The sequence below is a fragment of the Streptomyces sp. NPDC006739 genome, assembly GCF_042869815.1.
Classification (GTDB): Bacteria; Actinomycetota; Actinomycetes; order Streptomycetales; family Streptomycetaceae; genus Streptomyces.
Genome location: NZ_JBIAGM010000032.1, coordinates 1 through 57447, shown reverse-complemented (window position 1 = coordinate 57447; position 57447 = coordinate 1). Strand labels below are relative to the sequence as shown.

The 57447-nt window shown below is 69.6% G+C and carries 52 protein-coding genes and 7 pseudogenes (1 of these 59 only partly in view); 43 read left to right on the top strand and 16 right to left on the bottom strand.

What is annotated here, in order from left to right; all coding sequences use genetic code 11:
* On the top strand, positions 1 to 792 hold the end of the coding sequence (locus ACFYMM_RS38195) for a tetratricopeptide repeat protein (protein ID WP_388395794.1). It extends 1599 nt beyond the left edge of the window; the window shows 792 of its 2391 coding nt (coding positions 1600-2391); its start codon lies off the left edge, out of view; it ends in the stop codon at positions 790 to 792.
* A gap of 35 nt (positions 793 to 827) precedes the next feature.
* Here ACFYMM_RS38195 and ACFYMM_RS38190 read toward each other — a convergent pair whose 3' ends face one another.
* Together ACFYMM_RS38190 and ACFYMM_RS38185 are read right to left on the bottom strand one after the other, a co-directional pair.
* On the bottom strand, positions 828 to 1082 hold the full coding sequence (locus ACFYMM_RS38190) for a hypothetical protein (protein ID WP_388395791.1): 255 nt from the start codon (positions 1080 to 1082) through the stop codon (positions 828 to 830).
* A gap of 596 nt (positions 1083 to 1678) precedes the next feature.
* The gene (locus ACFYMM_RS38185; RefSeq protein WP_388395789.1) at positions 1679 to 2428 is read right to left on the bottom strand and encodes a transposase family protein; all 750 of its coding nucleotides are present in this window, start codon (positions 2426 to 2428) and stop codon (positions 1679 to 1681) included.
* Between the two features lie 236 nt (positions 2429 to 2664).
* Here ACFYMM_RS38185 and ACFYMM_RS38180 point away from each other — a divergent pair, with 236 nt between their 5' ends.
* Together ACFYMM_RS38180 and ACFYMM_RS38175 are read left to right on the top strand one after the other, a co-directional pair.
* Positions 2665 to 2907, top strand: a complete 243-nt coding sequence (locus tag ACFYMM_RS38180; protein WP_388395786.1) for a DUF6207 family protein — start codon at positions 2665 to 2667, stop codon at positions 2905 to 2907.
* A 226-nt stretch (positions 2908 to 3133) separates the two neighbouring features.
* Positions 3134 to 3281 (top strand): annotated as a pseudogene (locus tag ACFYMM_RS38175) (AAA family ATPase); the annotation flags it as partial.
* A 136-nt stretch (positions 3282 to 3417) separates the two neighbouring features.
* Here ACFYMM_RS38175 and ACFYMM_RS38170 read toward each other — a convergent pair.
* The gene (locus tag ACFYMM_RS38170) at positions 3418 to 3966 is read right to left on the bottom strand and encodes a GNAT family N-acetyltransferase (protein ID WP_388395862.1); all 549 of its coding nucleotides are present in this window, start codon (positions 3964 to 3966) and stop codon (positions 3418 to 3420) included.
* Between the two features lie 710 nt (positions 3967 to 4676).
* Between ACFYMM_RS38170 and ACFYMM_RS38165 the strand changes: the two genes are divergently transcribed.
* Both ACFYMM_RS38165 and ACFYMM_RS38160 read left to right on the top strand, forming a co-directional pair.
* Positions 4677 to 5534 (top strand): IS5 family transposase, encoded by an 858-nt coding sequence (locus ACFYMM_RS38165; RefSeq protein ID WP_388395783.1) that lies wholly within the window; start codon positions 4677 to 4679, stop codon positions 5532 to 5534.
* A gap of 66 nt (positions 5535 to 5600) precedes the next feature.
* Entirely contained in the window at positions 5601 to 5966 is a 366-nt protein-coding gene (locus ACFYMM_RS38160; protein ID WP_388395779.1) for a hypothetical protein, read from the top strand.
* Between the two features lie 82 nt (positions 5967 to 6048).
* On the opposite strand, the gene ACFYMM_RS38155 is transcribed toward ACFYMM_RS38160, so the two are convergent.
* Entirely contained in the window at positions 6049 to 6876 is an 828-nt protein-coding gene (locus ACFYMM_RS38155) for an oxidoreductase (RefSeq protein ID WP_388395860.1), read from the bottom strand.
* A 94-nt stretch (positions 6877 to 6970) separates the two neighbouring features.
* Here ACFYMM_RS38155 and ACFYMM_RS38150 point away from each other — a divergent pair, with 94 nt between their 5' ends.
* From ACFYMM_RS38150 to ACFYMM_RS38075, 16 genes are all read left to right on the top strand, one after another.
* Positions 6971 to 7429 carry a MerR family transcriptional regulator gene (locus ACFYMM_RS38150; protein WP_388395777.1) on the top strand — a complete coding sequence of 153 codons (459 nt, stop codon included), beginning with the start codon at positions 6971 to 6973 and terminating at the stop codon, positions 7427 to 7429.
* 270 nt (positions 7430 to 7699) lie between these two features.
* Complete coding sequence (locus tag ACFYMM_RS38145; protein ID WP_388395774.1) at positions 7700 to 7921, top strand: hypothetical protein; 222 nt, start codon at positions 7700 to 7702, stop codon at positions 7919 to 7921.
* A 586-nt stretch (positions 7922 to 8507) separates the two neighbouring features.
* Entirely contained in the window at positions 8508 to 8921 is a 414-nt protein-coding gene (locus ACFYMM_RS38140; RefSeq protein WP_388395772.1) for a hypothetical protein, read from the top strand.
* 50 nt (positions 8922 to 8971) lie between these two features.
* Complete coding sequence (locus tag ACFYMM_RS38135) at positions 8972 to 9766, top strand: ATP/GTP-binding protein (protein ID WP_388395769.1); 795 nt, start codon at positions 8972 to 8974, stop codon at positions 9764 to 9766.
* Positions 9767 to 9785: 19 nt separating this feature from the next.
* Positions 9786 to 10484, top strand: a complete 699-nt coding sequence (locus ACFYMM_RS38130) for an SAF domain-containing protein (protein WP_388395766.1) — start codon at positions 9786 to 9788, stop codon at positions 10482 to 10484.
* Positions 10484 to 11311, top strand: a complete 828-nt coding sequence (locus tag ACFYMM_RS38125; protein ID WP_388395764.1) for a hypothetical protein — start codon at positions 10484 to 10486, stop codon at positions 11309 to 11311. Before ACFYMM_RS38130 ends, ACFYMM_RS38125 begins: the two co-directional genes overlap by 1 nt.
* Positions 11312 to 11342: 31 nt before the next feature.
* Positions 11343 to 12785: a CpaF family protein gene (locus tag ACFYMM_RS38120; protein ID WP_388395858.1), complete on the top strand. Its 1443-nt coding sequence runs from the start codon at positions 11343 to 11345 to the stop codon at positions 12783 to 12785.
* A complete protein-coding gene (locus ACFYMM_RS38115) occupies positions 12782 to 13741 on the top strand; it encodes a type II secretion system F family protein (RefSeq protein WP_388395762.1) in 960 nt (319 codons plus the stop codon). Before ACFYMM_RS38120 ends, ACFYMM_RS38115 begins: the two co-directional genes overlap by 4 nt.
* On the top strand, positions 13738 to 14622 hold the full coding sequence (locus tag ACFYMM_RS38110; RefSeq protein ID WP_388395759.1) for a type II secretion system F family protein: 885 nt from the start codon (positions 13738 to 13740) through the stop codon (positions 14620 to 14622). The genes ACFYMM_RS38115 and ACFYMM_RS38110 overlap by 4 nt, the downstream gene beginning before the upstream one ends.
* A 185-nt stretch (positions 14623 to 14807) precedes the next feature.
* Positions 14808 to 14987 carry a hypothetical protein gene (locus ACFYMM_RS38105; protein WP_388395856.1) on the top strand — a complete coding sequence of 60 codons (180 nt, stop codon included), beginning with the start codon at positions 14808 to 14810 and terminating at the stop codon, positions 14985 to 14987.
* Positions 14987 to 15412, top strand: a complete 426-nt coding sequence (locus tag ACFYMM_RS38100) for a TadE/TadG family type IV pilus assembly protein (protein ID WP_388395756.1) — start codon at positions 14987 to 14989, stop codon at positions 15410 to 15412. The genes ACFYMM_RS38105 and ACFYMM_RS38100 overlap by 1 nt, the downstream gene beginning before the upstream one ends.
* A gap of 14 nt (positions 15413 to 15426) precedes the next feature.
* Positions 15427 to 15870, top strand: a complete 444-nt coding sequence (locus ACFYMM_RS38095) for a TadE family protein (protein WP_388395753.1) — start codon at positions 15427 to 15429, stop codon at positions 15868 to 15870.
* Positions 15870 to 16322: a TadE/TadG family type IV pilus assembly protein gene (locus ACFYMM_RS38090; protein WP_388395749.1), complete on the top strand. Its 453-nt coding sequence runs from the start codon at positions 15870 to 15872 to the stop codon at positions 16320 to 16322. The genes ACFYMM_RS38095 and ACFYMM_RS38090 overlap by 1 nt, the downstream gene beginning before the upstream one ends.
* On the top strand, positions 16322 to 19873 hold the full coding sequence (locus tag ACFYMM_RS38085) for a hypothetical protein (protein ID WP_388395747.1): 3552 nt from the start codon (positions 16322 to 16324) through the stop codon (positions 19871 to 19873). The genes ACFYMM_RS38090 and ACFYMM_RS38085 overlap by 1 nt, the downstream gene beginning before the upstream one ends.
* 394 nt (positions 19874 to 20267) lie before the next feature.
* A complete protein-coding gene (locus tag ACFYMM_RS38080; protein ID WP_388395744.1) occupies positions 20268 to 21359 on the top strand; it encodes an SEC-C metal-binding domain-containing protein in 1092 nt (363 codons plus the stop codon).
* Positions 21360 to 21501: 142 nt separating this feature from the next.
* Complete coding sequence (locus ACFYMM_RS38075) at positions 21502 to 22047, top strand: hypothetical protein (protein ID WP_388395741.1); 546 nt, start codon at positions 21502 to 21504, stop codon at positions 22045 to 22047.
* Between the two features lie 379 nt (positions 22048 to 22426).
* Here the strand turns inward: ACFYMM_RS38075 and ACFYMM_RS38070 are convergent, their stop codons facing one another.
* The 3 genes from ACFYMM_RS38070 to ACFYMM_RS38060 form a co-directional block, all read right to left on the bottom strand.
* Entirely contained in the window at positions 22427 to 24247 is a 1821-nt protein-coding gene (locus ACFYMM_RS38070) for a DUF2637 domain-containing protein (RefSeq protein ID WP_388395853.1), read from the bottom strand.
* A gap of 583 nt (positions 24248 to 24830) precedes the next feature.
* On the bottom strand, positions 24831 to 25061 hold the full coding sequence (locus ACFYMM_RS38065) for a DUF397 domain-containing protein (protein ID WP_388395738.1): 231 nt from the start codon (positions 25059 to 25061) through the stop codon (positions 24831 to 24833).
* Positions 25058 to 25891, bottom strand: coding sequence for a helix-turn-helix domain-containing protein (locus ACFYMM_RS38060; protein WP_388395850.1), 834 nt, complete (start codon positions 25889 to 25891; stop codon positions 25058 to 25060). The genes ACFYMM_RS38065 and ACFYMM_RS38060 overlap by 4 nt, the downstream gene beginning before the upstream one ends.
* Before the next feature lie 387 nt (positions 25892 to 26278).
* Between ACFYMM_RS38060 and ACFYMM_RS38055 the strand changes: the two genes are divergently transcribed.
* From ACFYMM_RS38055 to ACFYMM_RS38000, 12 genes are all read left to right on the top strand, one after another.
* The gene (locus tag ACFYMM_RS38055; protein WP_388395735.1) at positions 26279 to 27187 is read left to right on the top strand and encodes an ATP-binding protein; all 909 of its coding nucleotides are present in this window, start codon (positions 26279 to 26281) and stop codon (positions 27185 to 27187) included.
* 71 nt (positions 27188 to 27258) lie between these two features.
* Positions 27259 to 27765 carry a hypothetical protein gene (locus ACFYMM_RS38050; protein ID WP_388395732.1) on the top strand — a complete coding sequence of 169 codons (507 nt, stop codon included), beginning with the start codon at positions 27259 to 27261 and terminating at the stop codon, positions 27763 to 27765.
* Positions 27762 to 28289, top strand: a complete 528-nt coding sequence (locus ACFYMM_RS38045) for an NUDIX domain-containing protein (RefSeq protein WP_388395730.1) — start codon at positions 27762 to 27764, stop codon at positions 28287 to 28289. Before ACFYMM_RS38050 ends, ACFYMM_RS38045 begins: the two co-directional genes overlap by 4 nt.
* A gap of 140 nt (positions 28290 to 28429) precedes the next feature.
* The gene (locus ACFYMM_RS38040) at positions 28430 to 29101 is read left to right on the top strand and encodes a hypothetical protein (RefSeq protein ID WP_388395728.1); all 672 of its coding nucleotides are present in this window, start codon (positions 28430 to 28432) and stop codon (positions 29099 to 29101) included.
* Between the two features lie 431 nt (positions 29102 to 29532).
* Complete coding sequence (locus ACFYMM_RS38035; RefSeq protein ID WP_388395725.1) at positions 29533 to 29856, top strand: hypothetical protein; 324 nt, start codon at positions 29533 to 29535, stop codon at positions 29854 to 29856.
* Positions 29857 to 29900: 44 nt separating this feature from the next.
* The gene (locus tag ACFYMM_RS38030) at positions 29901 to 30518 is read left to right on the top strand and encodes a hypothetical protein (protein WP_388395723.1); all 618 of its coding nucleotides are present in this window, start codon (positions 29901 to 29903) and stop codon (positions 30516 to 30518) included.
* An 86-nt stretch (positions 30519 to 30604) separates the two neighbouring features.
* A complete protein-coding gene (locus ACFYMM_RS38025) occupies positions 30605 to 31408 on the top strand; it encodes a hypothetical protein (RefSeq protein WP_388395720.1) in 804 nt (267 codons plus the stop codon).
* Positions 31409 to 31420: 12 nt separating this feature from the next.
* Positions 31421 to 32959, top strand: coding sequence for a B12-binding domain-containing radical SAM protein (locus ACFYMM_RS38020; protein WP_388395717.1), 1539 nt, complete (start codon positions 31421 to 31423; stop codon positions 32957 to 32959).
* Positions 32956 to 33615, top strand: a complete 660-nt coding sequence (locus tag ACFYMM_RS38015; protein WP_388395714.1) for a dTMP kinase — start codon at positions 32956 to 32958, stop codon at positions 33613 to 33615. Before ACFYMM_RS38020 ends, ACFYMM_RS38015 begins: the two co-directional genes overlap by 4 nt.
* On the top strand, positions 33612 to 34055 hold the full coding sequence (locus ACFYMM_RS38010) for an NUDIX domain-containing protein (RefSeq protein WP_388395712.1): 444 nt from the start codon (positions 33612 to 33614) through the stop codon (positions 34053 to 34055). The genes ACFYMM_RS38015 and ACFYMM_RS38010 overlap by 4 nt, the downstream gene beginning before the upstream one ends.
* A 279-nt stretch (positions 34056 to 34334) precedes the next feature.
* Positions 34335 to 34781: a hypothetical protein gene (locus ACFYMM_RS38005; protein ID WP_388395709.1), complete on the top strand. Its 447-nt coding sequence runs from the start codon at positions 34335 to 34337 to the stop codon at positions 34779 to 34781.
* A 23-nt stretch (positions 34782 to 34804) separates the two neighbouring features.
* The gene (locus ACFYMM_RS38000; RefSeq protein ID WP_388395706.1) at positions 34805 to 35269 is read left to right on the top strand and encodes an NUDIX domain-containing protein; all 465 of its coding nucleotides are present in this window, start codon (positions 34805 to 34807) and stop codon (positions 35267 to 35269) included.
* A 6-nt stretch (positions 35270 to 35275) separates the two neighbouring features.
* Here ACFYMM_RS38000 and ACFYMM_RS37995 read toward each other — a convergent pair whose 3' ends face one another.
* The 5 genes and pseudogenes from ACFYMM_RS37995 to ACFYMM_RS37975 all read right to left on the bottom strand — a co-directional run.
* Positions 35276 to 35623 carry a hypothetical protein gene (locus ACFYMM_RS37995; RefSeq protein ID WP_388395703.1) on the bottom strand — a complete coding sequence of 116 codons (348 nt, stop codon included), beginning with the start codon at positions 35621 to 35623 and terminating at the stop codon, positions 35276 to 35278.
* 160 nt (positions 35624 to 35783) lie between these two features.
* The gene (locus ACFYMM_RS37990) at positions 35784 to 36452 is read right to left on the bottom strand and encodes a hypothetical protein (RefSeq protein ID WP_388395701.1); all 669 of its coding nucleotides are present in this window, start codon (positions 36450 to 36452) and stop codon (positions 35784 to 35786) included.
* 288 nt (positions 36453 to 36740) lie between these two features.
* Positions 36741 to 37219 (bottom strand): annotated as a pseudogene (locus tag ACFYMM_RS37985) (lamin tail domain-containing protein); the annotation flags it as partial.
* 268 nt (positions 37220 to 37487) lie between these two features.
* Positions 37488 to 38369, bottom strand: coding sequence for a GNAT family N-acetyltransferase (locus tag ACFYMM_RS37980; protein WP_388395698.1), 882 nt, complete (start codon positions 38367 to 38369; stop codon positions 37488 to 37490).
* Between the two features lie 801 nt (positions 38370 to 39170).
* Positions 39171 to 39286: pseudogene (locus ACFYMM_RS37975) on the bottom strand (IS5/IS1182 family transposase); the annotation flags it as partial.
* A gap of 80 nt (positions 39287 to 39366) precedes the next feature.
* Here ACFYMM_RS37975 and ACFYMM_RS37970 point away from each other — a divergent pair.
* The 7 genes and pseudogenes from ACFYMM_RS37970 to ACFYMM_RS37940 all read left to right on the top strand — a co-directional run.
* Positions 39367 to 39456: pseudogene (locus ACFYMM_RS37970) on the top strand (cold-shock protein); the annotation flags it as partial.
* A gap of 631 nt (positions 39457 to 40087) precedes the next feature.
* On the top strand, positions 40088 to 41614 hold the full coding sequence (locus tag ACFYMM_RS37965; RefSeq protein WP_388395848.1) for an acyl-CoA carboxylase subunit beta: 1527 nt from the start codon (positions 40088 to 40090) through the stop codon (positions 41612 to 41614).
* A 100-nt stretch (positions 41615 to 41714) separates the two neighbouring features.
* Positions 41715 to 43508, top strand: a complete 1794-nt coding sequence (locus ACFYMM_RS37960) for a fatty acyl-AMP ligase (protein WP_388395695.1) — start codon at positions 41715 to 41717, stop codon at positions 43506 to 43508.
* Positions 43505 to 47518 carry an acyltransferase domain-containing protein gene (locus tag ACFYMM_RS37955; protein ID WP_388395693.1) on the top strand — a complete coding sequence of 1338 codons (4014 nt, stop codon included), beginning with the start codon at positions 43505 to 43507 and terminating at the stop codon, positions 47516 to 47518. The genes ACFYMM_RS37960 and ACFYMM_RS37955 overlap by 4 nt, the downstream gene beginning before the upstream one ends.
* 20 nt (positions 47519 to 47538) lie before the next feature.
* Positions 47539 to 48480, top strand: a complete 942-nt coding sequence (locus ACFYMM_RS37950) for an alpha/beta hydrolase (protein WP_388395690.1) — start codon at positions 47539 to 47541, stop codon at positions 48478 to 48480.
* Between the two features lie 123 nt (positions 48481 to 48603).
* Entirely contained in the window at positions 48604 to 49836 is a 1233-nt protein-coding gene (locus ACFYMM_RS37945; RefSeq protein ID WP_388395687.1) for a helix-turn-helix domain-containing protein, read from the top strand.
* 144 nt (positions 49837 to 49980) lie between these two features.
* Positions 49981 to 50622 carry a cutinase family protein gene (locus tag ACFYMM_RS37940; protein WP_388395684.1) on the top strand — a complete coding sequence of 214 codons (642 nt, stop codon included), beginning with the start codon at positions 49981 to 49983 and terminating at the stop codon, positions 50620 to 50622.
* A 72-nt stretch (positions 50623 to 50694) separates the two neighbouring features.
* On the opposite strand, the gene ACFYMM_RS37935 is transcribed toward ACFYMM_RS37940, so the two are convergent.
* Positions 50695 to 52416: a hypothetical protein gene (locus ACFYMM_RS37935; protein ID WP_388395681.1), complete on the bottom strand. Its 1722-nt coding sequence runs from the start codon at positions 52414 to 52416 to the stop codon at positions 50695 to 50697.
* A gap of 926 nt (positions 52417 to 53342) precedes the next feature.
* Here ACFYMM_RS37935 and ACFYMM_RS37930 point away from each other — a divergent pair.
* A complete protein-coding gene (locus ACFYMM_RS37930; protein WP_388395678.1) occupies positions 53343 to 53621 on the top strand; it encodes a hypothetical protein in 279 nt (92 codons plus the stop codon).
* Positions 53622 to 53780: 159 nt separating this feature from the next.
* Positions 53781 to 54632 (top strand): annotated as a pseudogene (locus ACFYMM_RS37925) (substrate-binding domain-containing protein); the annotation flags it as partial.
* Positions 54633 to 55246: 614 nt separating this feature from the next.
* On the opposite strand, the gene ACFYMM_RS37920 reads toward ACFYMM_RS37925, so the two are convergent.
* Positions 55247 to 55408, bottom strand: a complete 162-nt coding sequence (locus ACFYMM_RS37920; protein ID WP_388395675.1) for a hypothetical protein — start codon at positions 55406 to 55408, stop codon at positions 55247 to 55249.
* 29 nt (positions 55409 to 55437) lie between these two features.
* Positions 55438 to 56291 (bottom strand): annotated as a pseudogene (locus ACFYMM_RS37915) (XdhC family protein); the annotation flags it as partial.
* Between the two features lie 81 nt (positions 56292 to 56372).
* Between ACFYMM_RS37915 and ACFYMM_RS37910 the strand changes: the two are divergent.
* Positions 56373 to 56591, top strand: a complete 219-nt coding sequence (locus ACFYMM_RS37910; RefSeq protein WP_388395846.1) for a DUF5605 domain-containing protein — start codon at positions 56373 to 56375, stop codon at positions 56589 to 56591.
* A 234-nt stretch (positions 56592 to 56825) separates the two neighbouring features.
* Here the strand turns inward: ACFYMM_RS37910 and ACFYMM_RS37905 are convergent.
* Positions 56826 to 57335 (bottom strand): annotated as a pseudogene (locus tag ACFYMM_RS37905) (DSD1 family PLP-dependent enzyme); the annotation flags it as partial.
* Positions 57336 to 57447 lie beyond the last annotated feature (112 nt).

Here is a 57447-nt window from a genome sequence, read left to right as displayed (position 1 = left end):
ACCTACCTCGATCGGCGCGGGAACTGGCACGACCTTGCCGCCGTCGGCAACACCGCAATAGACGCCGCCGACCGGCTGGCCGACCCCCTCGGGAAGGCCATCGCGCACAATATCGTCGCCCGCGCACACCGCCGCCATGGCGACTATGAGGCCGCCCAGCATCACCTGCGTCACGCCCTCGACCTGTTCGGCCGGACCGGCAACCTAAACGGGCAAGCCGATTCGTACATCGAACTGGCCAAGGTGAAGGCATGGCAGAGCCCTCCGGCCCTTGCCGAAGGACTTGCGCTTGCCCGTCAGGCCCACGCCTTGTACCAGTCCTGTGGCCACCGGCTGGGGCAAGCTCAGACCCTGACCGCCATCGGCTGGTCACACGCGCGCCTCGGCCACCCTGCACAGGCCTTGACCTGCTGCCGACAAGCTCTGCCTGTCCTTGAAGAACTCGACGACCGTGAACGGCAAGCCCACGCCTGGGACAGCATCGCCTACGCCCACAGCCACCTGGGCCAGCACCCCCAAGCCGTCGCGTGCTACAGACTCGCCCTTGACCTGTGCCGCGACCTCGGCGACCGCCCGCTGGAAGCAGACATCCTCAACCGTTTCGGCGACGCCCACCATGCCGCACACCACCCCGACGCAGCCCACAACGCCTGGCAACAGGCCCTGGACATCCTCACCGAACTCGATCAGCCCTACGCCCACCAGATCCACGACAAGCTCGGTCTGCACCGTGACCGGTGGGAAGTCCCGAACAGGGGGCGTGCCAGCAGGCGGCATGAAAGGGCGTTCTGAACCAGGACCATCACTCCCCTTGTCAGCCTCTCCTGTCACCGCTGTTCACGTGAACGGCACCGGGCATCGGGAGCCGGAGACGAGGAGAGGCGACCAGAGTGGTTGATCGGCTCGTGCTGCTTCACCCAGTTCCGCAGCGTCTCCCGCGAGCCGATGCCGAGCTTCTCCGTCACCGCTTGCAAGGCGGCCGTCTCGTTCGGGTAGTCGCCGCGCACCTCAGCCACCATGCGCACCGCACGACGGCGGAGCTCAAGTAACGGGAAGGTCGTGCCATGACTCGATCCTTTCATAAAATCGAGTCTCTATTCGATTGGGGGCGGTTCACCGGCTACGAGAAAAGACTTGCCAGAGCCGCTTCAGGCTGTATGCGGGCAGCAGGAGTCACACGGTTGGCCAGCCCGGGATGAAGTGTGCCGCGAGGGCATGCAAAGTGATCCATGTGAAGGCAGTACGCCCAACTGGTCTGGAGATTCCTATGTCACGAACATTCGCGGTCGGCGCCCTCCTCGGCCTCGTTCTCGTAACCGGGTCGTCCACGGCTGCATACGCTGTGGTCGCGCCGGCAGTCCCTCACATCATGACAGAAGCCGCGACCGTCCAGGCCGGCGCGACCGCCTTCGGCGGCCTCGGCGAGGACGATGGGACTGACAACGACTGCAACGGCATCAATGCCACCGGCAACCTGTGCACTTGATTGACATCTGTCCTCCTCCGCCTCGCCGAGAAATACTGTCGGCTTTGACGGGCCGTTAGGTGATCAAGGCGCATGGGCGGGTGGCGGTATCCGCGCGCAGCACGGCACGCTCGCACCCGTCCGCCCATGCGTTAGCCTGACCAAGCAGCTCGGAGTCGAACTTGTCGAACGACTTGGAAGCAGTGAGCCCTTTCAGCGTTGCCTCTCCAGAGTGAGGACGGCTTTGGCGATGACGGCCATGAGGTTGGGGCTGCAACGCGCTCTGCGGAAGATCCGCCAGGACTTCAGTCGGGCGACTCCGCGTTCGACGGGTGCCCGGGCCGCGGACAGGGCCCGGTTGACGGTCCGCTCGGTGGGGGTGAGTTCGCCGTTGGGCGGGCGGCGCTTGGCGGTGGTGACCCAGTCTCCGGCTCCGATGTAGGCCCTGTCGGCGAGGACCGGGACGCCCTGGCGCTCACAGATTCGGATGATCTTGTGGGTGCGGGCGGCCGTCAGGTCGTGGGTCCGGCCCGGCAGCGCCGGCGACAGCCACAGGATCTCCCCGGCCGGATCTGTGACGACCTGCACGTTCACTCCGTGCCGTTTGTGTTTGGAGGAGTAGTCGGCCTGCCCGTCGCCGAGCCGGTCGCACTCGGCGAGGGTGCCGTCCAGGAGCGCGTAGTCGGGGTCCGTCTCACGCAGCACCTTCAGCAGGCCCGGCGCCTTGTCCGCCAGGTGCCGGACGACTGTCGTGACGTAGGCGTGGGCGGTGCCGACCGATATGCCGAAGCCCGCGGTGAGCTGCGTGAGGGTGTCGTGCCGCCGGAGGTAGACCAGGGCGACGAGAGCACGCTGGTGCGGCGGGAGCTTGCAGCGACGGTCACCCTCGCGGGTGACGATGAGCATGGTTACCCACTCGACCAGAGCGTGAGGCAGGTCGAGTGCGGCAGGATATGGGACCAACGAGGCTCCCGCGCTGCTGAGTTGAGACGTCGAACACCTCTCTCAACGGAACGGGAGCCTCGTGCGTTGCGGGTGCCGGCTCGTCACCCATCCGGTGGCCGCTCTGAAAGTGCTCACTGTAGTTCGGCGAAGTGGTCATGTAAGGGACGGTAGTCGTCGGCACTGACACTCGCCCGGTCGGGTGAATCCGGAGCCTGCGGAGAACCCCGTCAGGCACGAAGAACGTACTGACAGACGTGGAACCGATCCAAGAAGTGCACCTGTCCGAACCCGGCCTGCTCGTCATCGACGTGGCGGGTTTCGACGACGCTACCGTCCTCGCCTTCCAGGCCGCGGTCGCCCGGACCTGGGGAACCGCGCTCGCCGAATGCACCACCCGAGAGGCCGGCCAGCCGGGTGTGCGGCTGCGGATGTACACCGATCTGCGGCAGGTCCTCGAGAAGGCTTCCCCACCCGAGCGGGTGTCGGCGGGGACATAGTGAGGCGTGGTCCGTCACCACGGGGGGAGTGACGGACCCGCCGGGGTCCACGGTGCCACACCAGTCCCCAGGCGCGCTGGGTCTCCAGGTGAACTCGCCGCGGGTCAACTCGACGCCGGGCGAGCGGGGCTCGTTGGTTGCGGGCCTGCAGCAGGGCGACGACGACGGCCGCGTACGCGCGGGATCGGTCCCAGACGGCGAAGTAGTCGGTTCGTTCGGCGGCTGAACGAAGACCTTCACCGCCCCCCGGCTCTGCGCGGCCATCGTCGAACCGCCTGACCTTCAACGGCACGATCATCGAGACCGGCAACACCGACTCCTGCCGGCTCGCCTCCACCCGGGCCCGGGTGGAGGAACCCGCCAAGGCCGGCTGACACCTGCAGGCCCCACCTCGATGGCCCGCCGCCCTCACGGGCGGCGCGCTGTCCCACCCCATCTTTGAACCTCGATTGAACTCCTCGCGCTCGCCCGGCTTCATCGCGATGAGTGCGGACGCTGCCGAGCACGACCTCAGTCGGACAGCGCGACCGGGGACCACATGCCGAACCACTGCTCGGCGCCCCAATCCTCATACCGTCGCACCTCGGTGAACCCCAGCTTCGCCGCGAGGCGAATCGAGCGTTCGTTGGCGGTCTGGGTGCTGAGCACCACCGGCTCGCCGGGCAGCGCTTCGGCGCACCAGTCGAGTGCCGCCGAGCATGCCTCCGCGGCATACCCGTGTCCCCACGCCTGCGGCAGGAACATGTAGCCGAGTTCGACCTCCGAGGCTCCGGGGCGGACGTGAACCGGATGCTCCGGGTCGCGCCGCTCAAGCGTGACGATCCCGATCATCGCCCCGTCGAGATCGACCACGAAGAGGCCAGGGCGCCGTTTGGGTGTCTCTGGCACCGCACGCTCGAACTCGTCGCGCTGTCGAGGGCCACCGATGTAGGTGCCCACCTTGGGCGAGGTGAACAACTCGATGACCGCCGCACGGTCGCGGGCCTCGGGCTCACGGAGCACGAGCCTCTCGGTATTGATCGGGGCAGGTGGCCAGGCGACGGGGCCTAACTCAGTCATGCAGGCCAGCCAATCAGCAGGCTCGGTAGCGATCAAGACTCGCGGACCGATCACCCCGCCTGCCCAGGGACGTCCTTCTTCTCTCACATCCCCTGCAACGAGCCACAACCCGCACTGCTTCACCCTGGGGGCAAGGACGGGATCTGACGTCATTCCTCGTGAACATCCACGGCCCCGCCGACTGCCCACCGCCACCCAAACGGATGGGCAAACGCTGCTGCTTGAAGTGAACGAAGCCAAGCTGGGCTTCCTTGTGGCTGACCATGGTGGGCCAGCCGGTCTGGTACCAGTGGTCCCACTGCTCGGGCGACAGGCGCACTCCGTTTGGTACCCAGTTCTGGGAGGAACCATCCCCGCGTGTGCGGGGATGGTCCCCAGCATCCGCCGTCAAGAAGGTTCTTCACGGCCTGCTCCCCGCACCTGCGGGGATGGTCCCGCCCCCATATTCGACGCCCCCGTCAATAGCCTGCTGCTCCCCGTCCCGGCAAGGTGATCCGCCGGCACCGCTGCCCGTCCTGCTCCCCACGCACGCGGGGATGGTCCCGCCGGCGCCGTCGACGTCGTTCCGCTCACGGACTGCTCCCCACGCACGCGGGGATCGTCCCCTCAGAGGGCGGTACGCGACTTGATGTCCGGTTCGTTATCGCGTGAAGGTGTGACTGTGGGGACTCCGGGCCGGTCATCGAGTTTGGCCGTGCTGGAGTGGCGGGGTGAGTGAGCGCAAGTCCTACAAGAGTGATTTATCCGATGAGCGGTGGGCGCTGATCGAGCCGGTGATCACCGCGTGGAAGGCGAAGCACCCTTCCGTCAGTGGCCACCAGGGCAACTACGAGATCCGGGAGATCGTCAACGCACTCCTGTACCAGACTCGGACCGGCTGCCAATGGGACTACCTGCCTCACGACCTGCCTCCGCCCGGTGCGGTGAAGTACTACTTCTACAAGTGGCGGGACGATGGCACCGACCAGACCCTCCACGAGCTGCTGCGAGGCTCGGTCCGGGAGCGGGCCGGGCGATTAGAGGACCCGTCCTTGGTGGTCCTGGACACGCAGAGCGTGCGCGCCGCGGTGAACGTGCTCGCGGCGACGACTGGCAGGGATGCCGCGAAGAAGGTGCCGGGTCGCAAGCGCGGACTGGCGGTGGATGTGCTGGGCCTGGTCGTCGCGGTGGCGGTGTTCGCGGCGAGCGCCCACGAGAATGAGCTTGGCACCGCTCTGCTGGACGAGGTCGCTGTGCGGGCGCCGTCGGTGGTCAAGGCCCTGGTCGACCAGGGCTTCAAGCAGAAGGTTGTCCAGCACGGCCGGGCCCTGGGCGTGGACGTCGAGATCGTTGAGCGGAACCCGCGGGATGTCGGGTTCGTTCCGCAGCCCATCCGGTGGAGAGTCGAGCAGACCTTGGGGACCTTGATGCTGCACCGGCGGCTCGTGCGGGACTACGAGTCCCGGCCGGCCTCCTCTGTCTTCCGCGTGTACTGGGCCGAGACCGACCGGATGCCCCGGCGCCTGATCGGCGCCACTGCCACCAGCTGGCGCGCCCCGGCCGACCTCGCGGGACCTCGCCTTGGATGAACCGGTACGGGCGGCATGAGTATTAGCCGGCTTTTCGCCCGGATCGCCGAGCGGGAGGCCGAACTCGTGGTCCAGGCTGACGCGTTGGGGGCCGAGATCGGCCAGCTTATCGACCGCCTGAACGACATCGAGCGCGATCTTGAGCACGTCCGGATCACCCGGCAGACCGCCACCACCCTGGCCGACGGGCTCGACCAGGACGCTCCTTCCCCGCCCGAGCCGGAACTGCCCGAGCACCCGCTTTACCCTCAGCTCCTCGCCGTCTTCCACGAGAAACAGCGGCCCCTGCGCGCCCGTGACCTGTGCGAAGCCCTCGACCTCGGGCTGCTGCCGAAGAATATCGAAGGCGTCCGCTCCAAGCTCAAGCGTCTCGTCGCCCGTGGCATTCTCACCGAGACCGAGCCCGGATTGTTCACCCAGAACCGGCCGTAGGACATCCAGCGCCTCCGCGACCAGCACACCTCACCCAACACAACTCACGACGGGCATCGGGTCGCGTACCGCCCTCTGAGGCTCAGATGGCGGTAGAGAGTGCGACGTGGCGCCATTGGTCGAGTTCACGTCGCACCAGATCCAGCTTTGCCCCGACACGCTCGACCGCGTCCGCGCCCAACTGCAGGCGCAGCGGCGGGTTGGCAACCTCGGTGACGTCGACGATGGCTTTGGCTCCCTTCACCGGATCGCCCGGCTGGCGGCCGTCGTTTTTGGCCAGTGCCTCGCGCACCGGTCCCGCGCCGGCGGCGTAGTCGACGATGGCGGCTGGTTCGACCTGGATGCTGGAGCTGTTGAGGAAGTCGGTGCGAAAGCCGCCCGGCTCTATGATCGTGACGCGGACGCCAAGCGGGGCCAGCTCGCCGTGCAGTGCCTCGGAGATGCCCTCGAGGGCGAATTTCGACGCGCCGTACAGGCCCGCCGCCGGAACGGTGGCGAAGCCGCCCACAGAGCCGATGTTCACGACATGTCCGGATCGCTGAGCGCGCAACGTCGGCAGGGTCGCCCGCAACGTGTTAAGCACGCCGAACACGTTGACGTCGAACAGATCCCGGGCAGCCTTGTCGGAGGTCTCCTCGATCGCGCCCACGAGGCCGTAACCGGCGTTGTTGGCCACGATGTCGATCCGGCCGAACTCCGCCAGGCCAGCCTCCACCGCGGCCGTCAACTGCTCCGGTGCGGTCACGTCCGCGTTCACCGCCAGCAGTCCGTCCGGCATTTCCGGGTGCGCCTTGAGCACCGCCGACACATCCCTCGCCGTAGCGATCACGCTATGCCCTCGATCCAGCGCCTCACGGGTGATCTCCGCGCCGAGCCCACGCGATGCACCGGTAACAAACCAAACGCTCATGTTCTCCCCTATTCCGATGGCACGATTGGCCAACAGCTCGACGCTAGAAACTAGAGTCGGGTCTAGATCAAGAGCTGTGTGACGGGAGTCGCTCATGGACCTGAGCATCGGCGAGGTGGCAGAGCGCAGTGGGCTGAGCGTTCACGCGCTGCGGTTCTACGAGCGGGAGGGCCTGTTCGCCAACCCGGTGCGCCGCCTGTCCAACGGCCGTCGGATCTATCACGAGGAAGATCTGGAGTGGCTGGCGATCTGCACGAAGTTGCGCTCCTCCGGCATGTCACTGGCCACGATCCGGCAATACATCGAGCTGGTCGGTCAGGGCCCGGGCAACGAACATGAGCGGCTGGAATTGCTGCGCCGGCACGAAAACCACGTGGAGGCGCAGATCCGGGAGCTGCAAGAGACCCTGGACGTGATGCGGCACAAGGTGAGGATCTACGAGGACCATGTCGTCCGCGGCGAGGCCGACCGGCTCTGGAATCCGTCCCACCCGGATGCGGCAGCCCAGGCCAGCACTCACCAGGAGTGCCATCCGTCAGAGGGTGGGACGTGAGTTGATGTCGCTCACCCCGCTACTCCAGCACGGCCAAACCCGTTGACCGGCCCGGATTCCCCACGGCCACACGTTCAGGCGATAACGAACCGGACATCAAGTCGCGTACCGCCCTCTGACACCGCGGCCCTATGGCCACTCATTTGTCACAGCCTCGCAACCGCCTCTGAAGCTCCCTTGCAATTTGCTTACGCGAACACATAGTTTACTGTCGCACGGCAGGATGGGCGGCTTCAACCATCCCTTTCTGACCGCAACTAGGGGATTGTCATGGCACAGGCAGCAGCAATCATTCGCATCCACGAAGGCAGCGGCAAGGCCGTCTGGCCCCTCGGGGCGCGAGCCGTCTCCCACATCGGCAGCGCCTGCGCGATCGAGGGAACCGGCGACTTCACCCCGGAGGACTTGCATCTCGTACGCCGCCAGTTCCCCGGCCAGTACGCGACGCTCGACGGCGACGTGATCACCGCGTGGCCGCCCGCAAGCCCGTAAGGCCGGTAAACACCTGGACACGTCGGTTCGATGACAGGCACTCGGCGGCTGGCGACGCCACCGAAGCCGGCGGCCGGAAGAACCGGCGCGCTGAGCCCTCATTCTCATCCACGGCGGACTCGCACGGTCCGTTCGGCCCGACGAACGCTCCCTGAGATGTGCGGGTGCGACGAGCGGAGACACAGAACTACAAATCGACACCCAGTTCCGAAAGTGACCGGATACCTCCCGAGTTGTGCGAGTGAACTCAGATAACGAGCTGGGAAGTTGACTGACATATGCGTAACCTTGCGATCACGCAAAGACATGACCGCAGCTGGACCAGGCCGCGGTTCTGGGCCGCCGCATGCCGGAGGCCGGGGGCAGTGGTCAACCCGACCACGTCGTACGGGGAGACAACGTGACAGCAACACAACGATGCTCTACGGGGCACAACATCGGCGCTGTTCGCACCCGGAAGCACACAACAGCCTTGCTCCTCGCTGGCAGTCTGTTGGCGCTGGCCGGGTGTAGTGACAACAACTCGGACGCGTCGTCCAAGCCCAGCCCTACGCCGACTGTTGCCTCGCCGGCCCCCAGTTCCACCGTGGGCGCCGAGGACGCAGCTGTCCTCGCGGCGTACACCGCCTCCTGGGACGCGCAGACGAAGGCCTACAGCAAGGCCTCCTCGACGGGCACCGACCTGAAAAAGAACACCACCTTGCGAGCCCTGTTCGACATCGAGCACGACCTCGAGGTCATGCACAAGGCCGGACAGGTGACCATGGGCACGCCGGTGATCAGCCCGAAGGTCGTGAAGGTGACCGACACCAAGATTCCCACGGCCACGGTGACGGACTGCATCGACACGACGCACTGGATCCTGACCGACAAGGCGTCGAAGAAGCCGGTCCCGCTGCCCACGACGCGGCTCATCAAATACGTCAGCACCGCAACGCTTGAAAAGTGGGGGAAGACGTGGATGGTCACAAAGTTGACCGCGCAAGAGCAAGCCTGTTAACCCGCCGCCTCGCTGGACTTACCGGGGCCCTCGCACTGGCCTCGGCAGGCGTGGCACACGCTGGCGGTGATCCTGACGTCGGCGCCGGCAAGTGCCAGGTCATCAAATTCTGCGTTGATGTCGGCGTCGGTGACAAAGCCAGCGGCAGCGGCGGGCGGGCAGGGGGCTCACAAGGCGGCGGCGCCAGCGGCGACAGCAAGGTGGAGTGCAAGTACCAGAAGGTCGACCCGAAGCCCCCGGCCGCATGGCCGGGGTGGAAGGGCGCTGACCCCAAGAAGAACGACGTGTACTTCTACGGGTGCACGGACGGCGGCCAGAACAACCCGGACGGCTTTGCCGTCGTGCCGCTGGGGCAGCCTCCGGCGCCACAGGTCGACCCCCGGGTGCTGGCTCAGCGCGCGGTGGACGCCATGACGCTACTCGGCCCGGACATCGCCAGCCCGCGCGCAGCTGGGAAGTACACCGTGGGCGTCCCGATGTGGATGTGGGTCAACCAGAGCGCCACAACCTATGGGCCGAACACCGCGTCGGCCACGGCAGGCGGGATCACCGTCACCGCGACCGCGAAGGTGTCGAAGATCGTGTGGACGATGGGCGACGGTGCCTCCGTGACCTGCACGGGCCCCGGTACCCCCTACGCCTCGTCCGAAGGCATGGCCCAGTCCCCGGCCTGCGGACACGTGTACTCCAAGACCTCAGCCGGTCCCCAGAACGGCAAGTTTCCCGTGACCGCGACCTCAACCTGGACGATCAACTGGCAGGGCGGCGGACAAGCCGGCCAGCTCACCGAGGTCCGGCAGACCAACATGCAGGTGGCAGTCGGCGAAGTCCAGGTCGTCAGGTAGCCGCCGGAAGGACAGAACGGTGAGCAAGACCCAAGTAGAAACAGCCTCGAACGGTGTCCCGCAGCAGGGACGAGTGGCCGGGCCCGTGGCCCCGCCCCGGGTTTCGGCCCGCAGACGCCGCCCCGGCGTGATCGCCTTGTCGCTGGCGCTGATTGCCGCCGGTGGCGCGGGAGTTGCCGTCCTGCTTGTGCAGGTCGGCAACCGCACGGACGTGGTGACCGTGGTCCGCGACGTCCAGGTCGGCCAGGTCCTCACCGAAGGCGACCTGGGCAAGGCGTCCATCGCCCTGGACCCGGCCGTCAAGGCGGTACGCGCCGACAGCCTCAAGTCGGTGGTCGGCAAGCGGGCCGCTGTAGAGCTCAAGCCCGGCTCCCTGCTCGCGCCCACGCAGGTGACGAAGGACAACCTGGTGAAGGCCGGTGAGCAGCTGGTGCCGATCGGCCTGGAGCCCAAGCAGATCCCGGCGACCGCTCTGGTGCCGGGCCAGAAGGTGGAGTTGGTGCACGTTCCGGCTCAGGGAACGACGGACACCGGCAAGTCGTCGGACGCTGCGCCGCAGACCATCGACGGCCGGGTCGTGAAGGCCTCCGGCGCCGCCCCTGGTACCGGGATCGTGGTCGTCGACGTGGCCACCTCCGCTACCGACGGTCCTACGGCCGCCTCGTGGGAAGCGGCCGGCACCCTGCGCCTGGTTCTCGCAGCCCCGGACGGCAACTGATGGCTGTCATCGCTCTCACCGGGTGCAGCGGCGCGCCCGGCGTGACGACGAGCGCGCTGGCGCTGCTGTTGTCGTGGCCGCTGGAGGCGGGCCGGCGGATGATTCTGGCCGAGTGTGACCCGGACGGCGGTGCCGTGCTGCACGGGCTGCTGCAGGGGACGCTCGGTGACCGGTACGGGCTGCGCAACCTCTCGGTCGCCGTCCGCAAGGGCGAGTTCAGCGAGGCCTTCTGGCGGCAGTTGATCGACTTGAGCAGTGAGGACGGCAAGCAGGAATCTCCGCGCGACCGGCTGCTGCTGCCCGGCCTCACCGACCCCTCGCAGTCGGCGAGCCTGACCCAGGTGTGGAAGGTCCTCGCGCAGATGTTCCGCGGTATTGAGGCCGAGAGCGGGCACGACGTCCTCATCGACCTGGGACGGCGCGGTGCGTACGGGCCCTGCGGGGTGCTGGCCGAGCAGGCCGACGCCACCGTCGTGGTGGTCCGCAACACCCTGCGCTGCCTGCAAGCCGCAGAGGGCCGGGTGCGCGCGCTGGAGGAGCGCGTGGGTGACGTCAGCGTGCTGATGATCAACGAGGGCCCGTATCCCGCAGGCGAGGTGCAGCGTGTGCTGCAGGTGCCGGTAATCGCCACCCTGCCGTACGCGCCGAAAGACGCCCGTGTGCTGTCCGACGGTGCCGAACAGCCACGCCACTTCACCAAGTCGCCGCTGATGAAGGCCGCCCGCACGAGCAGCACGCTGCTCCTCCAGCGGGCCGCCGTGCGCCGGGCCCGCCTCGACCCACGCGGCCTGCGCGCAGGTGGCGGGGAGGTGACCCGTGCGCGCTAGGCCTTTGCACCACGACCCCTCGGTGGCACCGATGCCCCAGGAGTGGCGCCAGACGAACGGAGCACCGGCAGTTGCTGGTGCTGCCTCGAGTACGCAGGTCCTGGGCACGGCAGTCCCGCAGATCACGGTCGACTACCGGGTGGCCCGGGACATCGCGTCCCAGGTCGCCAAGCAGCGCGAGGAACTGATCAAGACCAAACCGGGCATGGACCGGGCCGGCGAGGAGCAGCGCTGTCTGAACTGGATCGCCGAGGCTGTCGCGCTGTGGTCGGACGCCCAGGCGATGACGCCGCAGGAGGACGAGGCGCTGCGGCGCGCTGTGTATGACCTGCTCTTTCGGGCGGGCCGGCTCCAGCCGTACCTGGATGACGAGCGGGTCGAGGACATCATCATCCAGGGTCCGCACGAGGTGTGGCTCGACTACGGCGATGGGGAACGCCGCCGGGTCGGGCCGATCGCGGACTCGGAAGAGGAGCTGCTGGAGCTGCTGCGGGAGCTGGCGCGGGGCTCTGGGCACAGTGAGCGGACCATCTCCACCGCGAATCCCACCCTGGCTCTGTCACTCAAGGACGGCTCCCGACTGCAGGCCATCACGGGGCTGGGGCCGATGACGTATGCGGTCATCCGCCGGCACCGGGTCTCCCACGCCAATCTCGACGACCTGGTCAGGTTGGGCACCATCGACCCGGTCCTGCGCGAGTTCCTGGGCGCCTGCGTGCGCGCGGAGAAGAACATCATGATCGCGGGGAAGCAGAAGGCCGGGAAGACGACTGTGTTGCGGGCGATGCTCAAGGAGTTCGACCCGGAGTGCCGGTTCGCGACCATTCAGACCGAGGACGAGGTGTTCGCCCACCAAAACGGCTACCACAAGCAGGTCGTGTCCCTCATCGGGCGTGAGTCCAACGGGGAGAAGGACGTCACCGGGCGTGGCGCGGGTGAGGTGACGCTGCTGGACCTGATGCATCCGGCGCTGCGGATGTCGCTGGAGCGGATCGTGGTCGGCGAGGTCCGCGGGCCTGAAGTTGTCGCGATGATGCAGGCGTTGACGAACGGGTCGGGTGGCAATCTGTGCACGATCCACGCCCGGCGGCCGGACATCATCTTTGACCGGATCGCCGAGCTGTATGCGCTTGCCCAGGAGAACCTTTCCGAGCAGCTTGCCTATCGGCAGACCGCCAACGGTCTGGACTTCATCGTGTACGTGGACATGACGGATGAGACGCAGATCGGCGGCCGCCGTCACCGCTACGTCTCCCACGTCCTGGAGCTGACCGGGATCGGGGAGAACGGCCGGCCCGCCACCAATGAAATCTTCTCCCCCGGCCGTGAGTGGGGTGAGCTGCGGGCGGTGCCCCGGATGGACCCGGGCTGCATCGATGACCTGCGCCGCGTCGGCTTCGACTCCTCGCTGCTGCAACAGCTCTACGGGGCCTGGCAGGCACCGTTGCCGCTGAAGGTGAGGGCGGGCCGATGACCCTTGTGTTCGGGCTGCTGTGTGGCATGGCGGTGGTCGGCGGGCTGATCGGTGTCGTGGCGGGTGTCGTGGGCACGACCGCGCCGCGCCGGGCGCCGCTGCTCAAGCGCTGGCAGGCGGCGCTGCGCGGCGGGAAGAACCAGAGCGAGGACGCCCGGATGCGGCGGCGGACCCTCATCGCCGCGGCCGTGGTGGTCTTCGTGGCGGTGTGGCTGGTCTCGGGGAACTTCGTCGGGGGTGTGCTGCTGGGCGCGGCCGTCGTCGGCGTGCCCTGGCTGGTCAGCCCGGCGCAGATGGCACAGGAGCGCATCGGTCAGCTGGAGGGCCTGAGCGAGTGGACGCAGCGGCTGGCCGGCCTGCTGCGCCTGGGTATGGGCCTGGAACAGGCGATGATCACCAGCCGTCAGGGGGCGCCGGCCGAACTTGCCGGGCAGATCATCAACCTGTCCGACCGGCTGCGCCTGGGCTGGCGGCCGGACGGAGCGCTGCGGGCGTTCGCCGGGGAACTCGACGATGTCACCGCGGACAAGGTGGTCGCCGCGCTCATCCTGTCCGTCAACGACCGCGGCCCGGGCCTGGCTCAGGCCTTGGAGGATCTGTCGGGCACCGTCCGCGAGGAGGTCGCCAAGAAGCGTGCCATTGAGGCGGACCGGGCCAAGCCGCGCACGACCGTGCGGTGGATGACCATCATCACCGTGGGTGTCGTGGTGGCCGGGTTCTTCGTGCCGTCCTACACGAAGCCGTACTCCACCCTCCTCGGCCAGCTCGTGCTGGCCTTCCTGACGGCCGGGTTCGTCGGCGTCCTCGCCCTGATGCGGCAGCTGGGCAACTTCCGCCGCATCCCGCGTTTCCTGATCGCCGACCCGGCCAGCACCGTCCGGCTGCCCGCTCCCGCACCGGAGCCGGAGCCGGAGCCGCCTGCCGCCGCACGAGAGCCGGAAGGGGCCGCGTCGTGAACCTGCTCCCTGTCGTGGTGACCGGCGGTGCGGTCGGCGCCGGCGTCGCCCTGCTGATGAGGGAACTGCTGCCGCCTCAGCCTGCGTTGGGGCCTGCCCTCAAACGCAGTGCCCCGGCCACGCTGACCATGCCCGAGCCGGTACTGGACCGTGAGGAGGTGTGGGGCCGGTGGCTGCTGGCCCGCCTCGAGCGCCTGCCGGGCGTCGAAGTCCCCACCACCAATCTGGCTCTGCTCGGGCAGGGGCCGGGCCAGTTCATGCTCAAGAAGGCCGCGCTGGCCGCGCTGGGGCTGCTCTGCCCGGTGATCGCGACGATTCCGTGGATCATCGCGGGCGTGGGCCTGCCGTTCTACGTGCCCGCCGGTGTCGGACTCCTCGTCGCCGTCCTGCTGTTCATCACCCCGGATCTCGCGGAGCGGGACCAGGCCAAGCGGGCGAGGGAGGAGTTCGCGCACGCCCTGTCCGCCTACCTCGACCTGGTCGCGCTCAAGCGGGCCGCCGACGCCGGCCCCGCGGAAGCTTTGGAGAAGGCCGCCGAGGTCGGCGAGGGCTGGCCCTTCCTGTATCTGCAGGGCGCGCTGCGCCGGGCCCGGCTGGAGAAGATCCCGCCGTACCAGGCGCTCACGGAACTCGCCCACGAGTATGACCTGCCCGTCCTGGACGATATCGCCGACATCATGCGCGGCAGCGCAACCGACGGCGCCGCCGTCTACAAAGCACTGCGGGCCCGCACCGCCGCGCTGAACGCCGAACTGCTCGCCGATCAAGCGGCCGAGGCGAACGCGGCCAGCGAAAAGATGACCGCGCCGGGAGCCCTGTTGGCCGTGCTGGTGATGCTGCTGATGGCCTTCCCCGCGGTGATCCGCATGCTCACCGTCTGAAAAACCACACCGACTCCTTCAACGCTCCAGAGAGGGTAAGGAACATGAAGCACACCGCCGCCCGCACCCGCCGTGCTGTGCTCCAGGCGACCACGCACCCGCACACCGGCCCGCACACCACATCGCTCGGACCGGGAGGTGGCGGCCGGGGAGCGCGCACCTGGGCACGCGCCAACGGCGCAGTCATTAGGCTCACAGCCCGCGTGCAGGCAGGCCTCAAGGAGGCTGCCCGCCGGCCGGACCGGGGTGACATCTCCACCACGACCGTCATCATCTGGGTGGCCGCCGTCACCGGCGCCGTCCTGATCGCGGGCACCATCGCCATCGTGATCGCCAAGTACAACAGCAAGCTCAGCGGCCTGTGATGAAGCCTCCCAAGCGGCTGACGGCCTGGTGGCAGGGACGGAGGTGGCGTGACGACCGCGGGGACACCAGCATCCAGATGGCGATCGTCTTTCCGTTCGTGCTGCTCGCCACGGTCGCCGTCATCCAGGCCTCCATGTGGTGCTACGCCCGGCAGATCGCGCTGACCGCTGCCCGCGAAGGCGCCACCGCGGCCCGCGCCTACCAGTCGAGTCCGGCCGACGGCGCCGCCCAAGCACGAAGCGTGCTGGGCCGCACCGCCGGTGACAGCCTGCGCGGCTACAGCGTCACGGCCGGCAGCGACGGACAGCGCGTGCGGGTCCAGGTATCCGGCACGGCCTTGTCCATGATCCCTGGCGTGCCGGGCCTGCACGTCACGCAGTCGGCATCCGGCCCCGTAGAGCGCTTCACCGCCCCGGGGGAGTGAATCAGGTGCGATCCATGGCCCAGCGGGCTCGCAGGCTATGCAGCGATGAGGGAAGCGCCGCGATCGAGGCGGCGATCGTCCTCCCCGCCTTGATCATGTTCATCTGTCTGGCCATCGCGGGCGGCCGGATCGTCACCTCCGGCGCGAAAATCGACGCCGCGGCCGAGGACGCGGCACGCGAGGCGTCCATCCACCGCACCGCAGCCTCCGCGCAGAGCGCCGCGCAGCAGGCTGCTGCCGAGTCCCTCAACGACCAGGGCATCACGTGCGCGTCGACCAGCGTCAGCATCAACACCGGTGGTCTCAGTGTGCCGGTGGGGCAGGTCGGCACGGTCACCGTGACCGTGACCTGCACCGTCACATTGTCCGATCTCCTGCTTCCGGGTGTACCAGGAGCCAAGACGCTCACGTCAACGGCGACCTCAGTAGTCGACCAGTTCCGGCAACGGGGGGATTGATGATCTTCCGGCAGAACTATGTGCGCCGGGAGCGGCTGGACGATGCCGGCGGCGTCACGGTGTTCGTCGCCGTGTGCGTCATCGCGCTGATCGGCATCATCGGCCTCGCCGTCGACGGGGGCAGCAAGATGCGCGCCACCGAACGCGCGGACTACATCGCCGGCGAAGCCGCGCGGGCAGGCGGTCAGGCCATCGATCCCGCCGACGCGATCACCGGGAGGGCGATCATCGCGGATCCGCAGGCCGCGTCCGCCGCAGCCCAGGCCTACCTGCGCTCCGCCGGTGCCACCGGCACGGTCACCGTGTCCGGCGACGGCAAGACGCTCACCGTCACGGTCACCGGCACCTACGACACCACCTTCTTGTCGGTGATGGGGATCGGCTCTCTGCCGGTGACCGGCCACGGCAAGGCCATCCTCCTGCACGGCGTCACGGCTCCCGAAGGAAACTGATGCGCACCACCACCCGCTCCCCCGCCGCAACAGCGGGCCGCACCCTCGCCCAGGTCTTCAAAGCCATGACGAGCCTGCTCGTCCTAGCCGCCGCGGTCGCCGGGCTGCCGCTGCTGCTGGCATGGGCCACCCCCGTCATCTGGGCTGCCACCCACGACGACGCCCTGCACCTGCTGGACCGCCAGGACACCGGCAGCGTGTTCCTGCTGCTGCTGGTCACGGTGGGCTGGATCGGATGGGCGCAGTTCAGCTTCTGCGCCGTACGCGAACTCCTCGCACAGCTGCGGGGCCGGACCTGGCACGCCCCGCGGGGGATGGGCGCCACGCAGCGCGCCGCGGCCCTGCTGATCGGCAGCATCCTCGTGCTCCTGCCCACGAGCTCCGCACTGGCCTCCGACGCCCAGGCCGCCCCGGCCACCACAGCGGGACGTGTGCCGGGTCAGGCGGTCCAGGCTCCGCAGGCCGCCCAACCCGACCAGGCCTCACCCACATCCTCCGCAAGCACACCGGCATCCCGCACCACCTACACGGTGCGCGAGACACGGCCCGCGCAGAGCCTGTGGGGCATCGCCGAACGAGAGTTGGGTGACGGGGAGCGGTGGCGGGAGATCGCCGCCCTGAACGAGGGACGGACCATGGCCGACGGCACCGTCTTCCACGCGAACAGCTTCCTGCAACCCGGCTGGCAGCTCCACATGCCCGACCCGTCAACCCGAGTGGACGACCTCCGCACGCAGTTGGGTGAGGCCGCACCGGCAGCCGACGCGGCGAGCGGGCACCTCGTCACAGTCCACCCGGGCGACTACCTGTCGAAAATCGCAGAGAAAGAACTCGGCGACGGCGACGAATGGCCGCAACTTTTCAACGCCAGCCGGGACAAGCCACAACCGCACGGCCTGCCCCAGATCACCGACCCGAACGTCATCTACACAGGCCAGCAAATCACCGTGCCCAGCGCCCCGCCCGACCAGCCCACCCAGAACCGGGACCGGGACCAGGACCGGGATGAGGACCAGGACCGGGACCGGGGTGACAAGGCCGGCAACCAAGAGACCACTCCCCCGGCCAGCCAAAACACGCACGGTGAGCAGAAGCCGGGCGCCGGCACGGGTAACGACCAGACGCCCGCACCGCGCCAGACCACCACACCCGCACCAAAGCCATCGGCCCCCAGCACACCGGCCAGCCGCCCCGCCGAACAGCCCGGACAGCCAGGGCAGCCAGGGCAGCCAGGGCAGCCAGGGCAGGATCAGGCATCGACGTCGGCACCGGCCTCCGCGACCCCGGAGCCCAGCGTCAGCACGTCGACCTCTGCCGCCTCCCCGCCGGCATCAGCTGAAACATCCGGCCACACTGCCGGCTCCTCCCCCGCCGCGACCGCGTCCCAGACACCGGCGACGGCTCCGGCGAGCAGCCCGCTGAACCTGCGCACCGTTCTCGGTGCCGGCGCACTGCTGGCGTCCGCCATCACCGGTGCTCTCGCCCTGCGCCGCACCCTGCAGCGCCGCCGCCGCAGACCCGGCGAGAAAATCGCCATCGCATCACAGACGTCCACGGCCGAGGCCCAGCTGGCAGCGGCCGCCGAGCCGGGCGGCGCCGCCCACCTGGACGCGGCCCTGCGGACACTGGCCCACCAGGCCGCCCAAGAAGAGGACCCGGCCCTGCCGCCGCTGCGAGCTGCCCGGATCGGCACCCGCGCGCTGGAGGTGCTGCCCGAGGATCTCGCCCAGGACCCCGCGGCGCCCTTCGCCCGCGGGCAGGGCGGATGGTGGGCCCTGCCCGCCGACGCCGTCCTCCTGGACGAACAGGACGCCCGCGAGGTGTCGGCACCGTATCCGGGGCTGGTCACGATCGGCAGCACCGAGACGGGCGACCTCCTGCTACTCAACCTCACCCAACTGCCCGCACTGCTCCTGGACGGCAACCCCCTCCACATCACCGAGGTATGCACCTCCCTCACGCTGGAACTCGCCATGAGCCCGTGGGCAAACGACGTCGAGATCGTCACCGTCGGGTTCGGCGAAGACCTGCCGCAGCTGCTGCCCACCGCACGGATCGCCCACATGCGCCAGGCCACGCACGCGCTGCGTGATCTGAGCGAACGCCTGCTGGAAGCACACCAGATGCCGGAAATCCAGCATCAGCCCTACCTGCTGCTGTGTGCGTCGTCCCTCGACGAGGACACCGCCTGGCAGGCCGCCGACCTGATCTCCCGCGCCGGCACGGTCCCCGTCACCCTGATCGCCCCCGCCAGTACCGCGGCCACGCACTTCCCCGAAGCCGAAATCCTCAACGCCTCCCGCAGCGACCCGCAAAACCTCCACCACGCCGGCATGAACGTCACGGTGCAGCGCCTGGAACACGCCGCCTACCAGCAGATCACCACCGCTTTGAAGGTAGCGGGGCAGCCAGCCCATCCAGCCGAGGCGCCCTGGCACAACGTCCTGGAGGAGCCAGACCACATGCCCCAGCCCGAGCAGACCGCTCCCAAGAAGCCCCGCCCGTCCGCGGCCACCGCTGCGCCGGCGGCTCCTACGGATGCGGGCAGCGATGTGTTCCCGGCCCTGCTGGCCGCCAGCACCGACCCGTCCGGACTCCGACTCCTCTCCCCCACTGCGTCGTCGACCCAGCTCGACGACGAAACCGGACCGGGTGCCGAAGCGGCAGTGTCTTTGGCCCCGGCGGCCCCGGCCGCTGCGGAGTCCACCGATGCGGCAAAAGCTGGAGAGGCTGACGGCCTGGGGGTCGCCCTCGAGGAGCCTGCGGTGCCGGAGGGGGAAGAGTGCGAGGCACAGGACCTGCACGCCCCGGAGATCCGGGTGCTGGGCCCGGTCGAAGTGACCGGCGTGGACAGCACCGGTCACGGCCCCAGAATGGCGCAGCTGGCCGCCTTGTTGTACTTCCGGCCCGGCCGGAGCGCGGACATGCTGTGCACCGACATGGACCCCGTCAGCCCCTGGTCCACCAGCACCCTCAACGCCCGCCTGCAAGGACTACGCCGCTCCCTGGGCAACAATCCAGCAGGCAACCCCTACGTCCCACGCCGCAAAACCGGCGAAGACCCCTACCGGCTCGCGCCCAGCATCCGCTGCGACTGGACCCGCTTCCTCCAACTCACCGAACACGCCCTGCCACTGGGCCCCTCCGGCCTCACCGACCTGGAGAAAGCACTGACTCTGGTGCGCGGCCGGCCCTTCGGCGGCCGGCCACTGCCCTGGGCCGAACCCCACGCCCAGGAAATGACCACACGCATCATCGACGTCGCCCACACCGTAGCCACCTACCGCACCCCCACAGGCCCCCACCACAACCTCACCACCGCCCGCCAAGCCATCACCACCGGCCTCGACGCCGACCCCACGGCAGAGCTCCTCTATCGCGACTGGCTCAGAATCGAACACACGGCCGGAAACCGGCAAGGCCTCCACACAGCCATCACCCGCATCCAACACGTCAACCAGACACTCGACTGCTCCCTCGAAACAGAGACCGAAAACCTCATCAACGAACTCCTGGACGGCTCGGGCGCAGCGGTGCGCAAGGCCTTGTAGACGCGGGTGCGCAAGGGCCGCGCGTGCGCGCTACTGGTTGGGGCAACGTTTCAGGCCGCGTAGGCGAGCCGTTCGCTCAGGACCGCCTCGTCGGACGCAGGCGGCCGGATGCGCCACTGCCCCACTGTTTCCCGTACGCGGCTACGCAACCGCGTCCGAGTGCTGAGCCAGGCCGTCGTCCAAGGCGGCCACTTCCCGGTCAGGGCGAAGGCCGGCTTGTCACTGCGAGCGCGTACGGCTCGCCTCATGAACCCCGGGGAGCAGGTGCACCAGTCAGGGGCGGCGCGACACTGCGGCAGCCGCCACCGCGACGGCACCGGATCGGGGAAACGATCCCCCCGGGAGCGTCGGCTGGTCCACCACGCGGGCTTTGCCGCGCCGATAGTGTGGCCGTATGTCCCGCAAGCGCCGCCCCGCACGCCCTCAGCCCGCCCCCGTCCAGCGGACCGACGCCCAACAGGGCGAAGAACTGGAAGCCCTGGCCCGCAAGTACCCCCAGGACCAGGAAGAGCTCCTCACCGAGGCCGCGGAGTTCTACAGCCGCGCAGGCCAGCACGAGAAGGCGCTCGCGCTCTACCAGCAGGTCCTGGACGGCGGCGCCTGCGAAGACCCCCACCTCGTCCAGGCATTCCGCGTCAACTGCCTGTGGGATGCCGGACGCAGGGACGAGGCCCGTGAAGCGGCCACGGACCTGCGCCGCCGGCACCCCGCCGATACCGGCCCCTGGAACATCGTCGCGGAGATGTTCGAGGCCGCCGACGAACTCCACGACGCCGCGGACTGGTTCACCGCGGCAGTGACCCGCCTCCTCGGCCCCACCACTCCCCTCACCGTAGACGCCGTTGGCGAGGCGGCGGACGCCACCGGCATCGAGATGCTCGTCATCGGCCGCCACCGGGTACGGCGTCGCCTCGGCCAGCCGCACGACGACCTCGACCAACTCGCCCACGCCCTTTACGACGACCGCCCGGCCCGGCTCCGCGCCACCAGCACCCTGGATGACCTTCACAACCCCGAGCTACGGGCCACTGCGGACAGTGACCCCCAGGCCCTGGTCGCCTCGATCGAGAAACTCTCCCAGGAAGTCGAAGCCCGCCGGGCCGCCCTGTCCCGGCCCCGCATGACCTGCGCACTCTTCTGGAACCTGGACGAATTTACCCAACTGCTTGGCACCTGGCCCGAACTGGCCGACCACTACGGCACGGAGCATCACGAACACGTCCGCCACATCGAGCAGATGCTGCAACGCCTCTCCAGCGAAGGCGAAGTACACCTCGGCATCGCCCACGCCACCCTCACCGGCTTCGAGTCCTTCACCCGCCAGGAGAACCTGCCTGTGCAGGACGGGGACACTAGGGCGCACTACGCCGCCGATCTCGCAGCCCGAGGACAGGCCACCTCGTGGCCTCCACCCCGCAACGCCCCCTGCTGGTGCGGCTCCACACGCAAGTACAAGAAATGCTGCGGCAACCCCGCCCTCACCTGACCACGATCCATCCGGGGTCTCTCACCAGACTCGCGTCAGAGCCTGAGAATTCCCGTGTACGGCCCAGTCGATTCACCAATGCAGTCACACTCAGTAGCCTCGATGCTGGCTTCTGTATCTCGCGCATGAAGGGGTTGTGATCGTGGCACGTACCTGGCTGTCCATCCGGGTGGAGTTGGTCTCCGGGCACGGCGCAGACCTGTGGCCCCGCCCCGGCCGCGTCTTCGCCGCCGCACGCTCACACTCCTTCACCCAGCTCGCCACCGCCATCGATCTCGCCTTCGCCCGCTGGGACCTGGCCCACCTGCACCTGTTCACACTGTCCGACGGCACCCGGGTCAGCCCCCTGGAGTGGTGGGACGGCGAGGCCCCGGACGGCACCGTGGACGGCCATGCCACCAAACTGAGCAGACTGCAGGGCGGCGAGCAGTTCGCCTACGTCTTCGACCTGGGCGACAACTGGGCCCACCTGTGCACCGTCGCGGACAAACGCATCGACCCCCTCGACGAACTCGGCGACGCCCCCGACCGTCCGGTTCCCTACTGGGGCTGGGGCACCCTCCCCGACCAATACGCCCGCCGCTGGGACGGAGACGACGGGGAATCGCCACTGCCCAAGCGGCCGGCCCGCGGCCTCAGCGACCTGCCCCCGATCCTGCCGTGGTGGGGCGAACACCACCGCAGATGACCTCACGCGGCGTACCCGCCGTGGCCGCCTACGAGGACCCGAAGCGGCCACGGCGGGAAGCTCAAAGGGCAGCGAGCGGCGAAATCCAACGGCCGCTGACGCAAGGCCGTGTAGCCGCGGGTGCGCACAGCCGCTCGGTACACCGCCACCCGCTGGCACAAGGTCCCAGGCGCGCACGCGAAGCAGTTCACCTGGAGCCGCCTCGTTGCACGCGGGCGGCCATGTGCGCCACACACCCCCCGGTTCCCGTACGGTTCACGCCACCGCAGCACGGACTGAGCCAGGTCGTGGTCCAGACCGACGCCTCCCCCGTCCTGAGCACGTCCGGTGGCGATGACCGGCCCCTGGACGAAGTACAGAGCGATGCCCCGCCGGCTTCTTACTGCTGCGGCCGCGTGAGGTGGCGGGTCAGTGCCTGCCAGCGCCGTTCGAAGTCGGCGGCCTGCTCAGCAATGTAGTCGGCGGTGAGGGGCCGGTTGTGCTGCGCGGTGATCCCCTGGACTGCGCACTCCTGCGCAATGACATCGGGCGACGGGGCTTCGTTGCGCACCCGCTGCTGCGCCCACACGGTGTAGACACGGAACGGCAGGAGGTAGCGGCGCAGGGTGGACGGGCTCACCGGCTTTCCGCCGCGGCCGGTCATGCCCTTCTTGCCGGCAAGGTGGGCGGACAGCTGCTCGGCCTTGGCCTCCTCCCCGTGCTGGCTCTGGTATTCGGTCCAAGCGAGGTAGTAGCGGTCGACGGTAGTGAGGACGGCCGGCTCCCCCGCCGGCTCGTCCTCGACCGGCGGCTCGTCGATGGAAGCGCTCACCCTGGCACTGCGCGCCTCCCTGGCCGGGAGCGCGCCCGCCCCCTCCGATGCCTCCTCAGACTCCTCCTCGTCCGGGAGGGGCTCGCCGACGGGCGCCTGCGCGGCGGCCTCGCCACGTTCCCCGTCGACGGGCGCCTGGGACTCATCGAACTCGCGCTCGCGGAAAACGGAGACGAAGTACTCCACGTCCGCACCCGTGAGGGGCCGGCCGTCGCCGCCAGTGATCTGATCCCGCTCGTACACGTACGCGGCGAGAGCGGCCGCATCGGGGTAGGTCCCCTGCTCCCGCGCGTAGGTGAGCCAGGCGCTGTAGAAGTAGTCACCCCATCCGTCGCCGGCGTCGTCCGGGTCCTGAGGCTCGCTCCTGTCCTCAGCTGCGGGCATATAGCGCAGCTTGAGAAGCTGCAGCACGGGTTCGAGCTGCGCATCGGACAGTGGCCCGCCGGCCGCGGTGGCGATGCCGTACTGGTCTTGCAGCCACAGCGCGAACTGGGCGCTCGTGGGCTCGAACCCGAAAGCGGCCACCCAGTCCTGGTAGGCGCGGGCGAGGTGTGGGTCGGTGTCCGCGTCCGCGTCCGCGTCCGCGTTCGCCAGATCATGCGACGGCTCCGGCAACGCTGCGGTGCGCGGCTGCTCCACCGGCCCTGGCTGCGCGCCGCGCACCGCCGCCAGTTCCTCCTCATGGCTGACGGCGGCCTCGAGATCGGGGCTCTGCCGCTGGACCGGGACCGGGGCCCGCTCGACGGTGAACTGGATCGGAAGCTCGTCAATGCCCGCAGCCGCCAGGCCGGCCGGAGCCGTCTCGGCCAAGGGGACTCCGTAACGAGCGAGGCGGAGCGGCATCAGCGCCTCCACCGGCGCCCTGCGCCGCCATGCGCGGCCGAAGCGGGAGTGCAGGCTGGCCTGGTAGACGAGGCGTTCCTGCTCGAGCCTGATGACCTGCTCGTAGGAGCGCAGCTCCCACAGCTTCATACGCCGCCACAGGAGGAACGTGGGGATGGGCGAGAGAAGCCAGCGGGTCAGACGCACACCCTCCATATGCCTGTCGGCCGTGATGTCGGCGATCCGGCCGATCGCGTGCCGAGCCGCCTCGACCGCGACCACGAACAGCACCGGGATCACCGCGTGCATCCCCACACCCAGCGGATCCGGCCACGCCGCCGCTCCATTGAACGCGATCGTCGCCACCGTCAACAGCCACGCCGTCTGCCGCAACAACGGAAAGGGGATCCGGATCCACGTCAGCAAAAGATCCAAGGCCAGCAGGACGCAGATACCGGCATCAATACCGACCGGAAAAACGTAGGCGAAGGTCCCAAAACCTTTCCTGACGGCCAGGGCACGAACCGCCGCATACGAGCCAGCGAAACCGATACCCGCGATGATCATCGCACCCGAGACCACCACACCGATCAGGACCCGATGCACCCGGGTCAACTGGATTGCCGCACCCTTCCCCACAGCCACGCCCCACTCCCCCATCCCCGCCTCACAACCCGCCCCACACACTGCCACAACGAGGAGCATGTCGTGACGCCTCGCGGATCACTTCTTGTGCAACGCCAGCGAAAAGCGGCCACATTTCCCTGAACGCCAAACCGTTCCGCCTTGCAGAGGGCACCGTCCGGGCTGATGCCCTGGCGGGAGGCAGAGGCAGGAATCACGCGCTCCCTGGCTCCCGTACGTCAGGCGGCCAGACACCCGTGGCTGCGGTGCAGGAAGATGCTCGGTGGCGGTTCAGCACCCCTTGATCAAATCATTTGAATGTGCCCGAAGTCTTTGGAGTCTGCGCGCATTTACACAGCAGAAGGTGAAGCCCCCGCATGCGAGACTCGAACAAATATCCAGCGCGGCGCTGGCCCCTGTACTGCGCGATGGACGTCACTTGTCCTATTACGCCGGGGAGTGCCTAGAAAGACGATGGCGGCTCCCCCCACGGTGCCTGAGGGGAGCCATCATAGTGAGTGGTGGACTAGGCATGCACGTCGGGCTCGCCTGCAATGACACTGGTGATGAAGGCGGTCCATGACACCTTCGAGAAGACCAGACCAGGACCTTCCTTGTCTTTCGAGTCACGAACGCCGACCTCGCGCTTGAGATCAGCAGACTCGAGACAGTTGCCTTCCGAGCCGCTGCTGTAGGACGACTTGAACCAGGCGCTCTCGGGAGCCAGATCGGTGGCTTTCTTACAGGTAGTGGTCACGATGTCAACTCTCGTTCCAGGTCACGTTGGACTTGATCAATGAAACGCGGCGTCTCGTGAGGTGCGAGCGCCGCAGCCCGCAGTGCTTCGAACCTGCGGGAGTATTTGCCGACATCGGGCTTCTTATCGGTGATGCTGGCCTGACCGCCCGGCTGGTCGGCCTGAACGATCTTGCCCAGCGGCTCACCCATGTCCAGGAGTGCGAAGTTTTGGCTCGCTCGGTAGCCGGTCGACGCCGCTGGCAGTATCTGCACCGTGACATGGTCGTGGGAGGCGAGGCGCTTGATTTCCTCGTATTGCTCAGCCATCACCTCGCGGCTGCCGATCGTGCTGCGGATGGCATCCTCGCCCATGATGACCCACAAATCGCGGGGATCTGACCCAGTGATCAGGGCTTTTCGCTCCATACGCAAGGCGACGTTGTTGTCGATGAACTCGGTAGTGGTCTCATCAACCGCCTTGGCAGACAGAAGCAGTGCGCGGGCGTAGTTTTCAGTCTGGAGGAGGCCGAAGACCAACGACGGCTGCCAGGCCGCGATGGAGAGCGCGTCGGTCTCCATACCCACGTACTCGCGCATGCCCTTCGGAAGGTGTGCCGAGTACGGTACCCACCATCCTTCTTGCAGCGACTCCCGGTGAATGACCAAGAGGCTGTCGACAACCTCGGGGTCCTCTACACGGTAGTAGTCAAGGAGATTCTTCAGGTCGGTCGGATTTGGCAGACTGGTCCTGCCTCTCTCGACGCGCCACAGCTTCTCCGCAGAGAACCCGAGTGCTGAGGCGACGTCCTCCCGCCGTGCTCCGAGGTCTTCGCGCATCCTCGTGAGCACCTTACCGAGGTGCACGCGCCGGCTGGTTGGTCCCTTCGGTGCGGCCACTGGCCTTCCCTCCTGTCCGTGCCGAGGCACGCGCCGATCGAGTCGGGTGCAACCGTCCCAGAGTCCGGTGTGAACTTCCCGAAGTCCGGTCCGATCCTCCCCAAGTTCCCCTTGACCATGCTCGGGTTGAGAGTGTGCCACCCCAAGTCCACCTTGCACAGCCAAGAGCTCAGTCGATCGCATATGCCATTCATCGTGAAAATTGCACGCGTCATTGCATCTCAACCCTGCCATGCAACACAGTGGTTGGGCTACTACAGGACGTGACTGCGCCGTGGCTCTGCCCTTGGCACGGCTGTGCCTGTGCCCAAGTCCCCATCGCTACTCCGGAGGTCTGGCATGACGTCGACTGCGGTGCATACGCGGATCAGCGCCAGCCCCCGCGCACTGCGCGCCGGCCACGAGGTGTCCATCGCGCGTGACCCTGCCTCCAGGCCCGGCCGGCTCACCGAGGCAGACGCGGCCTGGCCCGCCCGGTGCCGCCGCATCGTCCGAGCCGCGCTGAACCACTGGGGCCAGCCCGACCTCACTGAGACTGCCGAACTGCTCACTACAGAACTGGTCACCAACGCCTTTTGTCACGGCACTGGTCCGGACGTCGGATTCCGCCTCTACCTCCGCCACGACCGGCTGGTGATCGAGGCCCGTGACGGCTCTGCGGCCCGGCCCGAACTCCGCTGCCCCGCCCCCGACGACGAGAACGGCCGCGGCCTGTTCCTCATCGACGCCATGGCCGATGCCTGGGGCGTCAGTCCCGACGGCACAACGACCTGGTGCTCCCTCATCCTGCGAAAAGGAAACGACGCCCCCATGCGACCCGCCGCTTTAACCGCCCCGGTCTTACGTGAACTGCCCCTGGCCCTCCCGGCCGACACCAGTGCCGTGAACGTCGCTCGCATCAAGGGCCGGACGCTGCTCACCATGCTGAACTGGCCCGGGAGCGTACACGCCGCCATCGACGTCCTGCACTGCCTCGTCGACAACGCCGTGCACCACGGCCTCACCCCCGGCAAGCAGGGACAGGCGCTTTCAGTCCTGTTCCGCGTCACCCAGGCCCACGAACTCCTCATCGACGTCAGCGACCCCAACCCGTCGTTCCCCCACTTCGACAGCGCGGTCAACGGGGAGCTGGGGCGCGGACTGTGGGATGCCAGCAGGACCGGCGCGCACCTCACCTGGTTCATCAGCCCGGACTTCGACGGCAAGACCGTCCGCGCCACCCTGCACCCGGGCCGGGTCGAACTGTGACCACCCCGGCCGCGGCCATGATGAGTCACCTGGTCGTATCCGCTGGCCCCGCGCATGAGCCGGCCGCCGACATGTCAGACCTCGCCGAGGTGGTCCGCACGCTCCTGAACGTCGAAGCGCGCCGCGATACCCGCGTACGCCTGGGGCGCAACCTGTTCGACGTCGTCATCACCTCATCCGGGCTGCAGGCTCGCGCCGCCATCGCGATCATGGACGGCGTCCAAGGCGGCTGCGGACCCGTCATCGAGGACCCCGGGGCCGGATGGCTCTACTGGCTCGTGCCGCCCGGCTCCTCCAGCCGATGGGAGCCCCACAGCCACGGCGTATGCATCGGCGCCCCCCACACGATCACCCTGCCGTCCCTCAACCGCACCACACCCCCAGGCCCCTACTGGCTACGGCCCTCCGCAAGCGACCGGCTCGTCCCGACCGGCCCCCTGCGACAAGCCCTCGCCCAACTACGGCCAGAGCCCACACCCCACACCGCACTCGCCGCGCAGCTCGCAGCCACCACCCCTGAAGACGCCGCCCGCACCGGCCTGCGCGGCCTCAGTAACCCGATCTCCAGTGCCAGATGAAAGGGGACGCAATGCCAGAAGAGCAACGCGACTGGTTCCAGGACCCTCCGCCACGCCGAGTGGGCGTTCTCGCCCTCCTCACCCGTGGCACGACTGTTCTGCTGATCCGGCGAACGTACGGGACACCCGTATACGAATGGGGCTTGCCCGGAGGCTCAGCCGCCGCCAACGAACTGCCCCGACGAGCCCTCAGCCGCCTCCTCGCCGAGAAGCTCGCGCTGCGCGTCACCCCGGGGCCCCTGACCGCCGTCGACCACACGCCCGAATGGGCCGGCCACCACCATGAAGGAACCACCTTCATCTACAGCGCCCCCACAACCGACGACACCGAACCCATCGTCGACCAGGCGAGCGGCTACGCCGAAGCCGTCTGGACCGAACACGCCGACATCCCCCACTGGGCAATCGACCACGAACTCCACCGCATCCAGCAGTGCCTGCATGCAGCCCGCACCGGCCGAGTCGAAGAACTCCTCCTCGGCATTCCCCAGCACACCGGCTGCACCACCAGCGGAACGGGCTGACCGAGCACCGTCCCCGCGCTCCCCGACGTGAACTCTTCGAGCTGATGGTGAACCACCAGTGCCTCACCAAGACGCCGTGATCATCTGCCCGGTTCCGTCCAGCCCGTGCGACCAGCAAAGTGAGAGAAAAGAGCCGTTCCGTGCGCCCCCAGACTGAATCGCGTGTGATCCCGTTCATCACCCAGAGGGAAGGAGAGGACGCCGCGCCGGACAACCTCGTCATCGTCCGGCACTCGTCCGGCCCCAGGCTCTACTACGCGGATGAGGACGCGAGCGGCAGGGACCGGCCGCTGCGAGGCGTCCTGTGGGCGCGGTGCGGCTTCAACCCAGTGGACCAACACGAGATGCCCACGGGCGCTCCGCAATGGAAGCTCATGCACCCCTACCGGCAGATGCTGACGATGCGGGTAATGCGCTGCCAGGTCTGTACGCACCCGGCGCGCACCCGGCTGGGTTTCATCTTCCTCGCCGGTCCCAAAGATCACGACCCCGGACAGACCGCGATCCACACGAACCAGCCTCCCGTGTGCCCGAGGCACGCCCGCGCCTCCGCCGCGCTGTGCCCTCACCTCGAGAAGAATCCGCTGGTGTTCCTCGCCAAGAGTGCCCCGCTGTTCGGGGTCACCGGAACCCTCTACGGCCTCAACGCCGACGGCGAGGTGCACGTCGTTGCGCAGCCGGACCATCCACTGCCCTTCGGGCACCCGAACCTGCCCACACTGCTCGGCTCCCAACTGGTCCGACGGCTGAACTCCTACAGGGTCGTCGGTCTCAACGAGCTGACACAGGAACTGACGACACTCGCCCCGTAAACCCCTGCCCCGTGGCCCGAACTGATCTATCCACGCCACCAGGCAGGCTCCACACTCCGCCCGCACCTGGCCTAGGCAGCCAGCACGAGCGGAACACCGCGCTGGGGCCATAGGCCATGCCCGCCAAAGTGCTCCACCGCCGCCTCCACACCATCCGAACTCACTCCGAAGGGGCCCGCTCAGTGGATGCCGTTCTCCCGGAATTCGTCGGCCAGCTCTTGGAGCAGGGCCGCAATCCCATCCATATCCCTGATATCACCGTGCCGGCCGCCACGGGTTGGCTCTCTGCTCTCGCGTCTCGCATCCTGCCGCTTCTTGACACCGGCAGTACCCGCTCGGAGGGCTCATTTCGAGCGCACGGCTACGCGTACGTCCCGCTCCAGACTCCGGACGCCTTCACGGTCTACCTGCGAGTGTCGGACACACGCGCCATGACGCCCTGGCGCGTGCACTCACCCGCAGCGGTCCTCACCATGGCCGGCGCCACCATGCTGGAGATGTACCGCGACCCGGACGACGCGCAGGAAGGCCGGCCGCAGTACGTGCGCCCGTTCGTCGCTGGGGAGTTCTTCACTGTGCACCCCGGCACCCTGTGCGCGACCCGGGGGACGGCGGCCACCGTGCAGGTACTGGCCACCACCGAGCCGGTGACCGACCGCGAAAGGCCCCTGTCCGGCGCGGCGTACGCCTCCATCGCCCGGCGAGCCCGCCGGCACCTTGAGCAGGCCTCTCAGACCCCGGCAGGTGGTCTGTGATAACCGCGTCAACCTCGTGGCTGGATACCGTGCCGCCCTTAAACATGGGCGGTCTGCGTAAGTTCCAGCGGATCAGCCGCAACGTGCTCGACCGGCTCGCCGATGACCGAGAGCTGCTCACCCAGCTCGTCAACGACATCCTGCACGACCCGGACCGCCTGGCGGCCAGCCGCGTCACCTTGCTGCTCAACCGGCTCTCGCTGTACCAGGCACCGGACCGTGGGTTCGAGATCCGGCTGAACATGAACCCACGGCCGGACAACCAGCTTGTGCCGCACGACCATTGCTATGCCTTCGCCACGCGGATCCTCACCGGCGGCTATGTGCACGTTGTACGGCGCCGCACCAACGGCTGGGAAGGACCGTTCACCGGCGCGGACCTGGAACCGGCCGTCGTGAGCGTCGAGCGGCCCGGCAGTGCCTACACGCTCGGCGAGTCGCTGGTGCACCAGGCGGTGATGGAGCCACACACGGTCACGTTGTTCGTACGCGGGCCGCGCCGCAAGCAGCTGTCCCACGCGGCCCAGGAGCTGATGCCGGCGCGGGACAGCTGGCCGGCGGCCGCCATCCCTGGGGACGCGCCGCAGGAGTCCCGGTCGTGCACGCTCGCCGAATACCAGAGCATGCGCACGTACCTGATCGAACACGATCTCATCGGCTGACGCCTCAAATCCGTGGCCGCGGCGCGTCCTAGGCCCATGACGCGAGAGGCTACGGCGTGCACTACCAGCACACCGAGGAGCAACCGATGAGCACAGTTGTGACCACCGATCATCCCGCCTGGCAGACGTACGCCGACGGCAGCCGCGCACGCGCCGTCCGCACCGCCACCGGCATCTGGACCGTGATCCACGATGGGGACGGCCTGCACATGGCGTGCGTGGACGGCACCGAGGACGACAAGCCCCAGTTCGTCGCCACTGACCCCACGCACCTCCCGGCCGCCGCCCCGGCCGCTCTACGCGAAGGCCTCGCCGGACTCGGCGTCACCCAGCGCCTGGCGAACCCCTGGCTGTGGGACGCGATCACCACGGCGATCCTGCGGCAGGTCGTACGCGCCGACCAGGCCCGCAAGGTCTACCGCACCTGGTGCAGCACCTACGGCACCACCGTGGAAGGCCCGCACGGAGCGCTCGCGGTGGCGCCCGCGCCGGCCGCGGTCCTCGCCCTGGCCGACGAGCAGTTCGCTGCCGTCGGAGCAAAGTTCCACCGCACCGCACTGACGGCCGCCGCAACACACTACGAGCAGCACCACAGCCCGTGGCAGCACATGGAGGCCGGCGCCTTGGCCGCAGCCCTCACCCGTATCCCGCGCATCGGCCCGTGGACCGCTGCCGCAGCCGCCGCGGACTACACCGGCGACTTCCACGTCTACCCGCACGACGACCTGGCTGTCCGCACCTGGGCCGCCAAGATCGCTCCCACCTACGCCTGGCCCGGCAAGAAGGACAAGGCGTTCGGCCCGCTGTGGACCGGCTGGGCCGGAAACGACCGCACCGCTCTGCACACCCTCACCCTCGCGACCCTCACCTGGGGGGCGCACACCCGATGACATGGAGGACCCATGGAGCAGTTACCGCTGATCGCGGGCGCCGACGGCCGTCGCCCACTGGACGCCCTGTTCATCAACGCGCCGCTGCGTGACTACACTTTGCGGCCCCGGACCAACGACTACACGCTCCCCGTGCTCGGCATGGCGTACATCGCCACCTACGCCCAAAAGCACGGCCACAACGTCGGCGTACTGGACGCCGAGGCGCACGGGCTGGGTATCGAGGCGACCGCACGGATCGTCAACAAGGCCGCGCCCCGCTGGGCCGCCCTGAACCTCCTCGCCCCCACATACGAGATGTCCGCGCAGATCGCCGACCTGCTCGATCCGGACATCGCCCTCATGGCTGGCGGCCACCACGCCAAGGCCATGCCCCACCGGGTCCTCGACGACCCCCGCATGCGCCACCTGCGCGCCCTCGTCCTCGGTGAGGGAGAACTCCGCGTCACCGCCCTCCTGGACGACGAACAGAGCAGGCGCACCCTGCCGGGCGTCCTGTGGCGCGACCACCTGCTCGGCACCCGGGCCTCGGGCATCGCCGACCCCAAGACCAGTGCGGCACTGCTGGGCCCCGACATCGACAGCCTGCCGTACGTCAACCGCGCGTTCCTCCCCCAGGATCCCTACCAGTCGACATGGACGGCAACCGACCGCCGCCTGGCAGGCGAACGGCCCTGGCTCGCCGGAATCAGTCCCCAAGGACACTGGGAAGCCAACATCGTCGGGAGCCGCGGCTGCCCCTACAACTGCACCTTCTGCGGTGCCGCCGTCTCCGCCAACCCTGACGTCGCCATTCGCGTGCGCTCCCCCGAAAACATCATCGGAGAACTCGACCAACTGCACGACACGTACGGCGTGAGCGCCTTCCGGTTCGTAGACGACCTCTTCCTAGGCGTGGGCCGGGTCATCGATGAGCAAATGGACGCCTTCACCCGCCACAGGATCGGTGACCGGTACGTATGGGACGCCACCGGCCGGATCAACGTCCTGGACCGGCTCACCGACGCCGACCTGGACCGTCTCGTCACCAACGGCCTGCGCGAAGTCGCCCTCGGCATCGAATCCGGCAGCGACCGCATCCTGGCCGCGATGGACAAACGGATCGACGCCGAGATGACCGAGCGCGTCGCCCGCCGCCTGGTCGCCCACGGCATCGGCGTCAAGGGCTACTTCATCCTCGGCTTCCCCGGCGAGACCCAAACCGACCTGGACGCCACCGTTGGGCACATCCGCAACCTGTGGGCCATCTCCGACCAGCACCCCGGCGACGTCCGTGCCAGCGTCTTCGAGTTCCGTCCCTACCCGGGCACACCCGTGTGGAAGACCCTCACCGAACAGGCCGGCTACACCCCGGACGACCTCCTCGCCTACGGCGACGTCGACCTCACCCAGGACGGCGCCGACGAGTCCATGCGCCAGCGCGACGAGTTCAACTTCTCCGTCGGCATCCAGTTCGGCGACGTGCCCCTGCACGAAGTCCGCTCCACCCTCGCGATGCTCACCCGCGAACAGCACGAACGAAACCAGGCCGGCCTGGGAGAAACGGCATGAGCAGGGGCCGTAGAGGCTTCTTCGTCTCGATCGACGGACCCAGCGGCGTAGGCAAGTCCACCACCATCCGGGAACTGCAACGCCGGCTCTCCGCGCAGAACATCCCTGCCCAGTGGACCGCCGAACCGCCCCGCGAGGACTTCCTCGGAGACTTCACCCGCACCCACGGCAGCCAGCTTCACGGCCTGGCCCTGGCCTGCCTCGTCGCAGCCGCCCGATACCGGCACATCGAGACCACCATCGACCCCGCACTCAACAGGGGCAAGCTGCTGATATCCGACCGGTACGTGGCCTCAACGCTCGTCCTCCAACGCCTCGACGAAGTCCCGGTGGACTTCCTCCTGCTGCTCAACGACTACGCGCCGCGGCCCGACCTGGCGGTCATCCTCACCGCCTCCCCCGGCACGATCACCAACCGCATCGCCAAAGCCGGCGCCACCCACCGCTTCCGGGCAGACCCGACAGCTCCGTCCCGGGAAGTCGAGCTGTACCAGGAAGCCGCGAACATCCTCGAAGACCTTGGGACGAAAGTCCTCATGATCGACAGCACCGAGATACCCCCATCGGAGGTCGCGCGCCGAATCGCCGACGCGCTCCCCACCATGCCACTACCGTCAGAGGCTTCACCGACCACCCCGACCCCACAGGAACCATGAGCGGACAGACGGCACAGCCCATCATCGACACCCACGTCCTTCTCCGCGACGGAGACAAGATCCTCCTCTCACAGAGAGGCGGCCCCTACGGCCACGGCCGATGGCACCTGCCGTCCGGCAAACTCGACCAAGGCGAAACCCTCACCGCCGGGGCAGCCCGCGAACTGTTCGAGGAAACCGACGTCAAAGTCGACCCGGACCACCTGGAACTGCGACACGTCGTACACCACCGACAGGAAGACGGCTCCGAACGCATCGGATTCTTCTTCACCGCCCACGAATGGGAAGGGACACCAGTCAACAAGGAACCCGAAAAATGCCTAGCACTCCAATGGTTCACCTACCATGATCTCCCCGACGACATCATCGAATACCCCCGCGCCGGCCTGTACGGCTGCCTCAACCCATCCAGCGCCCTGACCCTGCACGGCTGGACCTAGCCACCGCACAGTCCGATCCCCCACCCCCTGCAAGCACCGCTACCTCCGCGAGCGTCCGCTGGCCGGCCCCGATCGGAACGGCAACGTCAGACTCATCAACGCCTTCCGCGACTCAGGAGTTCTCTGGCTTCAGATCACGGGAGACGAACCGACCGTCGACCCCCAGTTCGAGCCGGCCTACAAGGTACGCCTACCGCCATGGGCTGATGCTGTCGTCGCCCCCAAAGCCTGGGCCCGGGCGGGCGATTCGTCTTCCGCGTCGGCGGCGGTTTCGCCAGCGTGCGGCACTCCGACGAACATTCCGTCCGCACGGGGCCGTCGCTGAACGCTCTCATCCGCCAGACCGTCGCCCGTCACTGCGGATACGCACCGCCGCCCACGGCGGCGGACGCGCCGCCGAAACCGCCGTTTAAAACGGTCACCGAGCAGCTGAGCAAGGCCGGACTGGACGTCGTCGACACCGAGGTCACCGCCCAGCACAGCACCAGAGCGGAGAAGAAGGCATGGCTGTCGATCCCCGTCTTCGCACGGCCCGACGGCGACTTCACCCACGCGCAGCGCATGCGGATCCTCGACGCCGCCTACGCCCTGACTACCCCAGACGCCCCGTCCGTGACGAGCTGGCTCGTCGTCGCCCCGCGGCCGGAGAGCACCGCATCACCCCGACCGCCCCCGCACCTGGAAGCAGGGAAAGCTTCTGCGATCACACCAGCGTCGGTGTACTGATCTCGTCCCCGAGCGGGCTCCTGGTGTTCGACCGAGTGATTGCCCCGGTCGGAGTCGCTCCGGTCGCCGCCCATGTCGACCAGTACGGCGGCCCGGAACAGGCCGCCTGTGATGATGTCCGCGAAGAGATGGGTGTCACCGTCACCCACTTTCGGCTGCTGCTGGATCAGTGGCGGCCCGCCCGCTGTTGCCACACGCCCGCCGATCCGGTCAGCCACCACTTGTGGATCTTCCAGGCAGAGGTCTCCGGATCACTGCGCCCCTCTCCCGGGGAAGCCCGCGATCCCCGGTGGGTCCACCCCGACCAGCTCCAGGAGCACGCGCTGCCGAGCGCCTCTTACGCCGACGGACACCCAAAAACGGGAGGAGTTCGAGCGAGAGCCCGACCTCGAGCCAGTGTGGTGCCGTTTCCTGCACGACCTCGGCCTGATCAAAGGTCTCTGACAGGAGCACCAGGGCGCGGATGCCGACTTCCAGGGGGCTGTTGAGAGGATTCACTGGGGCTCCTCTTTGCACCAGGTCAACCGGTCGTTGTTCGCCAGACGGTGACCCATGCCCTTCACCGGAACGCGGACCGGCGCCGGCAGCCGCGCATCTCTGATCAACACGCGCGCCTCGGGCGGCATCCCTGCTTGCCCCTTCTCATCGGTGGAGGCACTCGGACGCGTCTCCCCGTTACTGCCCTCCGCGCTGCGGACGATACGGGCCCGGCGTCGAGGCCGGGTATCGCCCGGGCCATCCTTCGCTTCGCCGAAGAGATCGTCACCGCGGTCCACGAAAACGTCGCGGACATCCCAGAGCAGCTGGCAGCCGCAGCCCTGGGCCATGCCGTCGATATGCACTCTTGACCTGCAGCGGCGCGCGCCGCCGACATGCAAGGTGCGCGGCCTATGCACGAGAGGGTCCGTTTCGATCGGACCACACGCCCCACGCGCCATCCGCTGGACCTGCACTCCCCGCCCCGGCCTTCGGAGAGTTCGCTCGCGGGGACGGGTGCCGTACTCAGCTGAGGTGGAGGCTGCTGAGGGCGGTGGTCCAGTCGTTGACGATGGCGTGCTGTGCCTGGGCGAGGGTGATCTGGCCAGCGCACACCGCCGTGTGCAGCTTCGTCTCCACCGGGTCCTTCTTGTTGTTGATCCCGCCGCCCTTCTTGTGGCCCGGGTCGGCCGGCTCCACCCACAAGTTCCGCGGGTCGTTGGGGTCCCCGCCGAGCTGGAGGCTGATCAGATGGTCGTACTCGGCATCTCCCATGCTGCCGGTGTAACCGTAGGAGGCGGCGTTCAGCCGCTTCTCCTTGCCCGTCACGGAGGCGGGCGGCCGGATGTCCTTGGTGTAGCCGCCCTTGCGGCAGATCGTCGACTTCAGATTCGCCTGCGTCACCGCCGGGGAAATCGCGCCCGGGGTGCACTTCGGGTCCTCCAGCGGCTCCCCGCGCTCCGTGCGGTAGTGGCAGCTGCCCGCAGCGGGCTGCTGCTGCACCGTGTATGTCTTCTGCGGGCCGGCACCGACCGCGATCGTCCGCCCCGATCCTCCTGGGGCGCCCGGCCGGGGCGTCCCAGGCGCGGACCCGCTGGACGACGGATGCGAGGCTCCGAGCGAGGCGGACTTACAACCCGCCAGCAGCAGACAGGCGGACAGCGCGAACCAGGCAGCGCGGCGGGTGGAACGCATGAGGACCCCTCACGGGCAGGCGACAGCTGAGCAGATGTTGCCCTACCAGCCATCGCGCACACCGGGCGGGGTAGCCCACCGAGAGCGCAGAGCACATCCGGAGGGGGCGTGCGACCGGCGCGGCGGGGCCGGGGCCGGCTTGGGCGCCTGGCGGGGCGGGTCTTGTCTGGCAGGTTGCCTGGCTGCAACAGCGGCGGCGCGCCACGTCGTACTGAGTGGCGCGCCGCCGGGTTGATCAGGTGTCCTGTGCCGGTCACAGGTCACCGGCGAAGGGGTTGGGGGGCAGTGGTGGTGGCCGCCGCCGCGGTGGTCGCGGCTGCCCCAGGACACGGAGTTGACGAGCTGGCCGTCGTCGTTGCGCAGGGCCGCGGTGTCGTGGTCGTTGTTCCACACGTACTGGCGGCGGTCCTGGTAGAGGTCGGTGGCGCTGTCGCGGCCGATTCCGGTGTGGACGCGGACGGTGGCGCGGCCCTCCAGCCGGTAGTGGTGGAAGGTGTAGGTGTGGCCGTCCATGTCGGACAGTGTCCAGCCGTTCAGGCTGACCTCGCGGCGGCTGTCGTTGTGGATGTCCACCCACTCCTTGTTCAGGGAGCGGTTGGAGCGGTCGTCACGTCCCGGGGAGTCGTACTGCACGGCGCTGATGACGACCTGCGCACGCTGCGCGCGGCCGTGGTCGTGGTCGGCGGCCGAGGCCGGCAATGCCACCGCGCGGTCGCGGCTGCCGCCGCGGCGGTACGGCGGGCGATCACAGAAACAGAAACGGACACAGGGTCCCCCCTCTTGCAGGATTGTGCATACCCGTCGCCTGCGGCGCGGGGCCGCGAACCATGGGGTGCGGTGTGCGGGTCGGTGTCCGTTCCCAGAAGATCTGAATCGATGAGGCGTCCCTGAGCTGGGCCTTGTCAGTTCTGCTGGGACGGTTCCGAAGCCGGGCGGTCCACTGGATCTGAACGGTGGTGAGCCTGCGTGCCACAGGGACTGGGCAGATCAAACGGGACCAAACCCCTCGTCTGGGTGATCACACAGTCGGCGTCCTCAACTGGCTTCCGGTGGGACGTGCGAGAAGTCATACACAGCCCAGTCGGCGAGTGCGCGATATCCGAGGCGCTGGTAGAGGGCGTTGCTGGTGCGATTGGACAGGTCCGCGAACAGGACGACGTCCCTCGCGCCCGCGGCCAGCGCGGCCCGGCTCACCTCCGCCGTCACAGCGGCCGCGTAGCCGCGACCGCGCAGGTGGGCCGGGGTGTAGACGATGTCCACCTGGATCTGGCCGCCGATCAGCGGGTTCATGCCCGCGATGGAGACGGCAGTGCCGTCTGCGGTCTCCCAGAGCGTGTAGCGCTTGTCGGCGTAGCGGGTGTCGGCCCACGTGTCGGCGTCGATGGAGACGTCTTCCCCGACGGTCTTGGCGAACTCGCCGCACCAGAACATGACTTGCTCAAGGTCCTGTTCGCCCAGGACGCGGCTCCGGCCCGCCGGCATCGGCTCCGGCAGGGTGAGCGTGCCCAGGCGGTACAGACGGAGCCGGATGTCGCCGAGTTTCGACGTCGCCCCGGTGTGCCGCTGCCAGGCCTCGGCGAAAGCGGTGGCGGTGCCGTGGTCCGCGCTGACGCGGGGAAGTGAGTGCCCGAGGGCGGCCAGGCGGGCGGCTAGGGAGTCGGCCTGCGCGGGCGTGAGCGGGGAGAGGCCGATACCACGCGGCGGGAGGCGGAAGAAGGTGCCGCGGACCTCGCCCGCTTGCTCCAGCACGCCGAAGACGGGGGCGTCGGTGCCGAACGCCTCCGCCCCACGTGCCTGCACCCTCTCGGCCCACGTCAGCTGCATGACGTGCGGACCGGGTCGCGAGCGCAGGAATTCTCCAGCACGGGCGAGAAAGTCGTCGACGTCTTCGGTGATGTACCAGTCGTCCGGTCGCATGCCTCATGATTCCCCACGCTCCAGAAGCGCCCAACGATTTTCCGTCAGAGCGAGCAAGCAACAGATCGTCCGGGACTCGTTCACTTCACCGGGCAGATCCGGCGGGAAGACGCAGATATACCGGGAACGGACAGCGAGTCGGCGGCCGGACGGCCGCACACCCACACCCTGCAACCCGTATGCGCGACCTACGGAGGAAACGCGAAGACCGTTACAGTCCGTGCATATATCTGTACCTCTTATCTATAACATCCATTTATGCACTGAATGCACCAGATGGATGCCCGCCAGGACCCCGCTGCAGTACGGGCGACGGGCTGTACCCCAGCTCCACCACACCCCGACACCCCCGCACCGCGCAGGCCGTCACCCGAAAGTGAGTAACGGGCATCTGCCGCCACGCCACCGTGCCGTCCCGCACCCCACCGGCACCGGCACCGGCACCGGCACCGGCCGAGCACGTCCTCCTGGTCACCCGCCCGTTGAGTTCCACCCCAACCAGGCCCCTTGTACCCGGGGAGGGCCGGGTTGGCCCCACCGAAGTCCCTGCGCTGCGGCCGCGTCACACGCTGGCCCCGGCGGGTGGGCCGGCATGAGGGACGCAAGGAGGCGTGGAAGCTGTTTCAGGCTTTACCCGGTGGTGCCCTTCGTTGCGGCTTCCCTGTCTCGTGTGCGGGTAGTGCGGTCGCTGTCCCGACGGTTGGGCAGCCCCGGGTGGCAGGCGGGGGTGATGCTTCGCTGCCAGGGAGGTGTGGCGTGAAGGAGGAAACTGACGCGGTCGGCGAAGCGGGGTCCGTCGTCTCATTTGGCGAGTCTGCGGTAGCAGATGAGGCTGCAGGCGATGGCGGTGAAGGCCAGGAAGTGTTCGGCCTTGCGTTCTAGCGGCGGTGCAAACGGCGGCAGCCGGCCAGCCAGGACGTTGGGTCGGCCGCGCGGCGAGGTGCCTGCCGTGGCAGGTCCTGTTCCGCGCGGCCTCCCGCCGAACCGGACATGACGGTTTCCCGGTCTCCAGGAAGGCCAAAAGGTCGAGTTCGACATCACGCCGGGCCAGAAGGGCCCGCAGGCGGAGAACATCCGCACCCTGTAACGCCAGACACGAAACAGGCCCCAGTCGGATGACCCACCAGCTGGGGCCTCTTCGGTCCTACCCGCCCCGCTGTAAGGCGGTAGCGCCCGGCATCCTGGCGCACTCGCGAGCGTCACCCCACATGCTGTGGAATCCTGCGCTTCGTGTCATAGGCCGTGACTGTGACCTGCGGCTTTTCCAGCTGTCGCCCCGCCGCACGACGGGGTCGCTGCGGGTGCGGCGGACGCGGGAGCGCTCCGCCACCCGAGGCTGTGCGGGCAGCCGCGGTGCGGGACAGCCTCGCCGGCGAACGGCTCCCAGGACGGCGAACACGGCCGCGGGCGCACTCTCCACTCCCCCGCGCCCCGAATGCCGCGTGCGGGGACTCCCTCCTTCGAGGGGCGCGTTCCGCCGGCTCTCGTTCTCCCCCTTGTCATGTGCGGAAAAACTCCCGTCCCGCAGGACTCACCTCCCGCAAACCTCGGCGCGAACCGTCCGGTCCCGTGCCTCGTCGCTGCCATATTCGAAAGCCACTTCGGAGGTGGCTGTGACGACAGAGGCAACGACATCCGGGGCACGACGGACGGCATCGGGCGTGCAGGAGACCGGATTTGGGGGGCGGGAGACCGAGACCGGACAGCCGGCAGCGCGCGTGCCCGGCGGCACCTCCGAGCGCATCCGCGACCTGGAACGCCGTCAGGCGCAGGCAGTCGCCGCCGGCGGCCCGAGGAAGCGGGGCACGTTCGGCGCGCGGGAGCGCATCGAGCGACTGCTGGATTCCGGGTCTTTCACCGAGACCGGGCAGTTCGTCCGCGCCCGGGCCGTCGCCGGGGGCGGTCGCCGGCCCTACGGCGACGGCGTCATCACCGGGCACGGCACCGTCGACGGCCGTCCTGTGTGCGTGTTCGCTCAGGACTCCACGGTCTTCGGGGGCAGCATGGGCGAGTCCTTCGGCGAGAAGACCGTCGCCCTCATGGACCACGCCCTCAAGACCGGCTGTCCGGTCGTCGGGCTCAACGACTCCGGCGGTGCCCGCATCCAGGAGGGCGTCGCCTCCCTCGCCCTCTACGCCGAACTCGTGCGGCGCAACGTGCAGGCGTCCGGGGTGATCCCGCAGATCTCCGTGATCCTCGGACCGTGCGCCGGCGGGGCCGCGTACTCGCCGGCCATCACCGACTTCACGGTCATGGTGGACGGCGCCTCGCACATGTTCGTCACGGGGCCCGACGTCATCGAGGCCGTTACCGGTGAGCGCGCCACCGCCGAGGACCTGGGCGGCGCCCGCACCAGCAACACCGTCAACGGCAACGCCCACTTCCTCGCCGCCGACGAGGAGGACGCCCTCGACACCGTACGCGACCTGCTGTCGTACCTGCCCGCCAACAACCTCGAGCACCCGCCGCGCTACGCCCCCGGGGCCGCGCCCGCCGCACAGCCGCTCGACGCGGTCGTCCCCGACCGCCCCGGCCAGGCCTACGACATGCGCGACATCCTGCACGCGGTCGTCGACGACGGTGAACTGCTGTACGTGCAGGAGCTGTTCGCGCCGAACATCATCTGCGCGCTGGCCCGCGTGGAGGGCGCCTCGGTCGGGGTGGTCGCCAACCAGCCGCTGCACGCAGCCGGGGTGCTCGACATCGACGCCTCCGAGAAAGCGGCGCGGTTCGTGCGGTTCTGCGACGCGTTCGGTATTCCGCTGCTGACCTTCGCCGACGTCCCCGGCTACCTCTCCGGTGTCCGTCAGGAGCAGGCCGGCATCATCCGGCGCGGCGCCAAACTGCTGTACGCCTACGCCGAGGCGACCGTGCCCAAGGTGACCGTGGTCGTGCGCAAGGCCTACGGCGGCGGGTACGCGGTGATGGGGTCCAAGCACCTGGGCGCCGACGTGAACCTCGCCTGGCCCACCGCGCGCATCGCCGTCATGGGCGCCGAGGGTGCCGTGGGCCTGCTGCACCGGCGTGAACTCGCCGCCTCCGACGAGCCCGAGGCGCTGCGGGCCCGCCTCGTCGCGGCGTACGAGAGCACGCACGGCACTGCCTACCTCGCCGCCGAACGCGGCTATGTGGACGCCGTCATCGCCCCGCGCGACACCCGCGACCATGTCCGGCGGGCGCTGCGCGCCCTGCGCGGCAAACGCGCGCCGCTGCCGCAGCGCCGGCACGGCAACATCCCCCTGTGATTCTCGACCGCCGGCGTCCGGCCGCGCGGTTCCACCGGATGCGCCCCGGTGGGCCCCATCGTTTCGAAAGCCTGTTCCGCGACGTGAGGAGCACCTCCCCATGGACAGCCGCCGCCCCCCGCTCACGCCTGCGTACGCCACTTTGCCCGAGTATCTGCGGCACTGGGCCGACGTCACTCCCGACCGAAGGGCGTTCACGTTCGTCGACCATCCCACCCCGGACTCCCGGGGCGTCCACCGCACCCTGACCTGGCGTCGGCTGGACGTGCGGGTGCGCGCGCTCGCCGCCCGGCTCGCCGAGGAGGCCGGGCCCGGCGACCGGGTCGCGCTGCTGTGCCCCCAGAACACCGAGTACGTCACCGGCTTCCTGGCGGCGCTCGCCGCCGGTCTGGTCGCCGTGCCGCTGTATCCGCCGGGTCTGCCCGGACACGCCGACCGACTGGCGCGGGTCCTGGCCGACGCGCGTCCCACCGTGATCCTGACCACCAGCCAAGTCCTGCGAGAGGTACGGGGCTTCTGCGTCCGGGAGTACTCGGGCCAGGGCGCGCCGGCGCGGATCGTCGCCGTCGACCAGGTGCCCGACGGGGCCGGGGAGGGGTGGCGTCCCCTCACGCCGGAGAAGTCGGCGACCGCCTATCTGCAGTACACGTCCGGCTCGACCCGGGTTCCGGCGGGCGTGGAGATCACCCACGCCAACGTCGTCGCCAACGCCCAGCAGGCACTGACCGCCTACGGCGCCGACACCCAGCCGGTGACCTGCGTGGGCTGGCTGCCGCTCTACCACGACATGGGACTGGTCCTGAGCCTCGCCGCCCCCGCCGTGCGAGGGGCGCTCTCGGTGCTCATGGACCCGGCCGCCTTCCTCCACCAGCCCGTGCGCTGGCTACGGCTGCTCACCGCGCATCCGCATGCAGTGAGCGCCGCGCCCAACTTCGCCTACGACTACTGCGCGTCGGCCGTCACCGAGGGCCAGAAGGCGGACCTGCGGCTGCACGGCGTCACGGCGCTCATCAACGGCAGCGAGCCGGTCCGCCCCGGCACGGCGGACCGCTTCCATGCCGCCTTCGCCGCCCAGGGGATCGCCCCGGACACCCACTGCCCCTCGTACGGGCTCGCGGAGGCCACCGTCGTCGTCAGCGCCGCCCGCCCCGGCAAGCCACTGCGCCGCTTCGCCCTCGACCGCGACGCCCTCGCCGCCGGGAAGGCCCTGCCGGCGCCGCCCGACGACGCCGGTGCCGTGCTGCTGGCCGGCTGCGGCACCCCGGCGGGCCAGCGTCTGCGCATCGTCGATCCCGCGGCCCGCACGGCCCTGTCCGAGGGGGAGGTCGGCGAGATCTGGGTGCAGGGACCCAACGTCGGCCGCGGCTACTGGGCGCAGGACGAGCTAGGCCGGCGGGTCTTCGGCGCGGAGTTCGCCGGAGAAGTTGACATGGCGGACCGCGGCGGCTGGCTGCGCACCGGCGACCTGGGAACGGTGCTGGAGGGGCAGTTGGTGGTCACCGGCCGGCTGAAGGACCTCCTCGTCGTCGACGGCCGCAACCACTACCCGCAGGACATCGAGGCCACCATCCAGGAGGCGCATCCGGCCGTGCGCCGCGACCGGCTGGCCGCCTTCGCCGTCCCCGGAGGCGACAGCGAGCGGGTGGCGGTCGTGGCGGAGCACCTGCGGACCGCACGTCTTGCGGACATCGACGTACCGGCCCTGGCGCGGGCCGTGCGGGCGGCGGTCTCCGCCCGGCACGGGCTGCGGCTCGCCGACGTCGTCCTCGTCCCTCCGGGTACCGTGCCCCGCACGTCCAGCGGCAAGGTGTCGCGCGCGCTGACCCGCGCGCGGTATCTGGAGGGCGCCTACGGGTCACAGCGGGACGGCGCTGCGGAAGGCGCGTCGCGGTGACAGCCGCCGACGCGGGCGCCGTGCGCCGCCTCATCGCCGAACGGGTCGCCGCCTGGAGCGGCACCGCCCCCGGGGACGTACCCATGGACCGGCCGCTCGCCGAACTCGGGATGTCCTCGCAGGAGGCCGTCGCCCTCGCCGGTGCGCTGTCCCGGCTCGTGGGACGCGAACTGCCGGCGACGCTGCTCTGGGATGCGCCCACCGGCGACGCCCTGGTGACGCTCCTGTTCTCCACCCGGGACAGCTTCACCGCCGTGGCCGCCTCCGTGGCCTCTCCGAGACCGGCCGGAGAGCTCGTCGCGGTCATCGGGGTCGGCTGCCGGCTGCCCGGCGGGGTCCACGGACCGGCCGACTACTGGCGACTGCTGAGCGAGGGCGTCGACGCGATCCGGCGGGTCCCGGAGGACCGGTGGCGGGACTTCGCCGCCTTTCCGCCCGCCGACGCGCTCCCCTACGGCGGTTACCTCGACGACATCGCCGGCTTCGACGCGGAGTTCTTCCGCATCACCCCGCGCGAGGCCGCGGTGCTCGATCCTCAGCAGCGAATTCTCCTGGAGGTCGTCCACCAGACGCTCGACCACGCCGCCGTACCGGCCGGCTCCCTGGCCGGCACCGCCACCAGCGTCTTCGTCGGCGTCTCGGCCCCGGAGTACGGGCAGCTCACCGGCGCCGACCCGGCGGCCGTGGACCCCTGGGCCCCGGCCGGGGCCGCCCTCTCCGTCACCGCCGGCCGTCTGGCGTACGTCCTCGACACGCGCGGGCCGAGCATGGCCGTCGACACGGCCTGCTCGTCCTCGCTGGTCGCCCTGCACCACGCCTGCGTCAGCCTGTGCACCGGCGAGAGCGACGCGGCGATCGCCGCCGGGGTCAACCTGCTGTTGTCACCGACCCTGACCGTCGCCTTCCGGCGGGCGGGTGCGCTCGCACCGGACGGGCGGTGCAAGCCGTTCTCGGCGGCGGCCGACGGCATCGGGCGCGGCGAGGGGTGTGCGGCCGTGCTGCTGAAGCGCCTGTCCGACGCGGAGCGGGACGGCGACCGCGTCCTGGCCGTCGTGCGCGCCACGGCCGTCAACTCCGACGGCCGCTCCAACGGGTTGCTGGCGCCCAATCCCGCCGCCCAGCAGACACTGCTGGCCACCGCCTACGCGCGGGCCGGGCTCTCCCCGGCGGTCGTCGACTATGTCGAGGCGCACGGCACCGGCACCCCGCTCGGCGACCCGATCGAGGCGGCCGCGCTGGGCGCCGTGCTCGGTCCGGGCCGCGATCCCGACCAGCCGCTGCTCCTCGGTTCGGTCAAGGGCAACCTGGGCCACCTGGAGTCGGCCGCCGGGCTGGCCGGCCTGGTCAAGACGGTGCTCGCCCTGCACCACGACACCCTCCCGCCGTCCCTGCACTGCGCGGAGGGCAGCGCCGTCGGTGACGCCCGGCTGCGGGTGGTGACCGAGCCGGAGCCGTGGCCCCGCTACGGCGGCACGGCCACCGCCGGGGTCTCCGGGTTCGGCTTCGGCGGCACCAACGCCCACGCCGTCCTTCAGGAATGGCGGCCCGGCGCGGCGACCGTGGAGCCGGGCGACGGGCCCGCCACCCGGCTCCACCTCCTGTCCGACGCCGACCCCGCCCGCGTGCGCGACACCGCAGGCCGGCTCGCCGACTGGCTGCGCACACCCGAGGGCGGCGCCGCACGTCTCGGCGATGTGGCCCGCACCCTGGCCGGACGCACCGGCCGCGGACCGGTTCGTGCCGCCGTTACCGCCGGGGACCGCGAGGAACTCGCCGAAGCGCTGGGCGCGTTGGCGGGGGGCCGCCCGCACCCGGCGGTCGTCACCGGCGACCGTGACACCGTCGGGCGGGGACCGGTGTGGGTGTTCTCCGGGCACGGCAGCCAGTGGCCAGGAATGGCCCGCCGACTGCTGGCCCAGGAGCCGGCGTTCGCCGCGGCGGTGGAGAAACTCGACGCGCAGCTCGCCCCTGAGTGCGGTTTTTCCCTGTACGACCACCTGTCCCGCGGAGGTGCCCTCGATCGTCTGGAGGCCGCCCAGCCGGTCCTGTTCGGTCTGCAGGTGGCGCTCGCCGAACTGTGGCGTTCCCACGGTGTCGAACCGGCCGCCGTCATCGGCCACTCCATGGGCGAGGTGGCCGCCGCGGTGTGCGCGGGCGCGCTCGACGTGGTGGACGCGGCCCGCGTCATCGCGGTACGGGCCCGGCTGCTCGGCGCGCTGCGCGGCGGCGCGATGGCCGTTGTGGACGTCGACGACACGGAATTCGACGATCTGGAAAGGGACTTCCCTGAGGTGCATGTCGCCGTCCACTCCTCGCCCCGGCAGAAGGTCGTCACCGGTGAGGAGGCGGCTGTCGCGCGGCTCGTCGGGCGCCTGCGGGAACAGGGCCGGCCCGCCCGGTCGATGCGGGTCGCCGGCGCCGGGCACTCCCCTCACGTCGACGGACTACTGCCAGAGTTGACCGAGGCGCTGGCCGAGGTGCGGGGACGGCGGCCGGTCGTTCCCGTCTACTCCACGGTCCTGGACGACCCTCGCGGGGACAGCTCGTTCGACGCGGCGCACTGGGCCGCCAACCTCCGGCGGCCGGTGCGCCTCGACCGGGCCCTGGCCGCGGCCGCCGCCGACGGCCACACCACCTTCGTCGAGATCTCCCCCCACCCGGTGCTCACGGCGGCCGTCGCGGACACCGTGCCCGGCGCGCTCGCCCTGGCCACGCTCCGTCGCGACGCCGACGGCTCGGCCGCCTTCACCGCCCAGCTGGGCGCCCTGTACGCGGCGGGTCAGCGCCTGCCCAGGCCACCGGGCCGGGTCATCGACCTGCCGGGGCCGCGCTGGCGGCACGTCCGGCACTGGTGGACGGACGGCCGGACGACCGCCGGCCTTCCGGCTTCCGTCGGGCAGACCGGGACGGCTCACTCACCGGCGCCGCACCCCTCCCCCGCCGAGCACACTCCGGTTCGGCCCGGCTCGGTCATCACCTGGCTGAGCCACCACATCGCCGCCGTGACCGGCCACCCGCCGACGCGCATCACGCCGGCCACCACACCGGCCGAGCTCGGCCTGGACTCGCTGATGGCGGTCCGCATCCGCACCGCCGTGGAACGCGAGTTCGCCATCGAGCTGCCGCTGCGCGATCTCCTCGGCGCGGCGAGCGTCGAGCAGGTGGCCGACCGCATCCGGCAGGCGCTCCCTCACACGGACTCGCCCCTCACCGTCCTGAACGCCGGCGGCTCGCGGCCCCCGCTCTTCCTGGTCCACGCCGCCGGCGGCCCTGCTGATGTCTACCGCGAGCTCGCCGCACGAGTCGGCGACGAGCGGCCGGTGTACGGGCTGGAGCGGGTGGAAGAGGCCCGTACGGTGAGCGAGAAGGCCCGCCGTTACGCCGAGGCCGTCACCGCCGCCCACCCCGAAGGGCCCTGTCTGCTGGGGGGCTGGTCCTTCGGCGGTTTCGTCGCCCAGGAGACGGCGCGGCAGTTGACGGCAGCCGGACGGGACGTGGAACTGGTCGTCCTCATCGACTCCGTACGGCCGCTGATCCCTCCCGGCCTCACCCCGGCCGACCGGATCCGCGCCCACTTCACCGGATTCGCCCGCCACGTCGCCGAAACCTACGGGGTGCGGCTGCAGTTGCCGTACGACGCGCTCGTGGCGATGGACGACGAGGGCGAGCGCATCGACACGGTGCTGCGGGCGCTGCGCAGGGCGGCCGATGTGCCGCCGGCCGCCCTGGAGCATCAGCGGGCCTCCTACCTGGACCTGCGGATCGGCGAGGCGCACCGGCCGGGCCGCCACGAAGGTCGGGTGGTGCTGTTTCGGGCCACGGAGCCCGCGCCGCACACCGTGCGCGACCCGGCGTACGAGCGCGACGACGAGGCGCTCGGCTGGGACGAGGTGTGCCCGGGCCTGGAGGTCGTGCCGGTGGCCGGCCACCACCTGTCTCTGCTCGATCGTCCGCACGTCGACGAGATCGCCGCCCGGCTGCGGCGGCTGCTCGCCGCCCCGACCAGCTGAACCGATTGCGAGGAACCGCCATGTCCCATCCCCTCACCGGACTGTCGCGGCGCAGCGTCGCCAAGGCGGCGGCCGCGACCGGCCTCGCCGTTCTGTTCGGCGCCAAAGCCTCCGGCCGGGCCCGTGCCGCCACCCGGCTGGGGCCGCGCACGCTGGACGTGTCGGTGTCCTCGGCGGCACTCGGCCGTAGCGCGCCGCTGCGGCTGATCCTGCCGTCGGACTTCGACAGACAGACCGGGCGGACCTATCCCGTGCTGTACCTGCTGCACGGCGCCCACGACGACTACACCTCCTGGACCCGGGAGACGGACATCGAGGCCTTCACCGAGGGCCGCGACCTGATCGTGGCGATGCCGGACGGCGGCCCCACCGGCATACCGACCGCCTGGCGCAGCGGGCCGGACTACGAGACGTTCCAGCTGCGGGAGGTTTCGGCCCTGCTCGCCCACGACTACCGCGCCTCGGGCGTACGGGCCGTGGCCGGGGTTTCCACCGGCGGATACGGGGCGATGGCGCACGCGGCCCGCCACCCGGGCACGTTCACCGCCGCCGCCTCCTACAGCGGCGTCCTGGACACCACGGCGCCCGGCGTGCCCGCGATCGTCGCCGCCATAGTGGCCCGGGAGAACCTCCTGCCCGCCTCCCTGTGGGGCGACCCGGTCCTGGACTTCCTCACCTGGCGGGACTTCAACCCGCGCGAGCGTGCCACCGAGTTGCACGGCACCGCACTGTACGTCTCCCAGGGCAGCGGCGTGGGTGGTGGCGGCGGTGATCCGCTGCCGGGCGTGCTGGAGAGCGCGCTGTGGCCCTCCGCCCACGGCTTCGCCGGCACGCTCGGACTGCTCGGCATCCCGGTCACCACCCACTTCTACACGGGAGGAGGACACAGCTGGGCCTATTGGAAGGGGGAGTTCACCGCCTCCTGGCCGATGCTCGCCCGTGCGCTGGGCCTCGCGGAGTGATGTCGGTGCCATCGGGGCACGGAACGGACCGCAGGGGAGGTCCGTCCAACACCGGGGGGTCACCCTCGCCCCACGGGAAACGGCCCGCGGGTGAGCCGGTTCCGGGTGATTGGAGTGTTCGCGATGGCTGTCCCCACGCCGCAAGGCCTGCCGGACGGCGGCCATGGAGTAGTCGCTGCGCTGCCGGCCGGCCTGGCCGAGCGGCTGCGCGCCCAGCTCGAGCCCGTCGCGGACGAAGTGGAGGAGGAGGTCCGCAGACAGGTTCCCGAGTACTCGCGGCCCGCCGACGGAATCTACCGCAGAAACCTCAGGGCCGGTGTGGTGCAGGCGCTGACCCTGTTCGTCGATCACATCGGCGACCCGCGGGGGCAGGGCGACGCGATCGCCGGGACGTACTACGAACTCGGTTGCGGCGAGGCCCTGGAGGGCCGCAGCCTGGACGCGCTCCAGTCCGCGCTGCGCATCGGCGGACTGCACGCCTGGCGGCTGCTGTGCCGCACGGCGGAGGATCTGGGCCTGGACTCGGCGGTGGTGGCCGCGCTGGGCGAGTTGGCGTTCCGCACGGTCCACGAGGTCGCGGAGGCGGCCGCCGCCGGGTATGCGGAGGCCCAGCTGCGCAGCACCGACGAGTTGGAGCGGCGCCGCAGACGCCTGCTCGACCTGCTGGTGAGCGAGGGACCGGTCTCCCCGGAGGCCGTGCAGGACCTCGCGCACGGCGCCCGCTGGCCGGTGCCACGACAGGTCGCCGTGATCGCGCTCGCCGCCACCCCGGACCAGCGCGAGGAGGAGCGGCCTCCGGCCGCGGGGGTGCTGTGGGACATGGAGTCACGGCCACCGCGCGCCCTCGTACCCGACCCGGACGGCTCCGGCCGCTTCGGCGGCCGCGCCCTCACCCTCGCGCTGCGCGGCCGTCCGGCGGCCGTCGGCCCGACGGTTGCGCTCACCGAGGCCGCCCAGTCGCTGCACTGGGCCACGCGCGCCCTGGGTCTCATGGGCCGCGGCGTCCTTCCCCGCCAGGGCATGGTGCGCTGTGCGGACCACCTGTCGACACTGCTGCTGTACAGCGACGAGCCGCTGCTCGCACAGTTGCAGGCGCGTGTCCTCGCCCCGCTCGAGGCGGTCTCGGCGGGGCAGCGGGCCCGGCTCGCCGAGACCCTCCTCGCCTGGCTGCTCAGCGGTAGCAACGTGCCCGACGTCGCCACCCGTCTGCACATCCATCCGCAGACGGTCCGCTACCGCCTGCGCCAGCTGGAGAAGCTCTTCGGGGACGCCCTGCACGACTCCGGCACACGTCTGGACCTGGTGCTGGCGCTGCGTGCCGAGGCGCTGCGGGACCCCGACGGCCTCGCCCGGTAGGACAATTCGCGCTGCTCACTGCAGAACAAAAAACCGGGGAAAATCCATCCTCCCCTTCATAACACCCCGTCAGGGAGAGTGAATACGTTCGGGACATCCTTTTTCGCAGGCGCGTGACCGCGCCCCCACCCGCAAAGGATTCCTATGCGCATTCGCTTGTGCCTCGCCGCGCTGTCGCTGGCCGGCGGGGCCTCCCTGGCCACTCTGCCGGCGCCCGCGTCATCGGCCGCGAGTTGCTCCGACCTGGATGTTGTCGCGGCCCGCGGCACGTTCGAACCGGGCACGCTTGGCGCGATCGTCGGCGACCCCGTGTATTCCGCGCTGCAGCAGAAAATCACGGGCAAAACCCTGTCCAGCTACAAGGTGAACTATCCGGCCGACCTTTCCCTCACCTCGGCCGCGCAGGGCAACGCGGACGTGGTGAATCACGTCAGCAGCCAGGCGGCCGCCTGTCCGACCCAGCGTTTCATCCTGGTGGGCTATTCGCAGGGCGCGAACGTCGTCGACAACTCCATCGGCATCAGCAGCGACGGCGCGGTGGTCGGCAGCCCCATCGTGGCAACCATCCCGGCCGCGCTTGCTCCGCGGGTCGCCGCGGTGCTGCTGTTCGGCAACCCGATCCGCGCCGTCGGCAGGAGCGTCACCGGCACCTACCAGAGTCGCACCGTCGACTTCTGCGCCAAGGGCGATCCCATCTGCGAGAGCGGCGGCGGCGATGTGCTCGCGCATCTGGGCTACGGCTCCGACGCGGACGCCGCGGCCGCCTTCGCCGCGAGCAAGGTCTGAGGCGGCACGGCAACCCGTGCATGAGCGGTCCCGGAGGATTGTCCTCCGGGACCGCTCATGCACGGGTTGCCGCTAGCCGGGCGTGACGGCGAATCGCGCGAGGTTCGTCGAGACCGGCTCGGGCCGGCCGTTGTTCTGCACCCGCGCCGCGGTGAGCACGTCGAGGTGCTGGTAGCCGTCGGCCACCACGGGATGCAGGCCGGACGGAACGCGGCCCGCAAGCAGCCCGTCACCGGCGATCACCGTGAGCGTCGGACGGGCCTTGAGGCCCTCCTGGTGCACGAGGAGCTGCTTCACCTGCGGGGAAGTGGCGAGTTCCAGGTCGGTGACCAGTTTTGTCGGGAAGTACTGCTCCGTGAAGTCCAGCGGCTGCTCGGCCAGGCTGCGGGCGAGTTCCCCGATGTCGGTGACCTCCTCGCCGGCGTTGGTGAACGGGGTGCCGTCCGCGGACCGGTAGCCGGGATCGTCGGCGGCGCCGACTCGGTCGTAGTTGCGCCAGGTGTACAACGGCCCGTGCGGCTGATCCGGGATGGCCTTGTACTGGGTGCCGTACAGCCCCGGTTGCTTCGCCCCGCCGTTGGCGAGGGGGAAGTCCTTGTCGGCGATTGGTCCTCCGTCGAAGAAGCCCACGCTGCTCTGCAGGAACGCCAGCGGTACGGAATTGTCGTCCATCAGGGCGCCGAGCACCGCCGCGTTGGTGAGCCGGAAGTCCTTCACCGCGGGCGAGCCGGTGAGGAAGGTGGCGGCGTCCTTGGAGAACAGGAACCGGTTGGTGGCCCCGATGTTCGTGTTGGAGGGCAGGTAGCTGGGCAGGTCGGACTCGGCGCCGGGATCGTGGACCGCGCCGACGCCCGCGATCGCGAGCAGGGTCATGGTCTCGGGGTTGAGCAGCACGGGTGCGGACAGGGAGCGCGGCAGCACCCCGGAGTCGAGCCCGGCCTGCACCGCGGTGTAACCCAGGCCGATGTCCGGCAGGTTGGTGTCGTCGGGGATGCTGCCGCTGAGGTCGGCCAGCGAGGTGGAGACGGTGGTGTCGAGGGCGAAGTAGCCCGCGCACTGGCGGTATCCGGCGTCCGCCGTGGTGGCGGGGTCGCCGTCGAAGTCGGCGGCCGCGAAGTACCCGGTGATCACGCCGCCCAGGGAGTGGCCGCCGCACAGCACCTTCTCCTGGCGCAGGTGCTGGTCTGGCAACTCGGCGGCCAGCAGGTCGTATTCGTCCCGTACGGTCTGCTCGATACCGAGCTTCGCCATCCAGCCGAGCCGGTCGTTGCCGACGGACCCGGCGAAGGTGCGGCCGTCGACTTCCCTGCCGCGGTAGTAGTAGTCGACGGCCGTGTGCTGGTCGCCCGAGGCGATGCCGGTGTGGTCCTCCAGGCAGTTGGAGCGCCGGTCCAGGGCCCAGAACTCGATGTGCCGGCCCTGCTCGGCGGCCCGCGCCACGGTGTTGCGAGCCACGCTGTCGAACGCGCCGGCGCCCTCCAGGATCCCCGGTTGGGCGACGAGGATCCGGTCGGCGTCCACGGAGGCGGCCGGCCCGTCGGAGCTGCGGTAGCGCAGATACGACAGCCAGTCGCACGCCGCCGGACGCGCCCCGAACGAGGCCGGCAACGGCACCTTCACTCGCACCACCGACTCGCTCACCGCATCGGCCGGGGCGGTCGTCACCACGGGTGTCTCACTGCGGGCGCCGGCCGCCTGGGTGTCCGGCGCGGCGGCCGTGAGGACGCCCGCGGTCATCAGTACCGCCAGCGTGGTGCTGCGCCACTTTCTTCTTCTGCTGCGCCATGTGTCCATGGCCGGACGCTAGGGCCACGGCGCCCGTGCGCTCAGGCACTGCTCACCGGAACGCAGCAGGCCGCTCGCTCCTTTGTCACGCGGTCACAGTGTCACGCGGCACGCTGGAGCGACCGGCTCCCGAAGGACTCGTGGCCCGGAACCGGCCCGCGCGCGGCACGCGGGGCGCCTCCGTGCTCCGCGCCGTCCCCGACGCCGGTACGGCACCGGGACGGCCTGACACGGCGGCTGGCAGCGCACCGACAGGGCGGGACGCGGTTCACGCGCTGTTTCGGCGGCCTTACCGGGGAGCCTTTCCGGCAAACTGGACAGCCGCCCGTAGCCGAGCGCCAGCCCCTATGGACCAGGCCGCCCGTCGGCGGCACGGCGGGCGGCGGCGTGGCGGGACCCTCCTCCGGATCGGTCGGCCGGGCCCTGGACAGCCGCGACCGCGGACACCGTCCGTCCACCGCGAACCACCCGGTCGATAACCCCGTGGCAGGGCCCCACAGTGGGCATGGTCGTCGGGCTGATGCACTGCCATTCAACGGGAATTCTCGGGGGCTCGCGGACGACTTACCGCCGTCACCCGCCCAAGTGCCGCGCCCGCTTGATGGCCTACCCGGCGTTCGCCCCGGGGCCCTGGGCGAGCCAGACTTCACCACGGTGTCTGCCATGGCCCACGACGTGGGGATCTCCTTCAGCCGGATCGCCGAAGCGTGCGCGCTCAAAGCAGTCCGAGTCAGCCAGATCGCCCGGGGCACCACATCCGCACCGCCGCACGACCGTCGAGCGAATCACCGGCGGACTACGCAAGGCCGGACTCGGAGCTCGGCCACCTGGAGGGGGTCTTCACTCCCTCACATCAATATCGGACAAATTGCGTGAATAGGGTCAAATATCTGGGAGACTCGCTGACCAACCCCCATAGGACGGAGACCCAACCGATGATCATCAAGAAAATGCACGAAATGGGCATCCGAAGCGAACACGCCTACCTCGCCGGCATGGCCTCCATAGGCCTCAGTGTTGCGTCCTGGATCACCAGCCTCCAAATCGAACGCGGCAAGGGCATAGACCGCGCCGACCGCTGGGGCATCTTCGTCGGCGAATGGGCGCCCACCTTCTTCGGTCTCGGCCTCGCTCTCTCCCACTACGAGCAGCAGGACGGCACCCTCACCGCCGCCACCGTCCACGAACTCCGCGACCAGGCGAGGGCCAGCTGAACACCCCGGCCAGCGCCCGCCTCCGGCCAGAGGAGACGGGCGCCCCGGGGCGATGCGACCTCACACCCGCACCCGCGCCCTCGCAGGTCCGGATACGCGGCTGGCCGCGGACCCGGACGTGACCGAGTAGTGACACGGGCCCTACAGAGCTGTACCGAGCGGGTGGTCGATACCCTGGAAGGCGATCCCGGCAGTATCGCCGGAGCCGTCACTCCCTACTGGAGCAGGGAGCGGACGGCATCATCATCAACGAGCCGATCGACGAGGAAGCGGGCGGGCGCGTTCCCGGCCCCTGCCGTCGTGCCGGTCCTCGTCCTCGGCACGCCCGCGCCCTTCCCTCCCGCACCCTGTCCTCAGGGGTGGGCGCCTGGCCTGCTGGCCCGGGCGGCCACCGACTATCTCCTGGGTCTCGGACACACGACCGTCCATCACCTCGCCGGTCCCGAGCGATGGTACGCCGCCAGGCACCGCATCGAGGGATGGCGGGTGGCACTGGCCGACCGGGGTCGTGACGAGCCGCCCGTCGTCGAGGGCGACTGGTCGGCCGCGTCCGGATACGCGGCTGGCCGCGGACCCGGACGTGACCGCGATGTTCGCCGCGAACGACGACAGAGCCATCGGGCTGATCCGCGCGCTCACGGAAGCCGGGTGTCGGGGTGCCGGAGGATGTCAGCGTCGTCCAGTTCGACGACATCCCGGTCGCCGCATGCGTGCCCCCCCTCCCTTGACCACGGTGCGTCAGCCGTTCGACGCGGTGGCCCAGGAAGTACTCAGGCTTCTCGTGCAGGCGAGAAACCCGAGGTGGATCTGCCTCTCGCGCACGACCCACCGATCGACCTCGTCCTGCGCGCCTCGACCGCGCCTGTGCCGTCCGGGACGACCCAGGGCGGTGGGCGGCGCAACGCCACCCGTTCCCACAGCGGTCCGCAGGCCGTGCCGCCGACGAGCGGAGGCTCATGCCGGCGCCGCGGTCGCGACCAGTGCGTCGCCCGGCTCCAGCAGCTTCGATAGAGACGCGGCCAAGCGCCGGATCACCATCGCGGTCGAAATCGTTCTCGCGGCCGAAGGTGAACAGCACCTCCGGCACCGCCCACTCGTTCACCGGATCCCACCCGTTGTGGGCCAGGTGCAGTCAGCGAACCGTGCCGGGGTCGTCCTCCCGGTTCACCGTCTTCACGTACACCGCTCCAGACGATAGGCCGAAGAAGCAGATCAGCGTAGGCGAATCTAGGAAATCGCGTCTCTAGAAGCTCTTCCTTCCCGTCACTGGTCAGCGCACCTGCCGACCCCTGGCCCCGGTCGGCCTTGTCCTGGTTCACCCAGTTCCGCAATCCCTCCGGGCTCACGCCGATCTTCCCTTGAACTCGGCCGTGTACCGCTTACTCGTGTTGCTCTTCGTGCTCACTACCTGAAACTGCTTCCTCCGGGACCATCCATACCAGGATCAGGCTGTCCAGCTCAGCCGGGGGAACTTCACCCTCTTCGCGCGGCCGCGGCCGACGGGCGCCAGCTCGTCCGGCGCGGCGTCCCTCAGGAGGCCGCCCTACGCCGCCGGTGCCGCCGATCATGCCGCCGACCGGCCGCTGGAGGTCTCCACATGCCCGCTGGCCAGGGGCCTCAATGGATTACCCGCGAAGAGCCTTGGGGACGAAGTAGTGGCCTGCGTCGATGTCGGCGATGAGACCGGGGTGGGCCGGCTCCCAGCCGAGCAGCTCACGGGTGCGGGCGCTGGAGGTGAGGTTGTCCAGGCCTATGAAGGTGGCGAGGAACTGGAAATAGTCGGGCACTTCCTCGGCGGGGACGGACTTGGCGGGCGGTCGAGTCCGATCAGCGAGTACAGGAACGCGAGGTGTTCTTCGGGCACGTCGGCCTCGCGCAGGCGCTCGATGCGGTGTTCGTGGGTGCGCCGGGAGCCCATTGCGCCGACGTAGCCGACCGGGAGACCGAGCGCCAGGCGGAGCAGGGGGATGTCGAACTTGACGTCGTGGGTGAGGACGCAGATCGCGGTGCGGGCGTCTACTTCGGTGCGCTCCAGGTAGCGGTGGGGCCATTCGACGACGACCTCGTCGGCGTGGGGGTAGCGCTCGGGGGTGGCGAAGGCGGGGCGGGCGTCGCAGACGGTGATGTGGTAGCCGAGGAAGCGTCCCGCCTGGCTGCGGGCGGCGGCGAAATCGACGGCGCCGAAGATCGGCATGCGGGACCGGTGCGCTTGGGTGTGGACCAGGAGCGTCAGCTTCTCCGGGCAGATGTCGGCGTCCCCGGCGATCTCGACGCGGGCGGTCTGTCCCGCTCGCAGCAGCGCACGCACCTGCGTGACCACCACACGGTCCCGCTTCCCGTCGCCCAGTGTCCCGTCGTAGGCGCTGCCATCGCCGAGAACGGACAGGGTGCGGCCGAGCAGGCGCTGCGGACCGTCCGCCACCTGTGCCACGGCCACGGGTAGGCCTGCCAACACGTCCTCCAAGGCGGAGGTGAGGTGGGGCCGGCCGGCGGGGTCGATCGCTGGACGAGGACCTTCAGTTCGCCACCGCAGGTCAGACCCACCGTGAAGGCGTTGTCGTCGGAGTAGCCGAAACGCGTGCACGCCGGGGACTCGTCCGTCTCCAGCACCTGTCGGCACAGCTCGTAGACGGTGCCTTCGACGCATCCTCCGGAGATGCTGCCGACTGCCGCGCGATGGCGCCGATGGTCCGGTAGGAGCCGCCGCTGCCGCACCAGATGTAGCCCCAGGACGCCGCCGGCTTCGACCCGCTGCCTTCGGAGTCCGACTTCCCGGCCGGCGGGGTCGAGGGCCGCTACCATCTCACCTACTTCGGCGCGGCGCAGCCCGGTGCGCGCTCGTTCACACTCCGCCCGGGAACCAGCTACCGGGCCGAGATCATCGACACCTGGAACATGACGGTCACGCCACCTACGAGGGCGAGTTCACCCTCACGCTGTCGGGGCGACCGTACATCGCGGTCCGCCTGAGGGCTGTGGAAGACAGGAACAAGTGACATCACTTCGGGCAGTGGGCAGCGGCCACCAGGACCGGCCCCGGCGGATCCAGATGGTGCGATGACGGCAGCAACCCAAACCCTCCACGACCTGCTGCGTCGGCAGCTGGCACGCCGGGGCGTCGCCTCGTCTGCATGCGCGCACGCCGCGAAGCAGCATGGCCACCCTGGCGGTCTGTGAGGTGAGGAGGGCAGGGCCCGGGGCGGGTCACCAGCCGGTGATGCGGGTCCAGCGAGCTTGGATCACCGGGGAAGGCTGGTTGTCCTTGCTGCTGTCAACGACGTGGTAGCCGTGGAACTGCGCGGCGGTCGCGCAGGCGTGGTTGGGCAGGATGCGCAGCCGGGTACCGACCGGAAGATCGGGCAGGTCGGCGCCGTCACGGGCGGTGAGGGTGCCGTGTTCCTGGCTCGCGCCGGTCATGACCAGGTTCGGGATGAGGCGGCCGGTCAGGTCGGTGACCAGACCGTAGCCCTGGTCCTGGGCCTGGTCGGCGGTGCCGCGGTCGCGGGACATGGCCATCCAGCCGCCGTCGGTGATGATCCACCCGTACTCGGGCCGGTGGCCGATGACGGTGACAACCACCGACAGGGCGAGGTCCTGCACCTGGCACACGTCGAGGCCGGCCATCACCAGGTCGAAGAAGATGTAGTTCCCGGCCCGCAGTTCGGTGACCCCGGTGAGGTCGTCGGCCGCGTGGGCAGTGGGGGTGGAGCCAACTCGACGCACTCCGGGAACTAGTGCCGTATCAGGCAACGTTCGCCCTGTCATGAGACTTCGCACGGTTGCTACGCCGGGTGGTACGGGACAGCCACAATGATCACGTGGCTGA

Coding starts and splice junctions, on each gene's coding strand:
- ACFYMM_RS38085 (WP_388395747.1), top strand. CDS start 16,322: ATGCGCACCACCACCCGCTCCCCCGCCGCAACAGCGGGCCGCACCCTC.
- ACFYMM_RS38125 (WP_388395764.1), top strand. CDS start 10,484: ATGGCTGTCATCGCTCTCACCGGGTGCAGCGGCGCGCCCGGCGTGACG.
- ACFYMM_RS37930 (WP_388395678.1), top strand. CDS start 53,343: ATGATCATCAAGAAAATGCACGAAATGGGCATCCGAAGCGAACACGCC.
- ACFYMM_RS38145 (WP_388395774.1), top strand. CDS start 7,700: ATGGCACAGGCAGCAGCAATCATTCGCATCCACGAAGGCAGCGGCAAG.
- ACFYMM_RS38100 (WP_388395756.1), top strand. CDS start 14,987: ATGAAGCCTCCCAAGCGGCTGACGGCCTGGTGGCAGGGACGGAGGTGG.
- ACFYMM_RS37940 (WP_388395684.1), top strand. CDS start 49,981: ATGCGCATTCGCTTGTGCCTCGCCGCGCTGTCGCTGGCCGGCGGGGCC.
- ACFYMM_RS38090 (WP_388395749.1), top strand. CDS start 15,870: ATGATCTTCCGGCAGAACTATGTGCGCCGGGAGCGGCTGGACGATGCC.
- ACFYMM_RS38055 (WP_388395735.1), top strand. CDS start 26,279: ATGACGTCGACTGCGGTGCATACGCGGATCAGCGCCAGCCCCCGCGCA.
- ACFYMM_RS38170 (WP_388395862.1), bottom strand. CDS start 3,966: ATGACTGAGTTAGGCCCCGTCGCCTGGCCACCTGCCCCGATCAATACC.
- ACFYMM_RS38080 (WP_388395744.1), top strand. CDS start 20,268: ATGTCCCGCAAGCGCCGCCCCGCACGCCCTCAGCCCGCCCCCGTCCAG.
- ACFYMM_RS37990 (WP_388395701.1), bottom strand. CDS start 36,452: ATGCGTTCCACCCGCCGCGCTGCCTGGTTCGCGCTGTCCGCCTGTCTG.
- ACFYMM_RS37950 (WP_388395690.1), top strand. CDS start 47,539: ATGTCCCATCCCCTCACCGGACTGTCGCGGCGCAGCGTCGCCAAGGCG.
- ACFYMM_RS38120 (WP_388395858.1), top strand. CDS start 11,343: ATGCCCCAGGAGTGGCGCCAGACGAACGGAGCACCGGCAGTTGCTGGT.
- ACFYMM_RS37935 (WP_388395681.1), bottom strand. CDS start 52,416: ATGGACACATGGCGCAGCAGAAGAAGAAAGTGGCGCAGCACCACGCTG.
- ACFYMM_RS38150 (WP_388395777.1), top strand. CDS start 6,971: ATGGACCTGAGCATCGGCGAGGTGGCAGAGCGCAGTGGGCTGAGCGTT.
- ACFYMM_RS38035 (WP_388395725.1), top strand. CDS start 29,533: ATGACGCCCTGGCGCGTGCACTCACCCGCAGCGGTCCTCACCATGGCC.
- ACFYMM_RS38115 (WP_388395762.1), top strand. CDS start 12,782: ATGACCCTTGTGTTCGGGCTGCTGTGTGGCATGGCGGTGGTCGGCGGG.
- ACFYMM_RS38070 (WP_388395853.1), bottom strand. CDS start 24,247: ATGATCATCGCGGGTATCGGTTTCGCTGGCTCGTATGCGGCGGTTCGT.
- ACFYMM_RS37980 (WP_388395698.1), bottom strand. CDS start 38,369: ATGCGACCGGACGACTGGTACATCACCGAAGACGTCGACGACTTTCTC.
- ACFYMM_RS38025 (WP_388395720.1), top strand. CDS start 30,605: ATGAGCACAGTTGTGACCACCGATCATCCCGCCTGGCAGACGTACGCC.
- ACFYMM_RS38010 (WP_388395712.1), top strand. CDS start 33,612: ATGAGCGGACAGACGGCACAGCCCATCATCGACACCCACGTCCTTCTC.
- ACFYMM_RS38020 (WP_388395717.1), top strand. CDS start 31,421: ATGGAGCAGTTACCGCTGATCGCGGGCGCCGACGGCCGTCGCCCACTG.
- ACFYMM_RS37960 (WP_388395695.1), top strand. CDS start 41,715: ATGGACAGCCGCCGCCCCCCGCTCACGCCTGCGTACGCCACTTTGCCC.
- ACFYMM_RS38050 (WP_388395732.1), top strand. CDS start 27,259: ATGTCAGACCTCGCCGAGGTGGTCCGCACGCTCCTGAACGTCGAAGCG.
- ACFYMM_RS37945 (WP_388395687.1), top strand. CDS start 48,604: ATGGCTGTCCCCACGCCGCAAGGCCTGCCGGACGGCGGCCATGGAGTA.
- ACFYMM_RS38155 (WP_388395860.1), bottom strand. CDS start 6,876: ATGAGCGTTTGGTTTGTTACCGGTGCATCGCGTGGGCTCGGCGCGGAG.
- ACFYMM_RS38045 (WP_388395730.1), top strand. CDS start 27,762: ATGAAAGGGGACGCAATGCCAGAAGAGCAACGCGACTGGTTCCAGGAC.
- ACFYMM_RS38190 (WP_388395791.1), bottom strand. CDS start 1,082: ATGAAAGGATCGAGTCATGGCACGACCTTCCCGTTACTTGAGCTCCGC.
- ACFYMM_RS38015 (WP_388395714.1), top strand. CDS start 32,956: ATGAGCAGGGGCCGTAGAGGCTTCTTCGTCTCGATCGACGGACCCAGC.
- ACFYMM_RS38095 (WP_388395753.1), top strand. CDS start 15,427: ATGGCCCAGCGGGCTCGCAGGCTATGCAGCGATGAGGGAAGCGCCGCG.
- ACFYMM_RS38030 (WP_388395723.1), top strand. CDS start 29,901: ATGGGCGGTCTGCGTAAGTTCCAGCGGATCAGCCGCAACGTGCTCGAC.